This is a genomic window from Runella sp. R0.1_18 (assembly GCF_057652155.1).
On record NZ_JBYFCK010000004.1, the window covers coordinates 56,512 to 114,182 of the forward strand.

The 57,671-nt window shown below is 46.0% G+C and carries 45 protein-coding genes and 1 pseudogene (2 of these 46 only partly in view); 17 read left to right on the forward strand and 29 right to left on the reverse strand.

The window, feature by feature from the left end; all coding sequences use genetic code 11:
• The 3 genes from hisF to AC23P2_RS08220 all read right to left on the reverse strand — a co-directional run.
• Positions 1-380, reverse strand: the 5' portion of a protein-coding gene (hisF, locus tag AC23P2_RS08210; RefSeq protein ID WP_487772738.1) for an imidazole glycerol phosphate synthase subunit HisF. The gene continues 415 nt to the left of window position 1, outside the view; only the first 380 of its 795 coding nucleotides appear in the window; its start codon is at positions 378-380; its stop codon lies beyond the left edge, outside the window.
• Positions 381-395: 15 nt separating this feature from the next.
• Positions 396-854 (reverse strand): GNAT family N-acetyltransferase, encoded by a 459-nt coding sequence (locus AC23P2_RS08215; RefSeq protein ID WP_051398102.1) that lies wholly within the window; start codon positions 852-854, stop codon positions 396-398.
• A 78-nt stretch (positions 855-932) separates the two neighbouring features.
• Positions 933-1,610, reverse strand: coding sequence for a CAP domain-containing protein (locus AC23P2_RS08220; protein WP_487772739.1), 678 nt, complete (start codon positions 1,608-1,610; stop codon positions 933-935).
• Between the two features lie 185 nt (positions 1,611-1,795).
• On the opposite strand from AC23P2_RS08220, the gene gltX reads away from it, so the two are divergent.
• The 3 genes from gltX to AC23P2_RS08235 all read left to right on the forward strand — a co-directional run bounded on the left by gltX (position 1,796) and on the right by AC23P2_RS08235 (position 5,346).
• Complete coding sequence (gene gltX / locus AC23P2_RS08225; RefSeq protein ID WP_487772740.1) at positions 1,796-3,304, forward strand: glutamate--tRNA ligase; 1,509 nt, start codon at positions 1,796-1,798, stop codon at positions 3,302-3,304.
• Between the two features lies 1 nt (position 3,305).
• Positions 3,306-4,133 carry a histidinol-phosphatase gene (locus AC23P2_RS08230; RefSeq protein WP_487772741.1) on the forward strand — a complete coding sequence of 276 codons (828 nt, stop codon included), beginning with the start codon at positions 3,306-3,308 and terminating at the stop codon, positions 4,131-4,133.
• Positions 4,134-4,362: 229 nt separating this feature from the next.
• Positions 4,363-5,346 (forward strand): NAD(P)H-dependent flavin oxidoreductase, encoded by a 984-nt coding sequence (locus AC23P2_RS08235; RefSeq protein WP_487772742.1) that lies wholly within the window; start codon positions 4,363-4,365, stop codon positions 5,344-5,346.
• A 6-nt stretch (positions 5,347-5,352) separates the two neighbouring features.
• On the opposite strand, the gene AC23P2_RS08240 is transcribed toward AC23P2_RS08235, so the two are convergent.
• From AC23P2_RS08240 to AC23P2_RS08270, 7 genes are read right to left on the reverse strand one after another with little or no spacing between them, the layout of a single operon-like run.
• Positions 5,353-6,477, reverse strand: a complete 1,125-nt coding sequence (locus tag AC23P2_RS08240) for a 4-oxalomesaconate tautomerase (RefSeq protein WP_487772743.1) — start codon at positions 6,475-6,477, stop codon at positions 5,353-5,355.
• Between the two features lie 16 nt (positions 6,478-6,493).
• Positions 6,494-7,264, reverse strand: coding sequence for an NAD(P)-dependent oxidoreductase (locus AC23P2_RS08245; RefSeq protein ID WP_487772744.1), 771 nt, complete (start codon positions 7,262-7,264; stop codon positions 6,494-6,496).
• Between the two features lie 39 nt (positions 7,265-7,303).
• Positions 7,304-7,921, reverse strand: a complete 618-nt coding sequence (locus tag AC23P2_RS08250; protein WP_487772745.1) for a 4-carboxy-4-hydroxy-2-oxoadipate aldolase/oxaloacetate decarboxylase — start codon at positions 7,919-7,921, stop codon at positions 7,304-7,306.
• Between the two features lie 12 nt (positions 7,922-7,933).
• A complete protein-coding gene (locus AC23P2_RS08255; protein ID WP_487772746.1) occupies positions 7,934-8,650 on the reverse strand; it encodes a PIG-L deacetylase family protein in 717 nt (238 codons plus the stop codon).
• A 50-nt stretch (positions 8,651-8,700) separates the two neighbouring features.
• The gene (locus tag AC23P2_RS08260) at positions 8,701-9,831 is read right to left on the reverse strand and encodes a dipeptidase (protein WP_487772747.1); all 1,131 of its coding nucleotides are present in this window, start codon (positions 9,829-9,831) and stop codon (positions 8,701-8,703) included.
• Between the two features lie 57 nt (positions 9,832-9,888).
• Complete coding sequence (locus tag AC23P2_RS08265) at positions 9,889-10,845, reverse strand: VOC family protein (protein WP_487772748.1); 957 nt, start codon at positions 10,843-10,845, stop codon at positions 9,889-9,891.
• A gap of 53 nt (positions 10,846-10,898) precedes the next feature.
• Positions 10,899-12,383, reverse strand: a complete 1,485-nt coding sequence (locus AC23P2_RS08270) for a subtype B tannase (protein WP_487772749.1) — start codon at positions 12,381-12,383, stop codon at positions 10,899-10,901.
• A 112-nt stretch (positions 12,384-12,495) separates the two neighbouring features.
• On the opposite strand from AC23P2_RS08270, the gene AC23P2_RS08275 reads away from it, so the two are divergent.
• On the forward strand, positions 12,496-13,365 hold the full coding sequence (locus tag AC23P2_RS08275) for a helix-turn-helix domain-containing protein (RefSeq protein ID WP_487772750.1): 870 nt from the start codon (positions 12,496-12,498) through the stop codon (positions 13,363-13,365).
• Positions 13,366-13,369: 4 nt separating this feature from the next.
• Here AC23P2_RS08275 and AC23P2_RS08280 read toward each other — a convergent pair whose 3' ends face one another.
• Both AC23P2_RS08280 and AC23P2_RS08285 read right to left on the reverse strand, forming a co-directional pair.
• Positions 13,370-15,292: a histidinol-phosphatase gene (locus AC23P2_RS08280; protein WP_487772751.1), complete on the reverse strand. Its 1,923-nt coding sequence runs from the start codon at positions 15,290-15,292 to the stop codon at positions 13,370-13,372.
• A 99-nt stretch (positions 15,293-15,391) separates the two neighbouring features.
• Positions 15,392-15,874, reverse strand: a complete 483-nt coding sequence (locus tag AC23P2_RS08285; protein ID WP_487772752.1) for a RidA family protein — start codon at positions 15,872-15,874, stop codon at positions 15,392-15,394.
• Between the two features lie 168 nt (positions 15,875-16,042).
• Here AC23P2_RS08285 and AC23P2_RS08290 point away from each other — a divergent pair, with 168 nt between their 5' ends.
• Entirely contained in the window at positions 16,043-17,173 is a 1,131-nt protein-coding gene (locus AC23P2_RS08290) for an FAD-dependent oxidoreductase (protein ID WP_487772753.1), read from the forward strand.
• On the opposite strand, the gene AC23P2_RS08295 is transcribed toward AC23P2_RS08290, so the two are convergent.
• The 3 genes from AC23P2_RS08295 to AC23P2_RS08305 form a co-directional block, all read right to left on the reverse strand.
• Positions 17,170-17,574 carry a GNAT family N-acetyltransferase gene (locus AC23P2_RS08295; protein WP_487772754.1) on the reverse strand — a complete coding sequence of 135 codons (405 nt, stop codon included), beginning with the start codon at positions 17,572-17,574 and terminating at the stop codon, positions 17,170-17,172. The two genes, AC23P2_RS08290 and AC23P2_RS08295, sit on opposite strands and share 4 nt — an antisense overlap.
• Positions 17,575-17,620: 46 nt before the next feature.
• Entirely contained in the window at positions 17,621-18,397 is a 777-nt protein-coding gene (locus tag AC23P2_RS08300; protein WP_487772755.1) for a tetratricopeptide repeat protein, read from the reverse strand.
• 63 nt (positions 18,398-18,460) lie between these two features.
• Entirely contained in the window at positions 18,461-19,837 is a 1,377-nt protein-coding gene (locus AC23P2_RS08305) for a DEAD/DEAH box helicase (protein WP_487772756.1), read from the reverse strand.
• A 99-nt stretch (positions 19,838-19,936) separates the two neighbouring features.
• On the opposite strand from AC23P2_RS08305, the gene purQ reads away from it, so the two are divergent.
• Positions 19,937-20,623, forward strand: a complete 687-nt coding sequence (gene purQ / locus AC23P2_RS08310; RefSeq protein ID WP_028524950.1) for a phosphoribosylformylglycinamidine synthase subunit PurQ — start codon at positions 19,937-19,939, stop codon at positions 20,621-20,623.
• 66 nt (positions 20,624-20,689) lie between these two features.
• On the opposite strand, the gene AC23P2_RS08315 is transcribed toward purQ, so the two are convergent.
• The 5 genes from AC23P2_RS08315 to AC23P2_RS08335 all read right to left on the reverse strand — a co-directional run bounded on the left by AC23P2_RS08315 (position 20,690) and on the right by AC23P2_RS08335 (position 25,724).
• Positions 20,690-21,595, reverse strand: a complete 906-nt coding sequence (locus AC23P2_RS08315) for an SdiA-regulated domain-containing protein (RefSeq protein WP_487772757.1) — start codon at positions 21,593-21,595, stop codon at positions 20,690-20,692.
• Positions 21,596-21,690: 95 nt separating this feature from the next.
• Entirely contained in the window at positions 21,691-22,683 is a 993-nt protein-coding gene (locus AC23P2_RS08320) for a c-type cytochrome (RefSeq protein WP_487772758.1), read from the reverse strand.
• Between the two features lie 145 nt (positions 22,684-22,828).
• Positions 22,829-23,770: a GDP-L-fucose synthase gene (gene fcl, locus AC23P2_RS08325; protein WP_487772759.1), complete on the reverse strand. Its 942-nt coding sequence runs from the start codon at positions 23,768-23,770 to the stop codon at positions 22,829-22,831.
• Between the two features lie 79 nt (positions 23,771-23,849).
• Entirely contained in the window at positions 23,850-24,620 is a 771-nt protein-coding gene (locus tag AC23P2_RS08330) for a LytR/AlgR family response regulator transcription factor (RefSeq protein ID WP_487772760.1), read from the reverse strand.
• 72 nt (positions 24,621-24,692) lie between these two features.
• Positions 24,693-25,724: a sensor histidine kinase gene (locus tag AC23P2_RS08335; RefSeq protein WP_487772761.1), complete on the reverse strand. Its 1,032-nt coding sequence runs from the start codon at positions 25,722-25,724 to the stop codon at positions 24,693-24,695.
• A 180-nt stretch (positions 25,725-25,904) separates the two neighbouring features.
• Between AC23P2_RS08335 and AC23P2_RS08340 the strand changes: the two genes are divergently transcribed.
• The gene (locus AC23P2_RS08340; RefSeq protein WP_487772762.1) at positions 25,905-26,426 is read left to right on the forward strand and encodes a gamma carbonic anhydrase family protein; all 522 of its coding nucleotides are present in this window, start codon (positions 25,905-25,907) and stop codon (positions 26,424-26,426) included.
• Positions 26,427-26,508: 82 nt separating this feature from the next.
• Complete coding sequence (locus AC23P2_RS08345) at positions 26,509-31,149, forward strand: YCF48-related protein (RefSeq protein WP_487772763.1); 4,641 nt, start codon at positions 26,509-26,511, stop codon at positions 31,147-31,149.
• Between the two features lie 4 nt (positions 31,150-31,153).
• Here AC23P2_RS08345 and AC23P2_RS08350 read toward each other — a convergent pair whose 3' ends face one another.
• The gene (locus tag AC23P2_RS08350; protein WP_487772764.1) at positions 31,154-31,735 is read right to left on the reverse strand and encodes a Uma2 family endonuclease; all 582 of its coding nucleotides are present in this window, start codon (positions 31,733-31,735) and stop codon (positions 31,154-31,156) included.
• An 85-nt stretch (positions 31,736-31,820) separates the two neighbouring features.
• On the opposite strand from AC23P2_RS08350, the gene AC23P2_RS08355 reads away from it, so the two are divergent.
• The gene (locus AC23P2_RS08355) at positions 31,821-33,887 is read left to right on the forward strand and encodes a S9 family peptidase (RefSeq protein WP_487772765.1); all 2,067 of its coding nucleotides are present in this window, start codon (positions 31,821-31,823) and stop codon (positions 33,885-33,887) included.
• A 238-nt stretch (positions 33,888-34,125) separates the two neighbouring features.
• Here AC23P2_RS08355 and AC23P2_RS08360 read toward each other — a convergent pair.
• Both AC23P2_RS08360 and recQ read right to left on the reverse strand, forming a co-directional pair.
• Positions 34,126-34,197 (reverse strand): annotated as a pseudogene (locus AC23P2_RS08360) (type II toxin-antitoxin system HigB family toxin); the annotation flags it as partial.
• A gap of 18 nt (positions 34,198-34,215) precedes the next feature.
• Positions 34,216-36,372, reverse strand: a complete 2,157-nt coding sequence (gene recQ, locus AC23P2_RS08365; RefSeq protein WP_487772766.1) for a DNA helicase RecQ — start codon at positions 36,370-36,372, stop codon at positions 34,216-34,218.
• Between the two features lie 418 nt (positions 36,373-36,790).
• Here recQ and AC23P2_RS08370 point away from each other — a divergent pair, with 418 nt between their 5' ends.
• The 4 genes from AC23P2_RS08370 to AC23P2_RS08385 all read left to right on the forward strand — a co-directional run bounded on the left by AC23P2_RS08370 (position 36,791) and on the right by AC23P2_RS08385 (position 41,792).
• Complete coding sequence (locus AC23P2_RS08370) at positions 36,791-38,059, forward strand: DUF6438 domain-containing protein (protein ID WP_487772767.1); 1,269 nt, start codon at positions 36,791-36,793, stop codon at positions 38,057-38,059.
• A 106-nt stretch (positions 38,060-38,165) separates the two neighbouring features.
• The gene (locus AC23P2_RS08375) at positions 38,166-38,600 is read left to right on the forward strand and encodes a DUF5990 family protein (protein WP_487772768.1); all 435 of its coding nucleotides are present in this window, start codon (positions 38,166-38,168) and stop codon (positions 38,598-38,600) included.
• Between the two features lie 134 nt (positions 38,601-38,734).
• Positions 38,735-39,070 (forward strand): PadR family transcriptional regulator, encoded by a 336-nt coding sequence (locus AC23P2_RS08380; protein ID WP_487772769.1) that lies wholly within the window; start codon positions 38,735-38,737, stop codon positions 39,068-39,070.
• Positions 39,071-39,101: 31 nt separating this feature from the next.
• The gene (locus AC23P2_RS08385; RefSeq protein ID WP_487772770.1) at positions 39,102-41,792 is read left to right on the forward strand and encodes an ABC transporter permease; all 2,691 of its coding nucleotides are present in this window, start codon (positions 39,102-39,104) and stop codon (positions 41,790-41,792) included.
• Between the two features lie 157 nt (positions 41,793-41,949).
• On the opposite strand, the gene AC23P2_RS08390 is transcribed toward AC23P2_RS08385, so the two are convergent.
• On the reverse strand, positions 41,950-44,487 hold the full coding sequence (locus AC23P2_RS08390) for a glycosyl hydrolase (protein WP_487772771.1): 2,538 nt from the start codon (positions 44,485-44,487) through the stop codon (positions 41,950-41,952).
• A gap of 230 nt (positions 44,488-44,717) precedes the next feature.
• On the opposite strand from AC23P2_RS08390, the gene AC23P2_RS08395 reads away from it, so the two are divergent.
• The 3 genes from AC23P2_RS08395 to AC23P2_RS08405 all read left to right on the forward strand — a co-directional run bounded on the left by AC23P2_RS08395 (position 44,718) and on the right by AC23P2_RS08405 (position 46,143).
• Positions 44,718-45,263: a ferritin gene (locus AC23P2_RS08395; RefSeq protein ID WP_487772772.1), complete on the forward strand. Its 546-nt coding sequence runs from the start codon at positions 44,718-44,720 to the stop codon at positions 45,261-45,263.
• A 182-nt stretch (positions 45,264-45,445) separates the two neighbouring features.
• Positions 45,446-45,946: a hypothetical protein gene (locus AC23P2_RS08400; protein WP_487772773.1), complete on the forward strand. Its 501-nt coding sequence runs from the start codon at positions 45,446-45,448 to the stop codon at positions 45,944-45,946.
• Entirely contained in the window at positions 45,943-46,143 is a 201-nt protein-coding gene (locus AC23P2_RS08405; protein ID WP_028524967.1) for a helix-turn-helix transcriptional regulator, read from the forward strand. The genes AC23P2_RS08400 and AC23P2_RS08405 overlap by 4 nt, the downstream gene beginning before the upstream one ends.
• Before the next feature lie 148 nt (positions 46,144-46,291).
• Here the strand turns inward: AC23P2_RS08405 and AC23P2_RS08410 are convergent, their stop codons facing one another.
• Together AC23P2_RS08410 and AC23P2_RS08415 are read right to left on the reverse strand one after the other, a co-directional pair.
• Positions 46,292-47,041, reverse strand: a complete 750-nt coding sequence (locus tag AC23P2_RS08410; protein ID WP_487772774.1) for a M15 family metallopeptidase — start codon at positions 47,039-47,041, stop codon at positions 46,292-46,294.
• A gap of 12 nt (positions 47,042-47,053) precedes the next feature.
• Positions 47,054-47,833 (reverse strand): DUF4846 domain-containing protein, encoded by a 780-nt coding sequence (locus tag AC23P2_RS08415; RefSeq protein ID WP_487772775.1) that lies wholly within the window; start codon positions 47,831-47,833, stop codon positions 47,054-47,056.
• Positions 47,834-47,923: 90 nt separating this feature from the next.
• On the opposite strand from AC23P2_RS08415, the gene AC23P2_RS08420 reads away from it, so the two are divergent.
• On the forward strand, positions 47,924-49,084 hold the full coding sequence (locus tag AC23P2_RS08420) for an MFS transporter (protein ID WP_487772776.1): 1,161 nt from the start codon (positions 47,924-47,926) through the stop codon (positions 49,082-49,084).
• A gap of 8 nt (positions 49,085-49,092) precedes the next feature.
• Here the strand turns inward: AC23P2_RS08420 and AC23P2_RS08425 are convergent, their stop codons facing one another.
• From AC23P2_RS08425 to AC23P2_RS08435, 3 genes are all read right to left on the reverse strand, one after another.
• Entirely contained in the window at positions 49,093-52,611 is a 3,519-nt protein-coding gene (locus AC23P2_RS08425; RefSeq protein ID WP_487772777.1) for a VCBS repeat-containing protein, read from the reverse strand.
• A 72-nt stretch (positions 52,612-52,683) separates the two neighbouring features.
• Entirely contained in the window at positions 52,684-56,040 is a 3,357-nt protein-coding gene (locus AC23P2_RS08430; RefSeq protein WP_487772778.1) for a VCBS repeat-containing protein, read from the reverse strand.
• Positions 56,040-57,671: the 3' portion of a TonB-dependent receptor gene (locus tag AC23P2_RS08435; RefSeq protein WP_487772779.1), read on the reverse strand. The gene runs 762 nt beyond the window's last position; 1,632 of the gene's 2,394 nt are visible here — the last part of the coding sequence; its start codon lies beyond the right edge, outside the window; the stop codon is at positions 56,040-56,042. The genes AC23P2_RS08430 and AC23P2_RS08435 overlap by 1 nt, the downstream gene beginning before the upstream one ends.

Genomic DNA, 57,671 nt, shown 5'->3' on the forward strand with positions numbered 1-57,671 from the left:
ACCACAATACACTGACTCCCAAACTCTAAGGCAAGTTCGTTGATTAAGTCAGGGTTGCGGACGGCTGCTGAGTTGATAGATACTTTGTCGGCGCCTGCATTGAGTAAGGCCGATACGTCGGCCTTGGACGAAATCCCGCCACCTACTGTAAAAGGAATATTGATGGTATGAGCCACGCGACGCACCAATTCAAGAAGGGTGCCGCGGCCTTCAACCGTGGCCGTAATGTCAAGAAATACCAATTCGTCAGCGCCTTGTTCGGCGTAAACGGCGGCCAATTCAACGGCGTCACCTGCGTCGCGAAGATTAACAAAATTGACTCCCTTTACGGTACGTCCATCTTTGACGTCGAGGCAGGGAATGATGCGTTTGGTAAGCATATTTGCTCTTTTGAATTAATATTTCGTAAAGTTAACTTTTTCCATCATGCGCTCAGGGCGGGCGAGGCTCGTAAAGCCGTATTGCTCGTACAAACCGTGGGCATCGGCCGTTGCCAACGTCCAGCGTCGGAAGCCTTGTAGTTCAGGGATTTGATTAAAAATGCAATCCATCAGCCACTTAGAAAGCCCTTGGCCGCGATAGTCTGCCAAAATGAATACATCGCCCAAATACCCATACGTAGCAAAATCCGTAATGACGCGGGCAAAACCAATTTGGGTTTGGTGGTGATAAACCCCAAAAGTAAATGAGTTTTGAATGGAGCGCTCGATGATGTCGAGTGGAATGTTTTCAGCCCAGTACGACTGGGTGGAGAGAAAAGGAAGAATCACCGAAGTATCAAGCTTTGATTTGTCGGTTGAAATCAAAAAATCTTCTTTTTGAAATTCATAAACGAGGGTGTCGAGCAGCGCCATGGCGTATGGAGGGTCATTGAGGCTGCAAATAACCGAAAAAATGACGGTTTTTGTGCGGTTTTGCTGGAGTAAGGTACCTTAATTCGCTTTTATTTGGCCAAAATTTTGAACAAACCGCCCAAAAGGAGCGCGACATTCTTGGTAGGGATTTTTAGAAAGTCGGGCGGCACATCCCAGGTGGGTAAAAGTAGAATCGAGCACATTATGACGGTGCGAAGGCGAATTCATCCATTCATCGACGGCGTACTGGGCAAAATCAAGGTAGTTAAATACTTTCAGTAAATGCTTAGTATCACAGTTGAAATACTCAAAACTTCCGTCGCGCTTTCGGCGACAACAATACTCGGGCGGGGTATCAATCAATTGGTACTGACCAATGTTTTCGGCCACTCGGCTATAGTCTAGCGTGAAGGTTTCAACCCGCTGCGTGAGTTTGGCAAAAGAAGGACTGTAGAGGTGGACATGGTTGTAAAATCCCATTTGAATCATGTCGGAGGCAAATTGCTGAGCAGCTTGCTGCAATCCTGCGGCGTGATAAAGCGGGGGGAGACCGTGCGTACGACGGGCGATGTTGGTAGTATGAAAAATAGCCGCATCGAGTAAGGCGTAGTTGGGATGCTTGGCATTGATCGGCTGATTGGCTTCGGGAAGTTTAAAAAAATCATCAGACGACAACGAATAGTAATTGACCGACGACCCCGTTTGGAAGCTAACCAACAAACCAAAAAGAAATAAAAAGCAAATGGCTCGATTCATGGTAGCTGTCAGAAGTAGTTCGATACTGAAAATAACAACTTCTTTACGAAGTTGTCAAGTGGTGCCCGCAAGAAATGGGGTTTTTGTGGTAACTTTGCGGCCTCAAAAGAGTTAGCTGTTGTTTGTAATGGATACATATCATTGTCAGAACAGCAACGATTAACGGATAACCATTAACGACTAACATGTCAGTAAGAGTTCGCTTTGCACCTAGTCCTACGGGGCCGCTTCATATCGGAGGGGTTCGTACGGCATTGTATAATTATTTGTTTGCCCGTAAACATGGCGGAAAAATGCTCCTTCGTATTGAAGATACCGACCAAAATCGGTACGTACCTGGGGCGGAAGACTATATTTTGGAGGCGTTGAAATGGGTAGGAATTGAGATTGACGAAGGGCAAGGAGTAGGCGGCCCACACGCACCTTATCGCCAATCGGAACGTAAAGAAATGTACCGCCAATACGCCGAACAGTTGATTAATTCGGGAAAAGCGTACTATGCGTTTGATACGGCCGAAGAAATTGAGGCCATGCGCAAGCGTTTGGAAGAAGCAGGGGCCGATGCCGCTCAGTATAATGCCATCACGCGTTTGCAAATGACCAACTCGCTGACGTTGTCGGCCGAAGAAGTGGCTAGTCGGATCGCCAATGGCGACCCGTACGTGGTGCGTATCAAAATCGATCCCAAGCAAGACATTCGTTTCAAAGACATCATTCGTGAGTGGGTGGTTGTTCACGCATCGACGCTTGATGATAAAGTACTGTTGAAGTCGGACGGAATGCCAACCTACCACTTGGCCAACATTGTGGACGACCATTTGATGGGCATTACGCACGTGATTCGCGGAGAAGAATGGTTGCCGTCGGCGCCGTTGCACGTATTGTTGTACCAATATTTTGGCTGGACAGCGCCGCAGTTTGCGCACTTGCCGTTGTTGCTCAAACCCGAAGGAAACGGCAAACTTTCAAAACGGGATGCCGATTTGGGTGGCTTCCCGATTTTCCCATTGCAGTGGACTGACCCTAGCACGGGTACGGTGGCACGCGGTTTTCGTGAAGATGGGTATTTGAAAGATGCGGTGGTGAACTTTTTGGCGTTTTTGGGCTGGAACCCAGGCACTGAGCAAGAAATGTTTACCATGGACGAATTGATTCAAGCGTTTTCGTTGGAGCGTATTCATAAAGCAGGCGCGCGTTTCGATATTACCAAAGCAAAATGGTTTAATCAGCAATATATCAAGCAATTGAGTGACGAAGAGTTGGTAAAAAGCTTGCAGTTAGGAAACACTACAAAGTCGCTCGACCTGTTGAAAATCGTCCATTTGATGAAAGACCGTGTGACGTTCCCCCAAGAAATTTTGAGTGAAGCGTCTTTCCTATTTGAAATGCCTACGGAATACGAAGAAGCCGTAGTAGCCAGCAAATGGAATGCCGATGCGATTAAGGCAATTACTGCTTATGTAGAAGATTTGAAAGTATATGAAGGGGAGTTTTTGGCAGATACAGCCAAAGCAATCTGGGCGGCTGCGGCAGAACGAGTAGGTGTGAAAATGGGAAAAGTGATGCAGGCACTGCGCTTGGCCGCAACTGGCGCAGGTCACGGCCCTGACTTGATGCTTGCCATGGAAATTTTAGGCAAAGAAGAAGTCATTGCTCGTTTGGAGAAGGCATTGGCGATATTACCAAAACCTTAATATGCTCACAAATTACCACAGCCACAGCCACTATTGTGATGGTAAAGGCTCGTTAGAAGAACAAGTACAAGGCGCGATAGCTCAAGGGCTTCGCGCCTTTGGATTTTCATCCCATTGCCCCGTACCGTTTGTAAACCAATGGAGTATGAAAGCCGAGCGCCTTGCTGACTATTTGCGCCAAACAGCGGTACTCAAGGAAAAATACAAAGACCAAATCGAGCTGTATGTGGGCTTAGAAGTGGATTTTCTACCCAATCAACTGGGGCCGACCGACTTTCCGATGCTCGATTACTGCGTAGGTTCGGTGCATTATGTAGAACTCAATCAGTTTGGGCAGCCGTGGGAGATCGACGGTAGTTCGGTGGAGTTTTTGGCGTGTTTGGATACCCTTTATGATGGGAATATTCAGGTTGTTTTAGAAAAATACTACGGAATCATTCGGCAAATGGTCGAAACCGATACACCGCCTATCGTGGGGCATTTGGACAAAATTAAAATGCACAACGACGCGCGTCCACTTTTTGAAGAGTCGGAAGAATGGTACGTAGCGCTGGTAGAAGATACGCTCGAAGTTATAAAAAAAGCGGGCTGTATTGTCGAAATCAACACCCGAGGCAATTACAAACGGGGGCTTGAACTGTACCCTTCTCCGTGGATCATTGCCCGAATGAATGAGTTAGAAATTCCTATTTGTATCAATTCCGATAGCCATCGTCCCGAAGAAATTACCGCTTCGTTTCCGCTGGCTTTTGAGGCGGCGCGGGCGGCAGGATATACGCACCAACGGGTTTTGTTAGAAGGAAAATGGCAAGATGTGGAGTTGAATTAAAATAATTGACGAGATTAGCGTTTAGCTAAGTTTGTTAAAGGTTTTACCCGCCGATTGGCGCAGATTGAAATCCGCAGATGGATGCAGAATAATGGCTTCGTTTAGGTCTTTTTCAGCGAAAATCTGCGTTTGTATTATTCTGCGGACTTCTGCGGGCGAGACATTGAAATTGTTTACATAGCAATGTAGTCAGTATTATTTTCCTAAACTTCTCACATTCCAAAAACCGATGGCAAAAGCACCTTTTATTGATTCGCTCTCGCTACCAGCAGTGGTAGCACCCATGTTTCTTATTTCTGGCCCACAGCTAGTAATAGAATGTTGTAAAAATGGCATTGTGGGTACTTTTCCTGCCCTCAATCAACGTACCACCGAAGGGTTTGAAGAATGGGTGGTTCAGATTAAAGAAGAATTGGCTCGTTTTGAGCAAGAAACGGGGAAAAGAGCCGCCCCTTTTGGGGTAAACCTCATTGTGCATCATTCAAATCCGCGCGTACAAGCCGACTTGATGGTGTGTATTAAACACAAAGTGCCGTTGATTATCACGTCATTGGGCGCAGTGTCGATGCTCGTGGACGCCGTGCATAGTTACGGAGGATTGGTTTTTCACGATGTTATAAAAAAACGCCACGCCGAAAAAGCTGCTGAAGCAGGGGTGGATGGGCTGATTTTGGTGGCCGCAGGAGCAGGAGGGCACGCAGGTACTATCAATCCAATGTCGTTGGTAGCAGAAATTCGTAGCTTTTTTGACAAAACTATCTTGCTTTCAGGTTGCATCAGTACGGGGCGCGACATTGCGTCGGCCTTACAAATGGGGGCAGATTTGGCCTACATGGGCACTCGTTTTATCAACACCACCGAAAGCATGGCCGATGAAGCGTATCGCCAGATGATTATCGACAGCAGTGCCAGTGACATTGTTTATACGGCGGCGGTATCAGGCGTCAATGCCAATTTTTTACGACCAAGCCTCGAAGCCATGGGCATTACCGAAGAGCTTTGGGGGAAATCGAAAAAAATAGATTTTGGAGAAGAACTCGACGCTGCCAAGGCCGAAGCCAAAGCGTGGAAAACGATTTGGTCGGCAGGGCAGGGAGTAACTACCATTAAAGATAGCTTACCCACCGCCGCGTTGATTGCCCGCCTTAAAACTGAAATGATTGACGCCCTGGAGCAGCAAGCCAAGCTGCTGGCAAAATACAGTCAGGGCTAAGGTAGATCAAGGAATGAACACATCTCCTCGGCTGAGAAGGCGTGCCGTACGAACCACCCCTGAGGTATAGATGCGGGGCTGTTCGTCCTCAAAGTCATATTCCAAATTGACTGTAAACTCGCCCGAAGGATGCTCGATACTGAGTGATGAGAGATAAGTGGTGAGTGATGAGTTGTTTGTCTCTCTTCGCTCATTACTCATCACTTTTATCTCCTTACCTATCACTGTATTAGGTACTACGCAGGCGGTAGCGACCGAAACCGCTGCTAACACTCCAATAGCTTCGTGAACAACGTGCGGAATAAACATCCGCGTGTTGATGGCTCCTCCGTTTTCGGGAGGGGAAACTAAGCACATTTTTGGAATGGTTTGCTGGCTTACATCTCCCAAATTCATCAAATAGCCTGCCTTGAGCCGAATTGCTTCGATTCGTTTTTTGAGTGATTCGTTGGCTTCTAACACCTCTTTACTTTCGTTTCCAATCAGTCCAAAATCCTGCGCCCGCATCACGACAATCGGCATCCCGTTGTCAATACAGGTAACCTCAACGCCCTCAATGACATCTTTGGAATTACCTGTGGGAAGCAACGCTCCGCAGGTGGAGCCTACTGTATCCAAGTAATTGCAAACAATGCGTGAAGCCGTTCCAGGAACGCCATCCACTTTGGTGTCGCCGTGGTATTCAACATGGCCATTGGGAGTAGGGACGACTACTTCGCAAATTCCTCCTGTATTGACAATGTTGATTTTGGCAGAAGTAGTGGGAGACGTCGCTGGGAATAAGCCTGATTCAATGGCAAAAGGGAGAACGCCTGCCAAGATATTGCCGCAGGTTTGGGTGGTTGATACTTTGCCTTTTCCCACAACTACCTGTACAAAAAGATAATCCAAATCGGCTGGAGGGCACCCCACCTCAGGGGGGGCTGATTTACGCACAATCGCTACTTTGCTCGTCAGGGACGTGGCGCCTCCCAAACCGTCGATTTGGCGAGAATCACCCTCAGTGGTGCCTTCCATGGCCAACAACAAATAGCGGTTACGTTCGGCTTCATCGGCAGGAAGATCTTCGGCTTTAAAAAACAGTCCTTTCGATGACCCACCTCGAAAGTGCATGTAGGGAATTTTAATCATAAGTTATATGCCTTTGTTACTTTTTGTAACTCAATTTTTCGAGATTACTTCGGGTTCCTTTGGTTACAATAGGTTCTATTTTCTGTGCTTCAAGCATTTCTATCACCGCCTCCATTTCGTGCATTCGACGGACGGCGTGCGTGCGGCTTCCTTCAACAAAGCGGTTAATGAGGTCGTTATCTCCCCCAATCAGCGAGCTTATTTGCCCACGGATGTAGTTTTCCATACCAAAAGCTTGCCCTGCTTCCATGGCTTCACACACTACGGCGGCAATGCCTTTATAGACAATCGAACGCAGGAGTTTGCGGGTAGCGGCATCGCCAATTTGGCTGTCGGGGACTTGTTGGAGGTTGAGTTGTAGTGGGGCAAGTTGTTTGATAAACTCACTGGCATACGGGCCAGATGCTAAAAAAGGCGTTAAAATTCCTTTGGGAGGAACGGGAGCCATGATGGCTAGGTCTATCATTTTTACCCCTGAGGGAGCGAGGATAGCGGCAATTTTTTTCTTCTTTTCGGGGCCTGAAGTGTTCATCTCGCAAAAAAACTGATCGGGGGTGAGCACTTCCGCGAGTTCTAACGCTATTTGCTCGGAAACGGATGAAAGATTGACACTAAACACAATATCTGCACCCTGTACAGCCTCAACGTTACTGGTTTTGACCGTAACCAATGGTGAAAGGGGACGCATAGGGCGAGGGTCGTAGCCGACAACCTTTACCCCCCTATTGACTAAATCATTGGCAAAATGCGAGCCTGCTTCGCCAAGACCGAGAATGGCTATTTTCATAATGATGATAGGTGAGATGACTATTTTTTACTTAATCTCTCATTTTTTATCGTTAAACGTCCAACCATAAATATCAATCGACACCCGCCCTTTGCGGAGCTCTTCTCGTACCCATTCTTCTTTTTTTTCGCGGGCAATGGCTTTCTCAATGGCTTCTTCGGCGCGATTTTGCGGAACGACAACAACCCCATCGCGGTCGCCTACAATAAAATCACCTGGGTGGATGCGGACATCGCCAATGACGATGGGCTCATTGAGCCAACCATCGCCGTAGTTGGACGTACCGCGAATACACAATCCCCGACTGAAGACTGAAAAACCCATGGCTTCGATGTCGTCGGCATCACGGACACAGCCGTCGATGACTAATCCATTGATACCTTTTGTTTTGGCACCAAGGCTCATCAAGTCGCCCCAATACCCCGCTTCATAAAAGCCAGAGCAATTGACAATCAGCACATCCCCCGCGTTGGCGTAAGCGTATGCCCGATGAAGGAGCACGTTGTCGCGGGGCATGGTTTGTACAGTGTAGGCGGGGCCACACACTTTCATGTTTTTGGCAATGGGCTTGATGGCAGAGGGTAAATTTCCCGTTTTTCCCAAGGCTTCGTGGAGGGTAGCGGCCGAAAATTTTGATAATTCGCTGACAATATTCATGGGTATTCTGGCTTAAAAGATACTATTGGTAATTCTTGGTACGTGACTTTGGAAGGCTTCGGCGTATTTGACGTCTTTCTTCCCTGAAATGCGGCGCGCGTGATTGGCGCGTCGAGAGGCTAATTCGGCGTAATAGTCACGCAGGTATTTTTGAGCGCCCATGCAGTCCATTGCGGCGAGTTTTTTGTCAAAAACGCTCGAAATATCGACAAAGGTATCGGGCAAAAATTCGCAAATTTCGGGTTGGTGCGGTTCAAACGAGTACCACATCGGCGGGTCGATGTTTTTAAACGCACTGGGTACTCCCGCCCCGCACGATAACAACCGCGCCCGCTCGGTAGCTTGATAGGCCAAAGGATGATCGGGGTTGAAAGGGTCTTTGGCCGTGTGGGTCAAAATAACGGTAGGTTCAAAATCTCCGATGATTTGGGTCAATTGCTCTATACGTTCCTCAGAAATCAACATCGGATAATCGCCCCAATCTAAAAACTGAATGGGAGTGCCAAGAATAGCCGCCGCTTTTTGGGCTTGCTCATGCCGAATGATTTTTACACTTTCGACGGTTCGTTTTGGGTCTTCTTTCCATAATTCCCCCGATTCCCCCCGTTCTCCGTACGACATACAAACGACGAGGGTTTCGGCACCTTCTTCAATGCTTTTGGCAATGGTACCTGCGCTTCTCCACACAAAATCGGCCGAATGAGCGCCTAATATCAATAATCTTTTCATAGTCAGTGAGTTATAAATAATGAGAAATGGGTTTGGCAATAGCTCGTTTATCACTTTACGGCAGCGTCGAAGACGTGGCAGAAATTGCTACTGCTTATTTTTACAATGTCGCCTTCGCTAAAACCTGTCTTTAACATGGCATCTACAACGGCGTAGAAAAAGCCTGTTTCTTGATGCTCCCAAATACCGTTGGAATATTCTCCGACTCTTGGGGGCGTAGGGGGTTCGTTTGGTTTGATGGCGCGCGTTATTTTTGAATCGGTACCAAGGCAGACATGATCTACTCCTACGACATCAACCATGGCTCGAATGTCTTCTGCGTATTCCAACGGGCTGTTGGTGAGGTGCTTCCAAACGCCAATTAACCCGCCTGCATTGGCTACAATTTTGGCTTGTTGTTTATTGATGAGTCGAGGTTTCATCATTTGAGCCAACTTGGCATTGAGCCCTAGCTGCGTATCTAGTCCCGTATGGCTAACCATGATGGGTTTGGTAGAAATTTTGAGGGCGTCGTCAATGGTTTTGTTGTCGCAGTGGGTCAGGTCAATTAGGATACCTAGTTGATTGCATTCTTTGATAACTTGAGCTCCAAACGGTGTAAGTCCGCCGTATTCAGCTGTTTTGGTATAAATATCTCCCAAGGGGATAGAAGCATGGTTGTCGTGCAGTAAGCCCAATACTCGTAGTCCTCGATCGTAGGCAGTTTTGAGCCTATCTATCTGTCCCTCAAGAAAATGCCCTCCTTCCACGGATTGAATGACGGCAGGTTTTTTGTTTTTGAAGGCAGAAGTAAGGTCGGCCAAGTTGAGTGAACGCTTCAAATTAACTTCTTGAAGCAATCGGTCAGTGGCATCTAAACCATTGATAAAACGGTCGTAGGCATCGCCAGGATTTTGAAGTTTTTGATAATCTACCGCAAACGTCATGCAAAGCGCGGATAAGCCCGATTTTTTAAAATCCGCAACAAAATCGTAGGTGGGTAGGGGCTGGTCGGTGTAAATACGGACATCAATATGGCTGTGCGTATCAATTGCCATCGTATTGGCCACAATTTTGGCGACGCGCGGGTCTATTTCATCCATTGCCCACAATGAGCTAGGTCTCAATAGCATGGACGAACTCACACCTGCTAATGAAAGGAGAAATTTTCTCCGACTCTCTTTTTCTTGTATTGATTTCATAGTACTTGTTTTTGGGGTTGTAAAACAGCCTCACGTTTCTTTATTTACCACTCCTCTTTACAGAAGTTCCTCGGGCATAGGTGTTCCCCGAGTATGGAAACTTTCGACGGTTTTAAGTCCCCACGCTTGGCCTTTCATGCGCTCTTCGCGGCTCCATACAATGGTCTCATAATCAGGGTCTAAGATGAGGCGTGCCGTCGGGTTTGCGACTTCGATACGATTGCCCCCAGGCTCATAGACGTACAAAAAGAAGGTCTGCTGAATGGCGTGCTTGTGCGGCCCTGTTTCGATAAATACTCCGTTTTCTAAGGCAATATCGGCCGCAAGCAGTACCTCTTCGCGACTATTAACTGCATACGTAAGGTGGTGAAAACGAGCGTTTAAGCCCGAATGGTCTTCGGTGATGGCAAGGTCGTAAGACTTGGAATTGACCGACACCCAAATCCCTTTGGGGTCGTCTTCAAAAACAATCGATTCGGTCATTCGTCCCCCCAAAACTCCAAACTGAAAATCTCGAAGCGCGTGAATGTCTTTGGCCAATAAGTTGAGGTGGTCGAGGCGTCGGACATTCATGCCCCGCCCTGGAAAACGACTGTAGGTATTTTTAAGAGCTGATTGGGCTTCGCCTTCGGCGCGGTATTTATGCGTATCAAAATACAATTCACATACGTGGCCATCGGGATAGCGAAATTGATATGCCTTCCCGTAGTCGCACTCATGGTCTATCCAACCCAATCCCAACCCCGTCGCTTCAATGGCCTTAACACGGGCCTCGAGCGACTCGCGGCTACGCGTACGCCACGCAAAGTGCCCCATGCCTGAGTGTTTGTGGGCGGTAAGTTTCAGGGTATGATGCTCGTAGTCGTCGTACGCACGCAGATACGCCGAATCTCCCCTGATATCAGTGATGTACATCCCTAGTACTTCGTGAAAGAAGCGAATACTTTCGTCGAGTTTGGGCGTGAAAAGTTCGACGTGGGCTAAGTGGGCCAATTCCCAAGTAATGTTATTCATTTTTAATTTGTTTGTAGGAGAGACAAGGCATGCCTTGCCTGTACATTAAAATTTTATTTGCAAATTTTATCCGCCCAATCAAACAACTCGTCGAGGTCATAATCGCCGCTGTGAGGTTTGCCCCAAGGCAATGCAAAGTCAACTGAAAAGCCTTTGTTTTGGAGCGCAGTGGCCAAAATCAAAGGAATTGCAAACCCCGTGTCTTTGTCTTTTGCACCGTGCCGAATGCGCCAGTAGGTAGCCGTTTTAGCGTTTTTGACACCAAGGTAGTTCATTGGATTCATCATTTTTACCTGCTTGGCGTCCGCCATTTTAGGACTTGTATCTTTTGAGTTTTTAAAAGAATAGGCCGTAAAGTGTTGGTTGGCAGTGGTTGCTGTGCCGAAAAGATTGTTCTCAAACGATTGGCTATCTAAGGCATCAAAGGCGGGCGGGGTTTTCATCCGTTCGAGGTAGGTCATGTACCCATCAAAATCTACCGACAAGACCTTGCCATTTTCAATTTTAAAGAAAGTATGTTTCGATACATCAATGCCAGTTGCTAACGCCTTTTGCGCCGAAGCGATGAGCTGTTTTTTTAGATATTCCTTAAAATTGCCATTTCCTTCGGTATCTAAACTCAACTTTTTGCCTGCTTCATCTCTTAAATTTAGGCTATTCAAGTAGGAAGGGAAGGCGGCTTTCAACTCATCAGAGACCTTGATAGCTTCGGCATCTAATTCTCCCTCTTTGCCCCGAAATTTATAACCGTGAATTTTGTTCAACTGCCATTCGTAGGCCATATCGGCATGGTCGAGGTTGGTAATGGGACAATAGGCCGACACCGCAAAAATGTTGTCAGTGGCCTTGGCGGCTCCCAATGCTTGGAGGTACGGCTCATAGTCGGGGTGGTTGCCCGTTGCTCCAAGTAAGGTGGACATAGCGCCTCCTGCGCTTGTGCCGTTGGAGATAATTTTGTTGGCATCGCCAGGCATGAGCGCATCGTTGAATTTGAGGTACCGAACTGCGGCTTTTAAGTCAACAAGTCCTGCGGGGGCTTTGCCCGTAAACTCTTTTTGAGCGTTGACCGTGGTTCGGCCCCGTGCCCCTGCCGAAGCGACGATATACCCTTTTGAGAGCGCGGTGGCAACGGAGATATTCTGACTCCCCCCAGGCATGCCCCCCCGTTGGGGTTGGGAAAGGAAGGTGGCAGGTTGGGCGGGCATATAGCCGCCTACTTTATTAGGAAAAAATATCGGTGCAGTTTTAGCCGTATAGCCGTTGATAGTCCCCTCATTGAAGTACGCTTCAGGGATATAAATGTTCATGATTTCATACACCGTATCGACGGGGTTAGCTACGTAGATTATTTTTTCGTAGACCCGTACTGCAACAGCCTTTCCGTCGATTTCTTGCGATTGGGTGGTAAACTTAGTGGCGTCAAAAACGAGCGTTCGGGGAGTTTGAGCTAATAGCTCAGCACCAATAAAAAAAAGAGGTGAAATAAGGGATAACTGAAAAGCAGTACTCAACTGCTTCGTGGCGGCAAATAATCTCATAAAATGCAAGAGAATGAAAGGTTGTTTTGATATGACAAAGGTCTTCCCTTCTCTTGGATTTATGACGAGACTATTTTTACTTTGATGGATAAAAATCGAACATGATTGGCGTATGAACGACAAAAGTATTCTCCACTTTGACGGCCTGTATGGTGACGTGTCGGGGCGATATTCAGCCGAGTATCTTTTTTTAGAATTGATTGTTACCCGTAGCCAAACGTTTGACTGGCGTATCAAGCCACACCTTCATTCGAGCCTATTTCAGGTGTTTATTGTCGAAAATGGTACGTTGACTTTCCAAGAAACGACCCAAACTCATTCGCTAACGGCTCCTTGCATTATACTGATTCCCCCTACGCTGTTGCATGGATTGGTGTACTCTCCTGATGTTCGAGGACAAATATTGACGGTTTCGGATAGTATTGTTGAGGCTATTTTTACAACATCAAGCCCTGTTTGGCAAACATTTTCTGAAATTCGACTCCTAACGCGTTTTGACGAAGGGCTCCCTTTTGAAAAAATACTGGAATTGCTTGCCCAATTAGAAGCGGAGCTTTTTGGTGAACACCCCGAACGTTTGTCGATGCTGAGGGCTTATTTGACGCAGTTCTTTATTCATTTACACCGTTTGGCAAGCCAAGAAGCGCACACAAGCGACTCGCTGACGATGATGCACTTTCGCAAGTTTCAGCAAAGTATCAAACACTCGGACTATCCCAAAAGCATACCTGAATTTGCGAGTGAATTGAACATCACCCCCGTTCACCTCAACCGTATTTGTCGAGCCGTGGCGGGAAAATCGGCGATTGAACTGGTGCACCAAAATCTGATTGGCGAAGCACAGAAATACTTACTACACACGGCCTATTCGGTGTCCGAAATAGCGTACATATTGAAGTTTGAGTATCCTAATTACTTCGCCAAGCTTTTCAAAAAATACGTAGGAATGTCGCCTGTGGAATACCGTCAGCAACACCGCTAGGTGTCTATTTTGTTAAGAACTCCTTCACCAACTCCAACTGATCCGTACTCAAAAAATCGGCGCCTGCTTCGCGGAGTTTGGCCCACACGGCAGGGTCTTCGGGGCACGCCCACAAGCGGAGTTTTTTGCCTTCTTTATGAATGCGCTGCACCAAGGCTTGTAGCTTTTGAAACTGCTCGGGTGGTATCTGATCTTTGCCGCGCCAGGTCAAATGATTGTTGTAATTGTCACTCACGACGGGCATTAGTTCGGGGCTTAATTTTTTGCCCAAATCGGCAGGTCGGCCATCCACGGCCGCTAGCCGCGTTTTAGCTTTTTGAAGTGTTTCGATGGGTCGATTTCCTGAAATAAAAACGGTTAAGGCTCCTTTTGTCGGGGTATTCCCTTTGTACGAAGTAAGGATGCCACGGTACGACTGCAGTAATTTATCGAGTGCTTTATAGGTACTTTCTGCTTCGGTTTTGAAATCAATCATCAGATACACAGGGCCTTTGTAGTTGGGATAGACAAGGCCATTATTTTGGCGAATACGCTCGGCAAGGGGCTTTAAATAGAGGTTTTCGAGTGTATTGGCAGGGTTGTTGAAGGAAGGCCGCTCGTGCGACACAAACAAGGAGTCATTGATAAGGTAAACATCCGCTTCGATACTCGTAAAACCTTGATCTAGTGCATCCCATAGAGGTCGCGATTGTTCGTAATCGTTGTGCGCATGAGCATTGGGCAACGGTACCACGTTGGGCTTGGTGGCAGGAACTTGCAAATGAGCAATCGGTTGAATCCAAGCTGTTTCGACATCGCCCGCGCTGAAAGGATTGTACTTGGGTTTGGTTGAAATAACCTTGGCGCGTACCCACAAATCATCGTCAGTGAGGGTATATTGACCTTCTGTACCCTTAAATTCACGCAGGATTTCCGCTTTTTCTTTTCCTTTTTTGAGCCCAATCAGTTGAATCGTGTACGAAATCTCAGGTTCTGATTTTACCCCAAAAGAAAACGAAGTAGGGGTTTGGTGCAGGTACGCAAGTTCGACGCCCGTAGTGGCATAAAATCGCCCTGCTTCCATGGCTTCGATAATGCTGCGTGGGGCAAGCGAAGGCGCATTCACCATCACCCAGCCGCGTCCTGTATTGCTGTATTCTAATCCAAAAAACTGGTAATTGTGGCTGTCGTCGGTGGCTAGGCCGTACATGAGTGGGCGCCCTTGATGCACAAAATGGGTATTGATTTTGTCCCACATCGACTCGGTGCCTTCGCGTTTGGCATCGCCGTAGTTGTTGACCAGCGGGTGGCCGTTGTGTACCTCAAAAAAACGTTCATGCCGTAGTTGCATCAAGTCTTCGGCTGTGATGGCGTAGTAGAAGTTGGGGTGATTGATGTGCGGAAACATCGGTTGCCCCGTTTGGCGACGTTGGGCCACCACCAAATCAATATTGTTTTGCATGACCTCCGCTACACTGTTACCTCGTTGGGGACGAATGAGGCTTTGCACGTTTGTCATATTGATATGAATCGGCTTGCTGTTGTAACTCGTCGAGACTTCTTCGCTTTTCAAAATTAAAAACTTCCCTGCTTCGTCGAAATAAGAACGGTATTCGCTCAGGTTTTTGAGCCGAACTTTCAGCGAGTCGTTTGGCCCTTTTTTATACTGTACCCAGTCGGGTCCGAAGGTGCGAAGGTAACGCTCAAAAGTGCGTCGGCGCTCAGGCACGCGGGGAACATTGACCCATTTTTCCCCTTCCTGAAACGTATTGTGGTCAGATAAGCCCACGAAATGATACCCATTGTTTTTGTACCAATCCATAATCATTTCGGGGTAGTCGTCGCCGTCGCTCCAGAGCGAGTGCGTATGCAAATTGCCTTTGTACCAGTTTTGTGCGTAGCCAAAATGGCAACAAAAGATAGCGAAAGAAAAAAGAAACAGACGCATGAGCAGAGAAGATAAGAGGTTTATTACCATAAGAGACGAACCTCGATTTTCTAACACTACTTATGATTGTGGCCTTCGGACTCATTGGCCACGTTAAATTTATGGGAATACGGCCACGAGCTCGATTTCGATGAATTTATCAGGATGAGTCAATGCCATAATGCCCAGGGTAGAGCGGGTTGGTTTGGTCGGATTTTCTTTGGTGCCAAAATACTGAGCATAAGCGTCGAACCAACCTTGATAATCGTGCTTGTTGCCTTTAAAATGGTCGGGGGTGATGTAAATACGAAGCATCAAAACGTCTTTAAACGTAAGCCCTTTTGCTTTTACAGCTTTTTCAAGGTTTTTCAAGATGTTGATGGCCTGCGTTTTAGTGTCTCCAAAACGGGCATAAGAGCCTTCGGCCGCAGTGCTGTCGGCTACTCCTGCTGTCACTCCGCTAGTCCAGAGGAGCTGTTTCCCCGCAGGCACTACTGCCCCCGACGAAATAGGGGAGGTAGGGCTGCCATAAAACGCAACGGTTTGGGCAATGATTGGAGACGTAAACAAACCAAGAAAAAACAACAGTAGAGCAGGTTTCATAAGGGCTAAAATTGGAGTGAATGGATAAAAAATTGTACGTTTTCTATTTATAAACAAAATAAAATTTTTTGTTTGTCGAAAATAACAATAAAATCATTTGAGATACTTGGGTAAGATGTTATTTTTGTTTGGCCGCAACCACTGTCTAACCTTTCACACACTTCGACTATGATGAATCGTCGTCATTTTATCAGTGCGGCTGCCCTAACGGGGATGGGAGCTGCGTCAGCGATGGCCAGCTGTGCAACAAAACCCAGTACAAATACTACCTATCACTCAATTCCAAAATTGAAACTGTCACTTGACCGCATTGTCAAAGAGACGGTGGGGTTGCGTCCTTTTCGGGCGTCAGGGCCTCGAATAGCCAAAGAAGCGCTGGGCTCAAAAACCATTGTACACAACTACGGGCACGGCGGGAGTGGTTGGTCGTTGTCGTGGGGAACGGGTAACATGGCTCGGGAGCTAGTATTATCGACAGGCGAGCGGAAAATAGCAGTCATTGGTTGTGGGACAGTAGGACTTGCAACGGCCCGATTGCTCCAAGAAAAAGGGTGTGAAGTAACGATTTATACCAAAGATTTACCTCCAAATGTCACAAGCAGCGTAGCAACAGGAACGTGGTCGCCCGCCTCGCGTGTGTGTGACCCCAAAGTGGCCAAGCCAGAATTTAAACAGGTATGGGAAGAGGCTACCCGTTTTTCGTTTCGTACGTTTCAGTTTTTGTTGGGAATCAACGACATCGCTATGTGGGTCGATGAGTACAACGTATTTCCCGAGCGCCAACTAGGGCCTACGGATTTGGCGCAGGGCGGAGAGGCGTTTCATTTATCAGGCCTGATTCCCGAACGTCAAGCGCTTTCCTCTAAACAACACCCGTTTAAGGACAAATATGTCAGTTGGCGTTCCAACATGATGTTCAATATACCGAGCTATTTACACCACCAAATGAGCACTTTTGTGATGTTGGGAGGGAAAATTAAGGTGCATGAAATCAAGAAGTTGGAAGATTTGGATGCACTTCCTGAAAAATGTATCGTAAACTGCATGGGATTAGGGGCTAAGCCCATTTTCAATGACGAAGAGTTGACGCCGATTTCGGGGCAGTTGGCGTGCCTGATTCCGCAACCCGAAATTAATTATAAGCTTACGACCAAAGGGGCGAGTATCATCGCGCGTAAGGACGGTATTTATTTGGGAGGCAACGGCCTCGTGGGCAACTGGGATACCACACCCAAGCGCGAATACACGGAGAAGTTTGTGGACGTACTTCAACAGTTAATGAAAGAAATGAAGAGCTAGAGCGTAGTGCTCATTTTGACGTACGGAATGGCTCCTTTGTGAAAAATTCCACCTTCGGGTTTCATGCCAAAGCGTTCGTAGAAAGGTTGGGCATCGAGGCGGGCGTCGCACCAAAGCATAGAAGCTCCTGCGGATTGTGCTCTTTCAAAAGTGGCTTTCAGTAATTGGCTGCCAATGCCCTTGCGCTGAAGGTCGGGATGGGTGGCAAATTTTCGGAATCGTGCGATTTTGTAATCATCCACAAACAACGAAATGACCGAAACCAGCTTCTCATCCAAAAAATAACCCAAATGAATCCCTTCTTCATCGTCGGGTACTTTTACAAACTCAATGGGCTCGTCTGGCCATAATACTTGGTGGCGAAGTGGGTAGGTTTGAGTGGGCGAAATTTCCTGAATCATAGGTAATAAAGACAATTGAGGCACCATTGTTAGTGGTGCCTCAGTGCTAATTTTGGGTGCTAAATATTCCCTGCGGGTCGCATTTTTTGGCCAGCAACTCTCTCATAAACTCGTAGTCGAGCAATTCAATATCGAGTAGCCTTGTCTTATGAAGATTGGCCCATGCAGCGTCATAGTTGCCTTTATGAAATTCCAAGACCGATAGTTTAAGATAAACATTGGCCGAAGCGGAATCTAATTTTGAAGCCCTTTTTAAGATTTGCTCAGCCTCAATAAGTTCCCAGTTATCTTTGGTTTCTTTGAAGTGAATCAAATCAACGGTGGCCAAATCCACCAACAATCCTACGTTGTTTGAATCAATATCAGCTCCTTTGCGAAGCATTCTTTCGGCATCGGTGAGGTGTCCTTTTTGGAAACAAACGACGCCTAATCCCCAAAAACAATCGCTGTTTTTGTTGTCGAGCAAATAAGCCAAATTAAAACGATAACAAGCCGTGTCCAAATCGCCTTCTTGCAGGTATTCCCACCCTCTTGCCGAGAAAAATTGGCTTGCTTCGGCGCGGTTGGTAAAGTTTTGATCACACTCGCTTAGAAAATTAATCTCAAACTCGATGTGTTCAATGCTCTTGCTGGTTTCCCCAAAAAGGGGCATTAAGTGAAGATTCTTCACCACGGTAGTGGCCTCGGTTGAGCTTTTTGTGCTTGTGTCGGCAGGTCGGCTGCTACTTACAAATTGCATCGTCTGCGCCTCGGTCCAAAATGGAACCAACATCACCACTAATGACCCAATAACTAATTGACTAAATGACAGTATCTCTTTCATCGCTACCTTCTCGTCGGAACGTCATTGAAAACGCTCATTGTTAATTTGTTATTGTATAGACTGTTACTTTTTTCGTCGGTCGTACTTTTTATGCTTCTTTGTGGGTGTGGATGTCTTCTTTGTGGGCTTCGAATTTACAACTTTTTTGTTTTTCTTTTCATGAAAAGCACCCTTAAATGTGGGGTCTTCTTTTTTACGTTGCGCGTCGATTTCGCGTAAATATTCCTGTTGTTCTTCAAAAGGCGTTTCGGGAACATCAATTTCGGTAGGAAGTGGCACGCGCGGAATCTTCATCCGAATAATTGTTTCGATTTTGGCAATGTGGTATTCGTCCGCAATCGTCATAAACGTAATCGCGTTTCCTTCCTGATTGGCTCGGCCTGTGCGTCCAATGCGGTGGACGTAATCTTCGTAAATCAGTGGCACGTCAAAATTGATGACGTGGCTTACCTGAGAAACGTCGATACCGCGGGCGGCCACGTCGGTGGCAATTAGGAGGCGAACGTTTCCATCTTTAAAAGCTTCCATCGAGTTGATGCGCGTATTTTGGCCTTTGTTGGCGTGAATAACGCGTACTTCTTCTTCATTAACGACTTTACGCTTCAAAAACTTATAAATGTTTTCCGCAGTTTCGCGGGAACGGGCAAAAATGATGACGCGCTGAAACTCTTCGGCATGTTGGGCAAAATGCTCTACGAGGTTGATTTTAGTCCTAAAATTAGGCACCTCGTACATGACCTGCTCCACCCGTGAGGCCGTAGTAGCTTGCGGAGTTACTTCTACACGGACGGGGGCTTCGAGGAAGTTTTCGGAAAGTCGTTCTACTTTGGGAGGAAAGGTCGCCGAGAACAATAAATTCTGGCGTTTGCGCGGAATCACCTCCAAAATACGGTTGATTTGGGGCATAAAACCCATGTCCATCATCTTATCGGCTTCGTCGAGCACGAGTACTGAAAGTTGCTTAACCCCAATTTCACCTCTCAGGTACAAATCCAAGAAGCGCCCTGGGGTCGCGACGATGATGTCTATCCCTTTTTGAAGCGTTTCAATTTGGGTTTTGGGGCCGAGGCCGCCGTACAACGCCAAATGGCGCAAGTCGGTATATTTGCCTAACTCCGCAACGGCAGCGTTAATCTGCATCACTAGCTCGCGCGTGGGAGCCAGAATGAGCGCACGAGGCGTTTCTCCTTGTGCGTATTTGATTTTCATTAGGATAGGCAACAAATAAGCCGCTGTTTTTCCCGTACCCGTTTGGGCGATTCCTAACACGTCGTGGCCTTGCAATACCAGCGGAATCGCCTTCTCTTGGATGGGCGAAGGCGTCTCGTAACCTGCATCGGCGATGGCGTTGAGAAGTTGGCGGTTGAGGTTAAATTCTTCGAAAGTCACTATAAAACGATTGTTTGTATTGTCTTTTAACGTACTCCTTTTGAAATACATTCAAAGTTACGTGAAGTTTTGTTATCAATCACCCACTGAAAACCGTAACTTTGCAGCAGCAAGTTAATCACTCATCTGCTCAATCTATTCGATTATTCTATGAAATTCGGCGTAGTAGTTTTCCCTGGTTCCAATTGCGACGATGATACCGTGTACACGCTGCGGGTCAATTTAGGACAAGAAGTTATCAAACTCTGGCACAAAGACCACGACCTTCAAGGTTGCGATTTTATCATCTTGCCAGGTGGATTTTCGTACGGCGATTACCTTCGTACGGGCGCTATTGCGCGTTTTTCGCCCATTATGAATGAGGTTATTGCCCATGCCAATCGCGGAGGCTACGTGATGGGTATCTGCAATGGTTTTCAGATTTTGGCTGAAGCAGGGCTTGTACCGGGCGTATTGCTCCGAAACAGCTCTCAAAAATATATTTGCCGTAATGTGTATTTGCAACCTCAAAGCCAATCGGCATTGCTGACAGCTGGCTTGGAGCCTAAAGCCTATAAAATTCCGATTGCGCACGGTGAAGGACGTTACTTTGCAGATGCCGATACGCTTAAAAGCCTCAATGACAACGACCAAGTGTTGTTCCGTTACTGCGACGAAAATGGCCTTATCACCGATCTCGCTAATCCGAATGGTAGTTTGGAGAATATTGCGGGCGTCACTAACGCGGGTAAAAATGTATTCGGAATGATGCCTCACCCTGAGCGCGCTTCAGACGAAGCGCTTGGCAATATCGACGGGCGTTTTATTTTGGAACAACTCGTAGCAGTAACTGCTTAATATAGATTACCTAAGACCTATGAGGTTTTCAAAACCTCATAGGTCTCGTGGCTTTCGGGAGATTTTTTATGACTTCTTTGGTGCAAATTTGAGTAGATAGCCATCCTTTCCATCGCCTTCGCTCGAAATGTAAAGCGTACCATCGGGTGAAAAACAAATGCCTTCGGGTTGGCGATACAGTGCAGGGTCGAGTGGGATGTTTTGAAGTAAGCCTCCTTCACGTGTCATGACAATGAGCCGATGCCCCGCCGAACTCAGCAAATATACTTCGCCCGTTTTAGGGTGAAACGCAATTCCTGAGGGTTTAAAGTCACGTACTTCTTTGCCTTTCAGCCCAAAACCTTCGAGATTTTTTTCTGTTATTTCTTGCTGCTGATAAACGGCGCGGCGTTTTAAGTCAAATGAATAAATGACTTTTCCTTCTTCTTTTTTGTCCTTTTTGAGGTTTTCTTTCACGGCCAACCATAACCTTTTGGTAACAGGGTCGTAGGTCAGACCCTCAAGGTCCAGTTTTTTAGGCAGATTGGTTTCAATGTCGCGGGTTTCTTTGCTACCCATCGTAAAATTGAGCAGTTTTCCATCGCTGCGTAAGACGTAGATTTCTCCTTCGGCTACTTCTACGCCTTCGTAGTCGCCAGGTTTGTCAAAAAGGTGCTTTTCAACAATGTCTTGTTTCGCCAAGTCATAGACAAATACTTCGCCTTTCTCATCTTGGACGCACAGCAATTGGTTGTCTTTGTAAAATGATAATCCAGAAATCTCGCGTAAAACTTTCGGAAGGTCGTAGCGCTGAGTAGGTGTGGCAAAGTCGTAGGTAAAAGTTTCGACTTCCGTAGTGGCGCTATCTTCATTTTTTTCTTTTTGGGGTGTACAGCCAACGAAAGTGCTGATGAGGACTGCTAGGACAAGAAAATAGTGGGATTTTTTGGTCATGGCGGTGTTTTTGAGCCAATATACAAAAAACTTCGACATTCAAACTAGGTTTTAAGAAATATAGGAGTGGGGTTTTGAGAAACCCCGCTCACAACACTGTTAGGGTTGGGGGTATGAGCACCCCCAACCACCTATTAGCGCATTGAGATTGTATTGGCTTTAAATTTGGCAGGAATGGCGTTTTTGATGGGCTTCAGCGACATGAAGTAGGCGTACATGGCCTCCAAATCTTTCGGTTCCATACCACCGTACATGGTCCAAGGCATCATGGTTTGAAATTCTCCCGCAGCTACTTTGTGAGGTTTGTATGAACTGTCAGCATAGGCCCTAAAACGTGCCACAAACGACTCTTTGGTCCAACTGCCAATACCTGTTTCTTTATCAGGAGTGATGTTGGGCGTAATAACTGTACCCGTAGGCATCGGGAACTCACGTCCACCCGAAAACATTTTTTCGGCGATAATTTGACCATTTTCTGCGGGGGTATGGCATTCGGCACAGCCTGCGATATGTACCAAGTATTTTCCAGTCGCTACCAAGTCTGTTTCGGCGGGGCGCTTGGTAGGTTGGGCATTTTTAGGAATGGTATTTAGAATAAAATTAAACGGAAAATCGGCTTTAGAGTCAGCAGGTTTGTTGTCGATGGAAGGAATGGTGCGTAAGTAAGCGACAATACTTTTAGCATCTTCGTCGTCCATGCTGCTATAATAAGGGTAGGGCATGACAGGGAAAAACGCGTGGCCGTCGCGGCTTACTCCCGTGGTGATGGCGCGGTAAATTTCGCCGTCGGTCCAACTGCCAATGCCAGCAGGGGTAATGTTTTTAGAGGTAAAAGAACCTGGAAAACCCATGCGTTGGTCGAATAATTCGCCCCCTTTGCCAAGCGTACCAGCTACTACGGGCCCCGAGAACAAGCTAAAGTCACGCGTGCTGTGGCAGTCCATACATACAGTTACGTGGTTAGCTAGGTATTCGCCACGTTTGACGCGTGCGGGCGTGGGTTCTATTTTCATGTCAGTGGCAGCGTCCACATTTGGAAGGGCAAATTTTACGTAAGCCATTACGCTAAGTAAACCAACAACAGCAACGCCCACGACGATGCCGAGAACTTTGAAGAGTTTTTTCATACTACGAGAAAAGGAGTTAGAGGTTTAATAAAGTTGGGTAAAAATGATGTACCAAAAATACACTTTTCTCTTTTAAATAGGCTACTAGAATTTAGCGAACGGTCATAAAAAATAAGACCCGCAACTTGCGGGTCTTAAAAAGCTGTTAAACAGCGTATTCTTCTAGTTTTTGGAGAAAATCTTGGTAGGTGATTCGGACACCTTCTTCGAGGCTGTAGCGGTGTTTCCAACCCATGCTGTGTAGTTTCGAAACATCCATTAATTTGCGAGGTGTTCCGTCTGGTTTATCGGTATTCCAACGCAATTCGCCCTCGTAGCCAACGGTGTCTTTGATGAGCTCGGCTAGGTTTTTAATAGTGATATCTTCACCTACTCCGATGTTGACGAACTGTTCGCCGTCATAATTTTTCATTAAATACACACAAGCGTCTGCAAGGTCATCGGCGTGTAAAAATTCACGCAGAGGCGAACCTGTTCCCCAAAGCTCTACGAAAGGTTTGTTTTCGGCTTTTGCCTCGTGAAACTTACGGATCATGGCAGGCAATACGTGCGAATTGTTCAAATCGTAGTTGTCGTTGGGGCCATATAAGTTGGTAGGCATGACTGAAATGTAATTGCGGCCGTATTGTTTGCGATACGACTCGCACATCTTAATACCCGCAATTTTGGCGATGGCATACGGTTCGTTGGTGTATTCGAGCGGCCCCGTAAGGAGCGAATCTTCTTGGAGCGGTTGGGGAGCCAATTTAGGATAAATGCAAGACGAGCCCAAAAACATCAACTTTTCCACACCTTCCACGTGAGCACTGTGGATAACATTGTTTTGAATTTGTAAGTTTTCGTACAAAAAATCAGCGCGGTAAATATTGTTGGCCATGATGCCTCCTACTTTGGCAGCTGCCAAAAATACATAGTCTGGTTTTTCGGCCGCAAAAAAGTCAGCCACAGCTTGTTGATTGCGTAGGTCTAGCTCGCGCGAAGTACGCACGATGAGGTTGTGATACCCTTCAGATTCTAAACGGCGTACCAAAGCTGAGCCTACCATTCCTCGGTGGCCCGCTACGTAGATTTTAGCGTTTTTTTCCATACCACAAAAATAACTAAACCTAATGAGGTTTCACAACAGAGCTATAAGGTTTCTAAAACCTTATAGCTCTAGCTTTTATTTATTCTTCAAACCACACCCGAAAACTTGCGGCACGGTCTTTACTGATGACTATTTCATCTTTGGCAGGAATAGCTAAGAGAAGCTCTATTTTACCCGAGTAATGCGTACGATAGCTTTCGATAGCCTCTTTGCGGACGATGTACTGCCGATTGGCTCGGACAAACTGCACGGGGTCAAGGAGTTCTTCAATTTCGTCCAACGACTGGTAGTCGGTAATCAGACGTTGATGGTCGATGGTCACTAGCCAAATGACCTCGTCACGCACAAAATACGCAATGCGGGTATCGGCTACGGCCACCACGGAGCGTTGGTGATGAGCTGTGAAGCGTTGTTTATATTTTTTTGGGGAATGCGCATTTAAGTCTTGTAGTAAATCCCGAAGTTGGGCTGGGAAAAAATCGTCAGAGGCGTTTTTTTTCCAGCGCTGAAATTTGTCAAAAGAACGCTGAAGCTCTTGTTTATCAACGGGTTTTAAAAGATAGTCAATGCTGTTGAGTTTAAATGCTCGAATGGCGTACTCATCGTAGGCGGTTGTAAAGATGATAGGGCAACTGAGCGTCCGCTCTTGAAAAATATCAAAACTAACCCCATCGGCCAACTGAATATCGGCCAAAATTAAATCGGGTTCGGGATGCTCGTCAAACCACTTTAACGCATTTTCGACACTGGCCAAAGGGCCATGTAAAAAGGCGTCAGGTGAGAGCTCGCGTACTAACTTCTCAATATTTTTGGACACCAATGGCTCATCTTCGATGATTAAAATGGTCATGGAGAATAAGGGGATAATTTGAAAATTGAGTAATTTGAAAATGAGAAAAATGGGGTGGTTCTTCAAACTTTATTATTCAATCAGCGGGACGTAGGCGACAAATTTCCCATTAAGCTCAATGGTTTCAAATGAGCTATCGGTAAGAAAACCATACAGCGTTCGGAGGTTTTGTAAGCCAAGTTTGTTGGAGGTTTCGACTTTCTTTTTGAGTTGGAGGTTGTTTTCTACTTTCAGGTAAGCCCCATCCGTACTGATGCGAATTGTCAGGGGGTGTTCTTGGCTGATGACGTTATGTTTGAGTGCATTTTCAATTAAGATTTGTAGTGTAACGGGGGCGATTTTTTTATCGTAGGCCTCTTCCTGAATTTGAAAATCAATGCATAATGTATTCTCAAAGCGTGTTTTAAGTAAAAAAACGTAATTTTTGATAAACTCTACCTCTGTTTGCAGCGATACCAACCCTTTGTCTTTATGCTGCAAAACGTATCGGAAAACCTTTGACAATTGTTGCAAAAATTGCCGTGCGAGTTCGGGACTATCTTGGATGAGGCTATCGAGCGAGGTGAGGCTGTTGAACAAAAAATGGGGGTTCAATTGATTTTTTAGATTGTCGAATTGAACTTGGGCTTTTTCCTTTTCAAGGTCAGCCGCGCGGGTTGCGTTTTCGCGCCATTTGCGAAACAAATACTCAGCTAAGTGAAGTACATTTAGGAGAACAACGACCAGAAATTGTGCAAAATAGCCCGCAATCTGCGCCAGAGGAGTGTATTGTTTGTTGATAATCTCTTCAAAATTAAACAAGCTTATTACTCGCCACATGACAAACCAAGAAATGGCATAAACAAATCCGAATGTGATTAAAACTTGAGGGACAATGCGCAGAAAAATACCTCGTTCGTAAGGAAAAATCTTGTCTAAGTAACGGTGAAATTGACTAAAAAAGCCCCATGTAACAGTCATCATACTCCCCGAAATCAGCATTAAGATAAGGTTGATGTACCATTCGATGCCAAACACATACCACCGCATGAGAAAAGACAAAAAAAGCAAAACAGCGATGACCGTTGCTATAATGCGGGTTTGGGGGGGGAATTTTGAGAACATGCAATCTATTTTTTGCCAAAGGAAAAAAGTTAAGCGTTAACCCACAATAGTTGGTTTATGAAGGCGCCAAAAAACGACTGGAAACGGTATATTTGCGGTATAAGTAGTTAGCCGATAGCCTTCAGTAAAAAGGCAAACTTGCTAACTCGACACGCTAAATTCTTAAACTCGACATTCATTATGGCGCTTATCAAATCTGTTCGCGGGCTTTCTCCAAAATATGGTTCAACGTGTTGGTTTGCCGACAACGCTACGGTGGTCGGGGAAGTCATTATGGGCGAACATTGTACAGTGTGGTTTAATGCCGTCGTACGTGGTGACGTCAACACCATTCAAATGGGAGACTATGTCAATATCCAAGATGGGGCGGTGATTCATTGTACCTACCAAAAATCAAAAACGATTATTGGAAACCACGTTTCTATCGCCCACAATGCGATCGTTCACGGCTGTACGATTGAAGACAAAGTGCTGATTGGAATGGGCGCGATTGTGATGGATAATGTACACATCGGTACGGGTTCTATCATTGCCGCAGGCGCAGTAGTGACGCAAGGGAAGGTGATTCCTCCTGGGACGATTTGGGCTGGAAACCCCGCCAAGTACCTCAAAGATGTTACTCCCGAATTAGGAGAAGTATTTATGCGCACTGCCAACAACTATGTGATGTACGCGGGGTGGTTTCGGGAGGGGGAGAGATAGTTTAGATAAAAAAAACTCTTTCATACACTAATTACTGATTGATAGAATTCCATGTTTTATTATACCATCTTAAAAAATAGATATGAGAATTCACTTGCTACTTTTCTTGTTTTCTGTGGTTTGGAGTGCTGCTGTGTATGCCCAAAGTACGTTTGAACTGACAGGCCCTGAAAGCACTTGTGCTGGGGCTCCTATTACCCTCACGGCCACTAACTGCACAGGACGCCTGTTGTGGAATACAGGTGCCACAGGTACTACTATTACCGTCGTACCTACGGTAACGACCACCTATCACGCTACCTGTATGACGAATGAAGTGAAGACGGTATCGAGTATTTCGCCAATTGTGCAGCCTGTTATCACAGTAAGTTCTAACACTGGGCAGTGCTTCACACTAGGTAACACGACTCTTACCGCCAGCGGAGCGCCGAATGGTTCCTCTTTGGTGTGGCGAAAGGATGGAAACATTATTGATGGGGTATCAGGTACTACGTACACCCCCACCCAAGTAGGTAGTTATACTGCTGAACTCCCTCATCAAGGAGAGTGGGTATTTCAAAGCCCTCTCCCTCATGGGCATAATTTTAACGATATACACATGGCGGACGCCAATGTAGGAGTCGCCGTGGGCGATTTAGGCATAATAGAGCGTACTACCGATGGCGGTATTACTTGGAATCCAGCTAGTTCTCCTACCACTAATAATCTTTTAAGTGTTCATTTTATTAATGCTTCAGTCGGTTGGATTGCTGGGGAATACATTCTTTTAAGAACTACCGATGGCGGATTAAGTTGGAATAGTGTGAATAATGTGGGCATAAGTTATGGCGGATATTATGATGAGATTACGTTTATAGATGCCAATAATGGTTGGATAGTAGCCAATTCTCCTTTCGGTACTCTTTTGAGAACCACCAATGGGGGGGCTACATGGACTATCCAAAATACGGGTATGTACCACCAAAGAGATATTCACTTTGTCTCTTCCTTGGAAGGGTGGGTAGTGGGATTCGACACGCCTAAAAAGACTACCGACGGCGGGAGAACGTGGAAGACTATGACTCTGGGAGAGGCAGGTAAGCTGAATGATGTATTTTTTGTTTCATCTACTCATGGTTGGATTATTTCTGATGATAAAGTATATCGAACTACCGATGGAGGAAATACGTGGGATTCAAGTTCTAATGGAGGCTCTTCGGTCTTCTTTACAAGTACGATGGAGGGGTGGTTAACGTCTGGAAACGCTATTTACAAGACCATCAATGGGGGGATAACTTGGGAAATCTCCAAGCAAAACTCCTCGCCATTGCAAGCTATTTATGCCAGTAGTACAACTAATGTTGTTGCAACGGGCATTGCTGGGACAATCCTTCAATCAACAAACTCAGGTACTAGTTGGGTGAATACATTCAGCCAAACAGTTACCTCCGCTATTTCAAGCATAAAGGCAATAAATGCTACGCAAGTCTATTTAGGGGCAAGAAATGGCACAGTTTATAAAACCACCAATGGAGGAAAAACTTGGTTGGCTTTAAATAGTGGTACAAGCAATTATCTAAGAAGTATTGATTTTGTGGATGCCAATACGGGCTGGGCAGTAGGAGATAGTGGGACTATTAGAAAAACAATCAATGGAGGAACCACGTGGACGTCTCAAAATGTAGGCTCAGGTTGGAATTTTAAAAAAGTACAATTTCTCGATGCGGCGACGGGATGGATTTCGAGTTATGGGACTAATATCTTTAGAACGGTGGATGGCGGAAGTACGTGGAACATTTTGAACGTAGGCTACTCCATCAATGACTTTCATTTTATAGATGCCAACACAGGTTGGGTAGTGTCGAATAATGGGGTGCAGCTTAAGACGACAGATGGTGGTCAAAACTGGGCAACTGTGCCCTCTGGTACATCCAATTATTTATCCTTAGTTTATTTTAAAGACAGCAACAATGGTTGGGTGGGGGGGGATATTCTTATGAAACACACTACTAATGGTGGTAATACTTGGGTTTCTCAGAACAGCAATGGGGATGGAGTAGCCAGTTTAAGTATGTCTTTCCCCAATGTTAACGAAGGATGGGTAACTACTTCTGCTAAAAATAGAGTCTTGAAAACCACTGACGGGGGAAATACATGGGTATGGCAACCTATTGGGCTTTATGATACATTCGCTCAAATTAGCTTTGCGGATACGCAAAGCGGCTGGGGACTAAGCCATAATGGTGTTATTATGAAATACACTAAAGTTACGACTCTTTGTGTATCCAATGCTGTAATACTTAATATGTTATCACCTGCAGCTCCGTTTATCACCAGCAATAATTCGCAAAATGTCCTTTGCAGTGGTAATAGCATTACACTGACAGCTACAGGCTGTAATGGAACGTTGCACTGGAATACAGGAGCAACGACAAGTAGTATTACCGTAAGCCCTGCTTCAACTACATCTTACAATGCCTATTGTACGGATAGTAACGGGTGCAACGCTCAGACGTTTATGGGAGTTGGTGTTATACCGAAAGTGAGAATAGATAGTACTCTTACTGGGACGTGCCAAATCGTCATGTTAAAGGCAGAAAATGTACCGAGTTCAACAACTATTCTCTGGAAAAAGAATGGGATACCCGTTAGTTCTGTCAATGGGCGTACCTACACAGACGCAAATGCAGGTAGCTATACTGCAGAACCAGTGGTGGCAGGAGCGTGGGTGAGTCAAACGGGTGAAATAACCCCAACTGATTTAAACAGTGTCGTTTTTCCTACTTTTTCTTTGGGGATAGCTGTGGGTAACGATGGAGTTATTTTAAAATCAACAGACGGAGGTGCTACTTGGCAAACACGTCCTAGTGGTACCAAAGAGCATCTTTCAAGCATTAAAATGGTATCATCATCAATAGGTTGGGCCGTGGGATACAGTGGTACTATTGTAAAAACCATGGATGGAGGAGAGAGTTGGATAACCCAAAACTTGAATTCTGGAGGCAGTATAAATGCTGCTTCGTTTGCTGATGAATATAGAGGGTGGGCGATTGTAGGTGGAAGAAATATTTATACTACAGCTGATGGGGGTAATACTTGGATAATGAAACTGAGTATATTGGGCAATGTGTTGTATGATGTAAAAGCAATATCTGCCACTACTGCCTGGGTGACTGCTAGTCAGGGACTACTTCTCAAAACCACTGATTCGGGTAATACTTGGATGCCTAGACACTTAAATATAACAAGTGCACTAAAGGGTATTACTTTTATAGATGCTTTCAATGGCTGGATTGTAGGTGACAATAGTACTATTCTAAAAACTGTCGATGGAGGAAATACTTGGGTTCATCAAATCGCTAGCACAGTCAATAACTTGGACAAAATACAATTTATTGATTCAACTACTGGCTGGATTCGAGGTGATAGTAAAATATATAAAACAACTGACGGGGGAGTAACTTGGAGAGAAGCAAGTGATAACTCTCCTTTTGGATTGAGAAATTTTTTTATGAAAAATGCCAATGAAGGGTTATTGGTAGGAGCAAACGGAGCCATTGCTCAAACGAGTGATGGAGCTATTACTTGGAAATCTGTAGGCGAGATTCCCCAACGTTTTTACAGGGATATTCATTTTATCAATGATACTATAGGGTTTGCTGTTGGAAATGGGGTTTTGGCCAAAACCATCAATGGAGGTAAAAAATGGACATCTCAAGTCCTTGATAATAATTACTATGATTTGTTTTTTGTAAATGATACACATGGCTGGATGGTAGGTGATAAAAACCCTGGTTTTGTCAATGGTATTTTGGCAACAACTGATGGTGGTCAAACGTGGGTACAGCAGCCAGTGGGTGATATTAATAGTTTTATTCATTTTAATAGCGTATATTTTTTAAATACTTACATAGGATGGATTGTAAGCGATTTTGGAGGAATTTATAAAACTAATAATGGTGGATTAACATGGATAAAGCAAAATAGTCCTACCCCTCAAAACCTTAAAAGTGTATATTTCATTGATACAAACCAAGGGTGGGCTGTAGGTGAAGGTGGAGTTATCATTACGACGAATAACGGTGGCGAGGCTTGGAAACATCAAATCAGTAATGCTAATGGCAAGTTTACCTCTGTGCAATTTACCAGTAAGTCTAACGGCTGGGCGATAGCTTCTGAACAAGAGGGGGTTTATAAAACTATCAATGGGGGTACGACTTGGGTCAAGCAGAATATTGACCCAAATACGTATAGTTATATTGCTGCTAATCTCTACAGTTATAATTATAATCCTCGGGTACAGTTTTTAGATCAGAATAATGGTTGGATCTTGGGAGTTGATAATGCTTTTTCAACGACGGATGGTGGTATTACGTGGAAGAAATCGTATCATTTTAACACGAATACTGGTATGTATTTTACTAATCCTTCCACAGGGTGGATAGTAGGAAACAACAGAATCATGAAATTTGAATCTGCCAATACTTGTGCTTCTGAGCCCGTTATAGTGACTTCGGCAGGGGTGGGAGTCCTCCAAACGGTAAGGTCGGGAAACTGGAATGAGTCCTCGGTTTGGAGTTGCGGGCAAGTGCCTACGATTACTCAAAATGTAATCATAAAATCACCTCATGTGATTAACGTCCCAGTTACCCAACAAGCGAAGTGTAAAGATATTTTGATTGAACAAGGAGCGGTGTTCAAAGTCCCCATGGGTGCGAGCTTTGAAGCGAGTAGTTGGCGATAAAAGGCTACCGAAATACTTTCTCCAATGCTGCCTCAAATCCCTCAAAAATAACGGATTGGGCGGGGGATTGGTCGTAAATGCCACCGAGTTGATACTGTCCATGTTCAAGGTAATAAACGTGGATTGCTTTGTCGCTAGGAATGGCAATCCAATATTCGCGAACTCCCGCTTTTTCGTACCAATTGAACTTCTCGTTGAAATCTTTTTTGTAGGTTGAGGTAGAGGTAATTTCTACAATCAAATCAGGCGCCCCCAAACAACCGTCTTCATCCAGCTTGGTATCGTCACAAATGACGCAAATATCAGGCTGGACCACCGTATAGATTTTTTCGGGAAAATGGTCATTGCCAATGGGCAGGCGAACATCGAACGGGGCGTCAAAAATAGTACATACCTTACCCTCGAAGTGCCTCCGTAACATATAGGATAGTTGGCCAGATACCCATTGATGCGCCATTTTGGGAGCGGGCGACATTCGGTAGAGTTTGCCTTTGATCAGCTCTACTTGCTCCTCAAATCGCCACTTCAAGTAATCGGCGTAGGTATAAGTACCGTTGGGGTCGAGAGAGTTAATGTCAGTAATCATCGCAGTTTTTTAGCAAAAATAAATTATTTCTCAAAAACTGCCTTACTTTACGGTTTAAATCAAAAGCCGACAAATCTATTTTTCCATGACGATACAGCCACCTAAAGCCAGCAAAAAGCCACATTCATTAGAAATTCATAACGATGTTCGGGTTGATAACTATTACTGGCTACGCGACCGCGAAAACCAAGAAGTAATCGACTACCTCACGGCTGAAAATGCCTATACAGACGCAATGTTAGCGCCAGTGAAGGAGCTTCGGGAGGCATTGTTTGTGGAAATGAAGTCAAGAATTAAAGAGCAGGACGAATCGGTGCCGTACAAAGATGGGAACTATTGGTACTATATTCGTTATGAGCAGGGCGGTGAGTATCCTATTTACGCTCGAAAATACCAAACGTTGGAGGCTGAGGAGGAAATTATGCTCAATCTCAACGAATTGGCCGAAGGACAATCTTATTACAATGCTACCTTCCCCGAAATCTCCGACAACGAAGAAGTCGCCGCTTTTGGGGAAGATACCGTAAGTCGGCGGTTATATACACTGCGCTTCAAAAACCTAAAAACGGGGGAACTGTATCCCGAGGCGATTGCTGATACCGAAGGAGGAAACTACGCGTGGGCGGCGGATAATCAAACGGTATTTTACATTCGCAAAGACCCCGAAACTTTGCTTGGCTACCAAGTGTGGCGACACGTGTTGGGTACGTCTCCGACCGAAGATGTACTGGTTTTTGAAGAGGAAGATGACCAGTTTTATTTGGGGCTTCATCGCATGAAATCTAAAAAATACATCGCGATTTCGTCGGACCAAAATGGCATTATGACGGAGTACTTGCTCCTCCGTGCCGATGCGCCAACGTCCGAATTTGTGTCGTTTTTGCCACGACAGCGCGGTCATGAGTATTCGGTAGATCATTTTGAAGACCGTTTTTATATTAGAACCAACCTAGATGGGGCGTTCAATTTTTGCTTGATGCAAGTCGCCGAAGACGCCCACGCAGATACGACGCAGTGGAAAGTGGTGATTCCGCACCGTGAAGAGGTATATTTTGAGGGATTGGAAGTATTTCGGAATCATTTGGTTGTGCAAGAACGCTCGGAAGGATTACTGCACATTCGGGTGATAGACCAACGTAATCAGACGGAGCATTACCTCAATTTTGGCGAAGCCGCTTACACGGCCTACGTAAGTACCAATCCCGATTTTGATACCGTGACACTCCGATACGGCTATACTTCGTTGACGACCCCAAGCAGCACCTTTGATTACAACATGGAAACCCGTGAGCGGGTGTTGCTCAAACAACAAGAAGTATTGGGAGAATTTAACAAAGACGATTACCAAACCGAACGTCTGTTTGCCCCTGCGCGTGATGGCGCTTTGGTGCCGATTTCGATTGTGTATAAAAAAGGATTTGTCAAAGACGGTAATGCGCCTTTGCTCCAGTATGCCTACGGCTCGTACGGCTATTCCATTGACCCGTCGTTTAGTTCAGCACGGTTGAGTCTATTGAACCGTGGGTTTGCGTTTGCCATTTGCCACATTCGTGGAGGACAAGAAATGGGGCGTAATTGGTACGAAAACGGCAAGATGTTGCACAAGAAAAATACCTTCAACGATTTTATTGATTGTGCCCAATTCCTCATTCACGAAAAGTGGACTTCGTCAAACGGCCTCTTTGCCATGGGCGGCAGTGCTGGCGGGTTGTTGATGGGAGCCGTAGCCAACATGGCGCCAGAGCTGTACCGTGGCATGGTGGCGCAAGTAGCATTTGTGGACGTGGTCACGACCATGCTCGACGAAACCATCCCGCTAACCACGGGAGAGTACGAAGAATGGGGAAATCCAAACGAAAAGATCTATTATGACTACATGAAGTCGTATAGCCCCTACGATAACGTAACGGCGCAAGTCTATCCTAACATGTTGGTAACGACGGGCTTGCACGACTCGCAGGTTCAGTACTGGGAACCTGCCAAATGGGTGGCCAAACTACGCGAATTAAAAACGGATACCAATTTGCTGCTCTTTCATTGCGACATGGAAGCAGGCCACGGCGGTGCTTCGGGGCGCTTCAAACGCCTGAAAGACATTGCCTTGGAATATGCGTTTATGCTGAGTTTGGTGAAGCTAGGAAGCGGGGATTAAAAAGGGATATTCAGACCTTTGCTTTGTCACCTATGTAAGGGAGGAAATCTTTTTGTTTAAGATTTTCTCCTTCGATATTATCCATTGTACTCAATTGTTGTAGCGTCAATTCTACGGTTCTCCGTTGCGATCATATTCTTTATGGGAACCCATACAAATGATATAAACAAACTGGTAATTACAATCAATTTCAGCAATTAAGCAGGTTGAACGTATTAAAAAAGTAGCCTCAGCGAGGCTACTTTTTTAATACGTTCAATCTGGCAATTAAGCGATAATCGTTGCCTTTGATGTTAAATACAACTCGACTATTCCTTTGCGACTACCACTAATCTTTGTTGTTATTTTTTCCCCACAAAGCCAGCGCAATTCGCAACTTATAATATTCATAATGCCCCTCTAAATGCTCAAAAAGCGGTTTGAGTGCGGCGTTGGGGGCGATATTGAGCGCCTCCGCCGCTTCCGTAATGGTGCGGTAGTCGTTTTTGGTGAGGTATTGCCAAAGGTCAATCTCTTGGCCATCTTCGTAAAGTTTGGCCAAATGCGAGTAAATCGTCAGTTCGTTTAGGTTTCGGCGCTGCGCAATTTGCTGAGGCGAAAGTCCCTGCTTGTATAAATCGTGGGTTTCGATGTAGGTCATCCCGCTGACGATGCGAGTCCCTGGGGTCGTTTTTTCGCGGGCATACTCCAAAATTTCATTGATAAAAGCTTCGCCGTAATGGGCAACTTTGGCTTCCCCCACTCCCGATACCTGAAGCATCTGAATGCGGTTAACGGGGCGTTTTTCGGACATATCAGCCAGCGTAGCGTCAGAAAATACCACAAAGGGGGGAACGTTTTCTTCTTCGGCCAGGCGTTTGCGTACCTTGCGTAAACGTTCAAACAACTCATCGCGGATGATTTCTTTCTTGGTTTTGACGGGCTCGGCTTGTTCTTCTTGGCGTTTGCGTTTTTCTTCGTACGACTCAAAACGCACAAGCTCTACTTTGCGCTCACCGCGCAGTACTCGCCACGAGATCTCGTTGAGTTTCAGCGCGTGTGCTTCGTCGTAGGCCACGTCCATAACGCCCGAATTGAGCATTTGGGTCAAGTACTCGGCCCATTCTTCGGCGCGCAAATCGCGGCCTACGCCAAACGTTTTGATTTTATCGTACCCACGTTCGGTGACATTTCGGTTGTGTGAGCCTCGTAAAACATCAATGAGCATTCCCATCGCAATTTTTTGGTCGGTACGGGCAATGGCCGACAGGGCTTTTTGTGCCGATACGGTAGCATCGAATTTTGAGCGAGGATTGCGGCATACGTCGCAGTTACCACAATCGCGTTCGACGGTTTCGTTGAAATAACTCAGCAAAATTCGGCGGCGGCAGTGGTCGGCCTCGGCGTATTGCTTCATGCGATCGAGTTTAGCAAACTGAATGTCTTTCATTTGCTGCGGCAATTCCGAATTTTCAATCATATCGCGGCGCATCATCCAATCGGCAAAACTGTAAAACAGCATCGTCGTCGATTTGAGGCCATCGCGCCCTGCTCGTCCAATTTCTTGGTAAAAACTTTCGACGTTGCCAGGCATATTGTAGTGAATAATCCAACGAACGTTCGATTTGTCAATACCCATCCCAAACGCTACGGTAGCTACCATGACCTGCACATCATCACGGAGAAAATTATCTTGGGCCGCAGAACGGTCTTCGGCGGGCATTTTGGCGTGGTAAAAGCGGGCATTAATGCCTTTTGCACGCAATTTTAAAGCAATATCTTCGGTTGTTTTTCGGGCTAAACAATAAATAATACCAGGCTGATTGGGGTGGTCGTGAATAAATTGTTCGATGACTTTGATACGATTTCGACCTGGCAAAATATTGAGTGAGAGGTTGGGACGGTCAAACGATGCCTCAAAAACCCGCGCTTCTGGAATGCCCAATTGTTTCAACACATCGCGACGAGTAACGCGGTCGGCCGTGGCCGTGAGGGCAATCATCGGGACGTCAGGGAAAGCCGTTTTGAGCACGTGGAGTTGGGTATATTCTGGGCGAAAATCATGCCCCCACACCGACACGCAGTGCGATTCGTCCACGGCAATGAGGTTGACTTTGAGTGCTCTGACAAAGTCTAAGCAGCTTGGAGTTAGGAGTTTTTCGGGAGCAATGTACAGCAACTTGATTTCGCCCGCGTAGCACTGCCGTTCGATGGCGTATTGTTCGCTACTGCTCAGCGTACTATTGAAGTAAGCGGCTTCGACACCGTTGCCGCGCAATGCCTGCACTTGGTCTTTCATCAGGGCAATCAGCGGCGATACCACAATCGTGATGCCCTCGGTCATGAGGGCTGGCACTTGGTAGCAGACCGACTTCCCCCCACCCGTGGGCATTAGCACCATACAATCGTTTCCTGCCGATACCCAATCAATAATCTCGGCTTGCAACGGCCGAAAGGTATCGTACCCAAAATACTGTTTTAAGATTTGTTCTTTAGTCGAAGACATTATTTTACTCGTTAGTCAATCCATAAATCAAGCTCTTGCCCAAGCCCCCACAAAGATGGCTGTTTTTAAGACGTGGTAGGTAAGATAAAAGTTACTAAACTTGTACGAAGACCAGCAAAGCACTCTTAATTGAGAGGGTAATCAAATACGTTATGATTCATGTTTAAAAAAACCTCAGCGAGGTTTAATCTTAGTAAAAATTAAGTAAGAGGTGATCAATCAAGCACCAGAGGAGGCGTAATATATCATACCTAGATGCTAGGTTATTAAGGTGATTTTCCTGTAGAAACGGGGATGTAATTGCTTTTTTTCAAGGTCTTTTTTGCTCAAAAGCCTGTTTTTTTGAATGCTTTCAAATTGACTATGGCTGCAATGTTAAGCGTTTTATGTTGAACAAGCTATGTAAATTTTTTAGGAAATGAGGAAAGCATATTTTGTATTTGTATGCACTTTGTGTATTGCCTGCCAAGCCTGTGAGTCTGGCTACACGTCTAAATTTAAGGGGTACTGGATTGCTGTAAAACAAGAGTATATCCTTAAAGATGCAATCAAATTCGACCCCTATGAACCACCCCCTCCTCCTGCTCTCCCTGGAGGAGCTTTGTATGACGAGCTATTTTTTTACTCCATTGATTCATTGGAGCATTATTCATTTCAAGACTATTGGAGAAATAAATGGGCTTATCGTGACGATTCAACAGTTAAGCTCTATAATGGAAATCGGAGGCGTTTTAGAATTACGAGTAGGCAAGAACTTCAGCTATTTGACCCAGATAGTATTCAGTGGCAGACTAGGGGGAAAATTAATCTGATAAAAGATACGCTGATTTTGAGAGAAAAACATTGGGAGACTAAGTATGTGCGAGTTAATAAAGTCAATAAAAGTGATTTTGATGAGCTTGTCATAAGCTCGTCTGGGTGCTATGGCACTTGCCCAGTCATGTCAGTCATAATCAAAGCTGATGGAAAGGTGGTTTACGCCGCAGAAAAGCACACTGTAAAAAAAGGTCTTTATGAGGGAGAATTACCCAAAGAATTGCTTGATGTGATTTGGTTTCGTTTCAGGAAAGGATACCAACAGGGCATAAAGAACATCTACATGGCTTCACATACTGATGATGAGTCGGTAGAAGTTACTTTTGTTAAAGATGGTAAAATAGTAAAATCAGTCTATGATTATGGACATCAGAGCCCCCAAGAGTTTACAAGTGCCTATATCTATCTGATGAATCGCATAGATAACTTAGCCAATTTACGAGAATCCAACCAAGTTCAACCCAGCGAAATGTCGTTTAAGTATTCTTTAGATGAAGGAAAAAAGCAATATAGACTGCTTCATTCAGAGAGTTTTTGGCTTTGGTCAAGGCTTTTGAAAGCAAGGATTTTAAAAGGTACTCAGGTAAACGTAGCGTTAAATTATGTTATTGAAAAACAAAAAAATTGGAGCACAGTTGACATCAATGGAAATTTAGAGGATGTGTTGTTAGAATACTATAGCCTTATCTTGTTAGATGGAAAGATGTACAAGATTAAAAATAGAGCAAAAACGAATGGCCGCTTTATTTTAGCAGAGACCTTAGAAGGAGAACAATTGTTACTGGATATTGGTACCAATTTCTTAGTGCCCATTATTTTTAATCGTCCACTAGAATATCCATATATTCCTTTTCATTTAGACAGTCAGTAATTAAAACTTCCTCAAGTCCCCACAAAGATGGCTGTTTTTAAGACGTGGTAGGTAAGATAAAAGTTACTAAACCTTTATTGTGTACTTTTACTCAATAGCCCAAGCCATGGAAAAAGAAATTAACCTTCGCATTATTTTAGAAAAACCAACGGCAGACACCGATTTTGGGATTCAACAGGGGAGTGGGCATACGTATGTTACCCTGCAAAAACAAAAATCGACGGGAGATGACCTGACGTTTGAAGCAACGGTGCGCGTGAAGCCCTCGGTGGATGGATCACCCGTTTTCCTGGGGGCAGTGACGCAAGGCCCTCCTAAAGAACGTTTTGTCTATATCGACATTGGCCGAGCGGCGGGACAACTAGATACGCTGTGGAGTCGTCGGCTCAAAATTCCACTGAAGGGTATTACGTGGGAGTTGATTCAACAGCTGGATACGGCACAACAAGCGGTATTGGAAGTACGCGTTCCAGGGGTAGGAAAAGACGGTGGGCCTAATTGTGGCGGGGTCAAAAACGCCCTCTTCTCGTGTCCACAATAGTACAACTATTGTCCGTTTTTGGACATAACTTCCCTACTCAATAGGCTTAAAAAGGCCAAATTAAGCCATTTTAGTAACTGGCACAAGATTTGATTTGCATTATTATAACTAATCATCCTGAATCAATAATTAAGATGAAAAGAACCTTTCTGGGGGAGTTTGAGGAAATTGTTTTGCTCGTGGTAGCAGGTTGTTCGGAAGACGCCTACGGTGTTATCATTTGGGAACAGTTGCAGCAGCAAACGGGGCGAAGCATTACCATCAGTGCAGTACACGCTACGCTGTATCGGTTGGAGGAAAAAGGATTTTTAAGCTCGGAAATGGGAGGGGCAACGGCTGAACGCGGCGGACGCCGCAAACGCTTTTTTACCGTAACGGCCTTGGGTAGCCGAGCTTTGCAGGAAATCCAAGACCTGCGTGATCAGCTTTGGAAAGCGATCCCGCAAGGAAAGTTACAGTTGATTGGTTAATAGGTTTGGAGTTTACCGTTTACAGTTCGTTATGGCAATCCCAAAGAAACAATTAAAAACCCGAAGCCGCTCCAATGACCCCGTGAAGCCTCCTCGCTGGGCCGACCGCCTCTTGGAATGGTTTGTAGCACCGCACCTACGCGAAGATTTGCAAGGAGATCTGTACGAAATTTTTCAGAAGCAAACCCAAGAAGTGGGTCTTGCGCGTGCCCGCCGTGCATACGCGTGGGCAGTGCTTCATTATTTAACGCCTTTTTTCTTTAGACGAAAACCTGATACATACCCAAAACGCTTTTTACTTAGTCCTGATATGATACGTAATTATGTCAAAATTGCGCTGCGGAATTTAGCCGCCAACAAAGTATTTGCCGCCATCAATATTCTAGGGTTGTCGGTGGGGCTTGCGTGCTTTATGCTCATTTCGGTGTTTGTGTACAATGAGCTGAACTATGACACATCTGCGGCCAACGCCCGCAATATCTACCGTGTCCATGTGGCTGTGACAGGAAACGGCGACGTGGCGGTGTATCCCCATGTCGATGCCGCCGTGGGAGAGGGAATAAAAACGGCATTTCCTGAGGTCAAAGCAGCGGCGCGGCTGTTATCGGTGAGTGACTTTGTGAAATTTGAAGACAAACAATTCCGAGAAGAGCACTTAGCGTTTGCCGATGCAGGGTTGCTATCGTTGTTCTCGATTTCGCTCATAGAAGGAAATGCCGCAGAGGCGTTGAAAGCGCCTTACAGCATGGTTATTACCAGAGATTTAGCCAATAAATACTTTGGCAACGAAAACCCGTTGGGCAAATCATTGGCGATTGGAACGCAGAAAGCAGCCTACAAAATCACAGGTCTTATTGATAAACTGCCTGATAATTCCCACTTTCATTTTGATGCTTTTTTGAGCTTGGCTACCTTTCATCTTCCGCAGCCAACTTGGAGTAATGTGGGGTATTATACGTATTTGGAACTGAACGATAACGTCGATGCCAAAAAACTCGAAGCAAAGTTTCCACAGCTGGTAGCCAAATACGTGGTGCCTGAGGTGCAGCGTGACATGGGGATTAGCCTTGCAGAAGCACAAAAATCAGTCGATACGTTTCGTTTTACGTTACAACCCTTGACCGATATCCACTTGTATTCTCATACCAAATACGAACTGGAACCCAACGGCGATATTCAATACGTTTATATTTTCTCGATTCTGGCCTTCTTTATTTTGTTTTTGGCGTGTGCCAATTTTACCAATCTCTCTACTGCTTATGCGGTGAGACGGTCGCGCGAGGTGGGTATCCGCAAAGTAATGGGCTCAATCAAAAAGCACATCGTTTTCCAGTTTTTGATAGAGTCGGTTTTGCTCACGTTTTTTGCCATGTTGTTTGCGTACGCAATGATTTTTCTTTTGTTGCCTTTTTTCAATCAAGTAACGGGAAAGCACACCACGTTTACGTTTTTCCTCAGCGGGCAGATGATATTGGTGTTGTGCTCGGTAAGTTTTTTGGCGGGGGTGCTGGCAGGGATTTATCCAGCCTTTTTCCTTTCGTCATTTACTATTTTGAAGAACCTGAAAGGTGTGCTTGCTAGCCCCAAAAACCAAAAGACCTCGTTGCACAATGGACTTATTGTGGTTCAATTCTTCGTTTCCACGGTATTGATTATTTCGACCTTGGTTGTTAGTCGTCAATTGCATTTTATGCAAAACAAAAAACTGGGGTATGATAAAGACCAACTTTTGTTTTTGTCGGATACGAGAGCGTTGGGTACCAATCAATTGGCGTTTCAGCAACAGTTGCTACAGCATAAAAACGTACTTTCAGCAAGTATTTCGAGGAATATTCCGACGAGTGGAATCATAGACGGTACGCAAATTTTTCCTAAAAATGAAACAGGAAACGGGACGGAAATCCATACTGATATTTTTCACGTTGACTACGACTACGTCCGCACGCTAGGGCTGACGATGGTACAAGGTCGAAATTTTTCAAAGGATTTTTCAACCGATTCAGCAGGAGTCATCATCAACGAAGCTGCCGTGCGTGAACTTGGCTGGAACGGTACCAATCCCATCGGAAAGTCGATTGTGCGGTCGGGACAGGCTGAATTTAAAGTAGTTGGAGTTGTTAAGGACTTCAATTATACTTCGGTAAAACAAAAAATTGCTCCGCTGGTGATGATGCTTGGAAACAATGGCGGAGGGCTGGTGCTGAAAATTAATACCAATAACGTGTCGAGCTTTTTGGTAGAATTACGAAAACAGTGGCAAGAATTTAACCCTGATGTACCGTTGCAATACCATTTTGTGGATGAAAAATACGCCTCGTTATACGTAGCGGAGGAGCGTACTAAGCAATTGTTTACGGTATTTTCGATGTTGGCAGTCATCATTGCTGGGCTTGGTTTGTTTGCGCTTTCGGCCTTTGTCATTGAGCAACGAACCAAAGAAATTGGGATTCGGAAAGTGATGGGGGCTTCGGTAATAGGAATTGTAGCTTTAATTTCCAGAGATTTTCTGAAACTGATTGTTATAGCGATTGTCATTGCTTCGCCGATTGGGTGGTATGCTATGACCCATTGGTTGGACAACTTTGCTTACAGAATCGAAATTCACTGGTGGATTTTTGCCCTTGCGGGGGTATTGGCAGTAGGAATTGCTTTTTTGACGATAAGCTTTCAGGCGGTCAAAGCAGCGTTGATGAATCCCGTAAAATCGTTACGAGCGGAATAGAGATTGGAGGAAGTAACTAAAACAAAAAATCGCCGTCGGTAGGACCAACGGCGATTTTCTCTCTCTAACAGCCATAAAAACGAATACGATTATCTATCTAATCATCTTCTTACTTACCTGTACGTTGGTTAGAGAGGTAGCGTTGCAAAAAAATAAATTATTTTTTCTCCCAATAGTCTATTTTAACTTCCCCCAATAATCCTGACGGCATTGGCTGCCACTTCGATGCGTTGAAAGGCTTGTACTGAATGTCCACCATGTTGATTTCTTGAAATTTCTTCCAGTCGGGTTGTTGCGTGTCGCGGAGGCGCATGTAGTTGGCCGAAAGATTAGTGACTTCAATTTCAAGGGTATTTTGTTTGGCTTTCAGATTACCAGCAGGTAATTCGAGACGGAAGGGTAAGCTCCAAGCCGTGCCGATTTTTTGCCCATTGAGCGTCACCTCGGCTACTTCGCGGACATCCCCCAAATCCAATACTACTTTGCTGGCTTTTTGGAGGCCCGTAGGGGCATCAAAAGTCAACGAATAGCGCGCCGTTCCTGAGAAATAACTGGCCGAATCCGATAAACTTGCCCATGAACCTACCTCAGAAACTGTTTTGGAGGCGGGTAGGTAGGGTTTGCCTTCAACGAATGTTAGTTTCCAATTGCCCTTTAGGGGGAAAGTTTGAGCGTTGGAAAGGTTTAAGACCTTTCCAACGTTTGAGGCAACATCCAACATTAAAAAGCACGACTCGCCTGAAGGAAGGGAGAGATATACCTGTGTTTTTCCTTGTTCCGTTCTAATGGGTAATTGCATCGTTTTATCGGTCAACGGCTGGTACACAGATACCTTTTGAGCGGTCGTAGCGAGCGTAATCCATCCCTCACTGAAAAGCTGATTTTGGTTGGCAATAAAATAAATCACTTTGCCATTTTGTACTTTACGGATGTACCGTAAGCCGTTTTTAGCCCACGTTTCTTGGCGGATTTTCTGGGTGGCTAGGACACTTTCCAAGTCTCCAAGACTTGGAAAGTGGGTCTGTTGCGCTGCCCACGTTTGGAGGAGTTTTTGGAATGACGCCGTACCCTCAGTTTGTTGGGCAAAACCCGTCGGGGTGGTGGGTAAATGTTCCATAAAAACTACCTTAACTCCCGTTTTTGACAATTCCGTAAGGCGTGCTAGTGTCGCTTCGGGTAGGTGGGTGGTGGCAGGAATTAAAATTGTTTTGTACTTTTTGGTCGCCAACGACGCAAAACGCTGTAACTGATTGTCGGAAATGAAATCAAACGAAAAACCGTTGTCCCAGAGCCAGTTACTAAGTTGTCCAAAAGGAAGTTTTAACAACCACTTGTCCACGTGGTGAACTTCTAACAAGTGAATGCCTCCGCTGGCACGGGCTTTGGTTGCCCACAAATCGTGCGCAGGAAAGTAAACCAACAGATCGTTGTCGGCCTGGCTGTTTTGTAAAATCGTTTGGCAACGTTCTACGTACTTGTTTAGCAACGGATAGTGTTTCCAAAAATGGGAATGAACGCCGTAGTTGGTGGAAGCATAAAACAACCAGCCAGGGAAAGACTCGTTTTTGGGGGTGTACGTAGTGCCGTGGTAAAATAAGTGGTTGATACCTGACACAAACAGCTCATCCAACTGAGGCTTGATTTGGGAAAGCGAGACTTTGAAGTGATTGGCCAACCACGTGGTACTTTCGGAGCTTACCCATTTTTTGGAGGCAAGGTGCGCGGCTGAGCTCGCAAATTTCATGGCGAGGGCGTTTGGCGTTCCAAAACGGTCAACTTCATACTGGTCGTCGATGCGGAGTCCCTTGATTGGAAACCGACTCGTACCAAAGGATTCGGTTTCGGGAATGTCGGAGGCTTCGTACAAATCGAGTAAGTTGCCTGGCGAACCGTGGGCTTGGTAGCGCGTAATGAACCCTTGTTTGTGCGACCAATCAGTCCATTTTTTGGCATAATTTTCTAATAACAACTCCGACAGCGTTTGGTGATAGTCGATTTTGACCAAAGCCGTGGTCGTGTCCGTAAAAGCTGCCCATTGGCTTTTGAGGTCGTAGCCGCGCCGTTTTTGAAACTCGTTTAGAAAATCATCCGTCCAGTTGGCACCATAAACTTCGTACGAGTCGTTGTACATCGCACGGGGCCGTTCTTTTAGGTTGGCAAAAGCCGAATCGAAGCGTTGCACATAATGCGGCATGGCTTTGGCCGAGAAAGGGTCAAGTACGAGTCCTTCGCCCCCAGGGGCGGCGCGTTTAACGGCCTGTTTGGTAAGGGCGCTTTTCAACTCTCCTTCTACAAATTGCCATTTTTTTGCGGCAAACTCAGGCGATACGTTCGGCCCGCCAAACGGCCAGCCTGTTCCCGTCGTCATATCCACGCCCAGCCCAAGTCGTTTTCCTTCCCGAACCGTATGAGAAAGAACCTCCATCCAGCGCGGACTCAAATAAGGGATGGCCTGTTTTTCAAGTCCTTTGACACCATAAATAGGGATAATGTGAACGCCTCCCAGACCCGCTTTGGCAAAGCTTTCGAGCTGCCACGTAATGTCGCTTTCGGTGACTGTGCTTCCCAGCCACCACCAGTAGGTCCATGGCTTGGCGGTATTAAGGTGGGGTGATGAGGCTGAGTTGTTTGTTTGGGCGATTGCCACGACTGACTGCGCCAAAAGTAGTGCCACTACCCATGTCTTGAATTTCACTTGTGTAGCTAGTTAGAGTGATAAATGACTCGGTTTGAAGAATGTTACGCAATTAAAAAGACGAATTTTGATTAACTTACCTCTACTCACCTGCAAAACCTAGGTTTCTCAAATTCAGACTCATTCCAAATTTTAGAGAAGCATGACCAAAATAGAACAATTTTGCCCCAAAGGATGTAGTATTGTTGTAAAAAAACGAGAAAACTTCCCATTTTAAACGAATATAATCTATGAAAGACACCACACGTTTGCGAACGTCTTTGAAAGAAGAGTTAGAAGCCGCGCTAAACGCTCAAGTAAAAATGGAAGCCGAGTCTTCGGCAAAATATTTGGCCATGGCAGCCTGGTGCGATCGCAACGGCTACTCGCATAGTGGCGATTTCTTTTTCGCGCAGGCGGACGAAGAACGAGGCCACATGCTTAAAATCTTTAAGTTTATCTGTGACATGGGCGGAACGGCCATCACCCCTGAAGTGATAGGCATTCCCCAAGAATACCCATCGTTTCGTTCGGTATTTGAAACGGCGTTGGAGCAAGAAATCATGGTTTCGCAGGCTATCAACCGTTTGGTAGGTATCAGCCGCCGTCACGACGACTACGCCACCGAAAACTTCTTACAGTGGTTTGTGAAAGAGCAAATTGAAGAAGAATACATTGCCCGCCGTCAAGTCGAATTGTTTGATGTGATTGGAGAAGAAGGTATTGGTCGTTTTACGATTGATATGGAAATCGCAAGGGTAACTTACCCTGGCGCCGCTGGCGAAGCAGAAGCGTAATAAAGGGGAATTGCCTTTGTCATTCCGAAGGAATCTATCAATCCGCAGTCATAAAAGCGTACCGTAATTATTGCGGTACGCTTTTATTTTTGACTTTATGTAAAATATTTTTGCTTAAATGTAAAGTATGTTTTACATTTGAATCGAAAATCAATTTTTCAAACAAAAACCTATTAACAGCTATGGATACCAAATTACTTTTGCCCAATCGCTTTAAGAGAATCGGTTGGTTGTTGTTTGTGCCTTGTCTTATCCTGACAATTTTGAGCATACTTCAAGTATCTCCGAGCCTAAGTTTTTTTGATGGCGAACACATTCTTTCCCGTTGGACTTTGGTGCAAGTTCCCGAAAAGGGAACTTTAGCCGCCCTTTTTGATGAAAACTCTAATGACCTTGCGGGAGAAATTTTGATGACACTTACAGCCATTAGTTTCTTTTTTGTAGCCTTTTCGCGTGAGCGTACCGATGATGAATGGATTATGAAAATTCGGCTTGAATCTTTACTTTGGGCCTTTTATGCGCATTTAGGCGGCTTTTTATTGTCAGTTTGGTTTTCATATAGTTTGTCGTTTTATGCTGTACTATCGTGGAATATGCTCACGGCACCGTTGGTGTTTTTGGCGCGTTTTCACTGGATTGTCTATGTAAAACCGTATTTTGAAGAAAGGAGAGCCGCCGTATGAAAAATACGATTCACGTAGAAAGAGCCATCAAGCGCATCACCCAAGCCGATTTGGCCGAAGCCGTGGGCGTTTCGCGCCAAACTATCAATGCGCTGGAGGCGTCAAAATACGTTCCGTCGGTCGTGTTGGCGTTAAAAATCGCCCGTTATTTCGATAAGCCCGTCGAGGCTATTTTTGAATTGGAGAAGGAGGATTGAGAGTAGTCCACAGTCTATGGTCTATAGTCCACAGTTGATAGTCCGTGAATCATAGCAAATTCACTACAAATCCCTCAACCATTAACCATCGACCATGGACTATCGACCATCGACCATCGACCATCGACCATCAACTATCGACTATCGACTAAAAAAGCAGCTCAGGACGATACTCGAAGTGCATTGTGTCGTAGTGGTACCACTTTCCTCCCCAGATAAACCCGTGTTTTTCAAATATTTCTACCACCTGAGCGGCAATCTTGTTACGGTAGGTGAGCGGTACATTTTCGTCTTTACAGCGACAATCCCATTGCCAATAGTGCGACAAATTGAGGTTGATGTCGATGGCTACGCCGTAGCTGTGCATACTGAGGCGGTTGGTGCCGCTGATTAGTCGCCAAATAAACGTACCTGCGGGGTTATCGACGTACTTGAGCAATTCGGGATGACGTTCTAACTCGTCCGAAACAGCTTGAAAATGTTGGTGTACGTTGTTGATTTTTGATACCAATAATTTCTTTTTCAAGGTCTTAGGTAGCCAAATAATCTCAACGAGGTTTTTGCGGACTTCGGCTTCGGTATTCCCGTACATTTTTCTAAAAAAAGGTTCGTACCGAAACCTCCCTGGGTCGTGGTTGAGGGTGGGAGGCGTTTCTTGGCGGGTTTTGGGGTATTTTTGGGCGATTTGGTCTTCTAAATCAGCACGTTGGAGTAATTCCTCGAACGTCTTCTTTTTGCCGTCATCAAACGGCATGAGCGTTGAGTCTTTCCACATTATGCCCTTGTGGGTGGAGCGTACAATGTGGTCGGGGTAGGCCCGTACGTACTCCGATTGGGCACGGCTAGTGAGGTTTAATACGATAAAAAAAGCGGGAATAAAAAACTTGAAAAATGACATTATTGGAATTCGTTAATTGTCCTTAAAACGTCGTAAATCTTTGGGCTCAAACGTCCATTCTGGTGTTTCCAACGTTTCGTTTTTTAGTTCATACCACGGGCTAAGGGCGGAGTTGTTGGGGTTTTTCAAAATCTGGGTTTCTTGGGCGGGCATGTAACTTTGGGCCAACAAAAACAATTTTTGTCCCGTCTTGGGGTTCTGAGCCATGTCCACCACCATCACCGCATGACCGAAAGGTACACCTTTTTGAATAAAAACGTCACCGATTTTCAGGTTTTGCATTGAAATAGGCTGCAATTCGTCGTGTAACGAGCGGGTGTTGGCTGACGCGAAAATAGACTCCATGTACTTCCAAAATGTTGGATACGAATAGTCACCTTTGGCGTAAGTGCTGAAATAACGGGGCTTGCCGTCGGCCAAAAAATTGAAATGAATTTTGTCAAACTGCTTCTGCTGAAACAAATACTCCGCCCGCAACCGCATGACGGCGTCAGCGCACTGGTGAAGGTCTTTTTTGCCAATGCCTAAATCGACGACCGAAATATAGACGTCGGGCGTGTTTTTGGAGCGACCGTCAAAATAGCGTACCTTACTTCCCCAGGGTTTGAGCGGTAGCTGGCGCAAAAATTCCTCAAACGACGTGGATGCAGCAGCAGTACGCTGAAACCCCGCAGGCGCAGGGAACCGCGCCGACAAGGTTGTGGCAGCGGGCGTCACGGGGGCTTGGGCGTGGCTGGTTTGAGGCAGAAAGTTGACCCAAAAGAGCAGGAAACAGGCGAGGAAGCGATTCATAGAAAAAGCGAGTGTTAAGCGACTGCGGAAAAAACGAAGCGATGAGCAATTCATTTTTGCGTAGTTTTAAAAACTTTTTGAAACGCTTCTATGAAACGTCCTTTCTACCTTTTGCCGTTGGTGGTTATTGCTCAGTTTGCGGGTACCTCGCTGTGGTTTGCGGTCAATGCCATTTTGCCTGCTTTACAGGCGTTCCATCCCACCACTGCGGCCTTTATGCCTACCATGACCACGGCTGTGCAGCTCGGGTTTGTGATGGGAACGCTGACGTATTCTTATTTCTCGATTGCCGACCGCTTTTCACCCGTGCGGGTGTTTATGGGCTCGGCGCTGTTGGCAGCGGGCTGTAATTTGGCCGTATTGGCTACCTACGAATCATTGACGGCGATGTTGCTGGCGCGTTGGGGCGTGGGTTTCTTTCTGGCGGGTGTATATCCTGTTGGGATGAAAATTTGTAGTGATTGGTACGAAGCAGGATTGGGCAAAGCCTTGGGGTATTTGGTGGGAGCCTTGGTATTGGGAACGGCGTTTCCGTACGCGATCAAGTCGTTTTCGTTGACTCTGCCGTGGCAATACGTCATTGAAGCAACCTCGGCGTTGGCCATTGGCGGCGGGCTTGTGGTGGGCTTGTTACTGCGCGACGGCCCGTACCGTCGGGTGGCGGGGCGTTTCAACCCTGCGGTACTGCGGGAGGTATTTCGGGATAAATTGTTCCGCAAATACGCCTTTGGGTACTTCGGGCACATGTTTGAGTTATATACCTTTTGGGCGTTTGTGCCTGTAATTGTGAGTAGTTACAACGAACGCACGCATCACTCTTTACCCGTGGCCTTGGTCGCTTTTGCGGTGATTGCTTCGGGAACGTTGGGGTGTGTCCTTACGGGTGAATTATCGCTTCGATGGGGGAGTCATCGAACGGCTTGGTGGGCGCTGATGGTATCGTACATTTGCTGCGTGGCAAGTGTCTTTTTACCCACCTACTCACCTGCCGTATTGCTGGGCTTTTTGCTCGTTTGGGGCATTAGCGTCGTGGCCGATTCCCCTCAGTTTTCAACGCTAGTATCGCTCAATGCGCCCGCACATTACCGTGCCACGGCGCTTACGCTGGTGACCTCCATTGGCTTTTTTATCACCATCCCGAGTTTGTACCTGATTCAGTGGCTTTTTGGTTTGTATGGACACTATGCCCTGATTGTCTTGGGCTTGGGTGGCGTGGCGGGCTTACGGGCTATGGGGACTTGGAAGGGGTGAATCCCCCTTTACTTCATCCCAAACACTTGCACTTTATCCTTATTTTTAGCCAAAATAACGTAATTCTTCCCTTGCGCCGTTCGGAGAGTTTTCATGCGGCGTACTTGCCCGCGTACTGCAAAACCCGACTGCGCGGGGCGAATAGGCGCAAAAGTGGGCTGTCCGCTGGCGTTTTTACCCGTATTTTGAAGTACTAAGCCGTCGTTGGCGTCGTAGCGACCTATTTCGGGCAGCACGTCGAAGAAGTTTCCCGTGAGCAATAAATCGGTTTTGCCGTCGTGGTTATAGTCGGTAGCTACAATGCCAAAAATGGGGGATAGCTGGGCTTCCAACGGTAGCGCTACCAACGTAAAGTTTCCTTTGCCATCGTTGAGCAATAAAGACGAGGCCGCCTGCACGGCTTTTTTGGTCTCAACCCCTTCGAGTTGGTCGCTGGTAAATAGCGCATCAATGGGTTGCCCTGCGTAATCGACGTGTTTCACGAAGCGCTTGTTGATGACGGGCAATACTTTTTGCAAATCCGACTTCAAGACCATCGGGTAAGGTTTGCCGTCAGGATTGTACAAAACGATGATTTGTTCCACGGTGCCGTTTTGGTCAAAGTCATTGATATACAGTTCAGCAGGTTCTTTTTCGGAGCATTTGAGTTTGGTGTTAAGCCCCAAATTTCCCACCACAAAGTCGGTGTCGCCGTCTTGGTCAATGTCCGTAGGTTCAATGACATTCCACCAGCCTTCCGACTGCGGAACAGTCTGTGGCAGGAATTTCCCTTTTTGATTTTTAAGCACCGTAATCGGCATCCAATCACCCACCACCACCAAGTCGGGGTATGAGTCTTTGTCAACGTCGGCCCATTGGACGTCAGTGACCATGCCCAGTTGCCCGTTGGTGAGGGTTTGTGTGGTAACGTCTGTAAAATTTCCTCTACCGTCGTTTTGGAGCAGGTGGCTTTTGGGGCTGTAACCGTACTGCGCCGATACCATCCGACTGCCGACAAAGAGGTCAAGGTCGCCGTCGCGGTCGTAGTCGGCCGTCGCTACGCATGAGCCGTTGTCCAATAACTTAGGGAAGGAGTTGGACAAGGTAAAATTCCCTTTTCCATCGTTGAAATAAAGCGCGTCAGCTAGGGCTGGGTCGTTGGGTAAAAACTCATTTCCGCCCCTTACCACCAACAAATCAAGGTCTTTGTCGCCGTCGGCATCGAAAAACAAGGCAGCGGTTTCGTCGGCTTGGCTAGGGGTATTGAACGTGATTTGGTTAGACTTCGTAAATTTCCCCGCACTTGTTTGCAAAAACAACGCCCGTGGTTTACCCGCCCCTCCGCCAATGTACGCATCGTCGAGGCCATCGCCGTTGACATCACCCACGGCCAAGGCAGGCCCTTGGGTGGAGTACATTTGTTTGAGCAGTCCGTCGCGGTTATAGTCAACAAAGGCGTTTTCTTCGTGTAAAAAATCTAGTCCCGAAGTTGAAGTAAGGTCGTTGAAAGGCAGGTGGGTAAACTGTGGCGGGGAGAACTTCCAAAGGTCGCGGGCGTCGGCGTGGTTTAAGGTCAATTCAACATCGGGTTTTACGTTGGCGAGTGTTTGCTTGCGGTCGTCAGGCCAAATGACCACCAAGGAGTCGATTTGAGGATTTGTTCCCAAACCAAAAACCATCGTCAGGTCGCTCGATGATTGAAAACCGCGCGTTGGCATTTGTTGCAAACACTGCATTTGGCCTTTTTGATAAACCGATACCTTGGCACCAATGGCGTGCTGGTTGGCGTTGGTTCCTTTTAAATTGACCCGTAAAAAGTGCGTTTTGAGTTTCTCAACCGAGTGGTTTCGATACACACTGAGTGGCGAATTGTTGTTGTTTACGACCAAGTCCAAGTCTCCGTCATTGTCCAAATCGCCGTAGGCCGCCCCGTTTGAAAAACTAGGTTCGGCCAATCCCCAAGTCGGGGCTTTATCGTCGAAAGCAAGGTTTCCGTTGTTTTTGAAGGCAAAATTTGAGATAGGCGTGGTCGAAATCATATCGACAAACTTGCGGTAATCAAACTTCATTCTTCCTTCCAGCATGGCCTGAATGTTGTCTTTATCGGCCAAAAACGCTACGTAATCTTGGTCAGTGAGGTTTTTGATGATGCCATTGGCTACAAACAAATCCTTGAGGCCGTCGTTGTCCATGTCAAAAATCAGCGCGCCCCAGCTCCAGTCAGTCGCGTGTACTCCCGCCATCTGCCCTACTTCGGTGAAGGTGGGGGAGGGCACTGTTTTCTGTTTTGGGTTTCCTGTGTCAAGTTTTTTGTTTTGAGTTTCCTGTTTGCCATCCCCCATTGACTGTGGACTATTAACCATCGACTGATTCCCCTGATTCAAATGCAGCATATTGCGCATGTATTGGTGCCAATAATCTTGCTTTAGTTTAAATTCAGTGAGCTCGTAGCCTTCAAAGACGGTGGTGGTTTTGAGGCGTTTATCGTCGCGGGGAAGCATATCGGTCACAAAAACGTCCAAAAGTCCATCGTTGTTAATATCAGCAATGTCAGCCCCCATCGACGACATGCTGATGTGGTTCATGCTTTGCTCCAACGACTCTTTGAACGTACCGTTGCGTTGGTTGATGTACAAATAATCGCGTTCGTAGAAGTCGTTAGACACATAAATATCAAGCCAATTGTCGCCGTTCACATCCCCCACGGTTACGCCCAAGCCAAAAGCAATCAAGCTCCCGTAGATACCTGCCTCTTCGGAGACGTCGGTGAAGCGGACGGGGTTTTTGGATACCTCCTTTGTCGGTATGACAAGTTTCGTCGGTGTGACAAAGGAGGTTTTCCCTGTCTGAATCATTTCATTTCGAAAAAGTTTGTGGCCGCCGAGAGAGTCGCGAACGGTACGGATGTTTTGATATTGCAGTTTGTTGACGGGCGTGAAGCTATTGTTGAGCAAATACATGTCTAAGTCGCCGTCGCGGTCGTAGTCAAAAAAGGCAGCGTGGGTCGAATACCCCCCATCGACCAGCCCATATTCGGGGGCTTTGTCAACAAACGTAGGAACGCCATCAGCGCCAATGCCTTGGTTGATAAATAGTTCATTTCCACGGCTATCACCTTTGATGTTGCCTGCATTGCAGACATAAATATCCATCAGCCCGTCACCGTTGACGTCGGCAAAGGTAGCGCCCGTGGACCACGATTTTTTTCCTCCGACTCCCGCTTTGGCGGTAATGTCCTCAAATTTCCAGCGTTCTTCGGGATTTTTACCTTTGTTGAGGTACAGTTTATTTTCTTCAAAATTAGAGGTTACATAAATATCCGCCCAGCCATCGTTATTGACATCGGCGATGGCCACCCCGCCACCGTTGTAGAAATTGCGGTAGTTAAATATATTTAGTTCTTTTTTGTCAAGAATTTGATTGGTAAACTCGATGCCCGTTTCAGAGGAAGAGAGTGTTTCAAACAAGTTTTCGTCAGGAGAAGATTGTTGACAACTGCTTACTCCTAAAAACAAACTAAGAATAATAAATAATGAGGAATGCTTCATTGGTTACTGGGCCATTCTACGGCTGCCTATTTTACAAAAATACACAAAGCCACCTAGAACTTCCCGAAAGTGCTAAAACTTTCGGGAAGCTGGGGTTGTGAGGGATAAAATTTGGGCTTTATCGTTGTTTTTTGCCAACAGCCAATACAATTTTCCTGCCGAATTTTTAAACGGTTTGATGTGCCGAACTTGCCCGTAAATCGGCACTTTGGAAAGCTGGATTTCAAACTGATTTTTGCCTTTGTTGAGCAAAACAGTGCCAAAATCGGCGTCATACCGTCCCATTTGGATGTTGTTATCATAAAAATTCCCCCCTAAAAACACATCAGGCAGGTGATCGCCGTTGGCGTCGATCATGGTGGCTGTTTTGTACGGACTCAACTGCGCCAAATACGGTAAAGGCTGAAACTGAAAATTCCCTTTGCCGTCGTTGACAAAGACACCGTTGGCAAATTCATTGGCTTCTAAAACGTCCATTTTACTGAGTTTGTCTTTGCCAAACAAGTTCTCTACCGACGTTTTGGCAAAATCGCGGGCGTGGATGTATTCTTTTTTGATGTAAGGAAACTGCTTTTCAGTTTCCATTTTATTTGCAAACAAGGTTTCTTCTCCCTTGAGGTAGTAGGTCAAAATCTGGTCAACACGGTCGTTTTTGTCAATGTCACCTACGTACAACCGAACGGGCTCTTTTTCAGAGGCTTTGATGCGGCTGTTTAGCCCCAAATTTCCTGCTAAAATATCCAAGTCACCGTCTTGGTCAAAATCACTTGTCAACGTAAAATTCCACCAGCCTTTCTGGTTGCTTCCAATGGTTACTTGCTCAAACCTTCCCTTTTTTTGGTAAAATGCAGTCAGTGCCTTCCATTCGATGGACAACAGCAAGTCGGGACGTTGGTCTTTGTTTAAGTCAACCAGTTCGGCGTTGGTTACCATGCCGATGTTGCGTAGTTCGGGGGCGAGTTGCGTTGTTTTGTCCGTAAAATTTCCTTTTCCGTCGTTGACGAGCAAGTACGAGGCAGGATTGTTGCCGTAAGCTTTGGGAACAGAACGTCCACCGATGAACAAATCCACGGCGCCGTCACCCGTAAAATCGAAAGCCCGTACGCACGAAGCTGTCACGTAGAGGTCTTTGAAGGCATCTTCTTTGCGCGTCAGTTGGCCACGTCCATTGTTCAAATACACCCGTGACTGAAGTTGATAGGCATTGCCAAAAAACTCATTTCCGCCGCTTGCCACCACCAAGTCAGGGTGTTTGTCACCGTTGACATCGGCCCATTGGGCGTCCACATCCTCGTAAATGAGGTCTTTTTCGAGGGCAGGTTGGGGCAAGTTCTTAAACTTACCGTTGGCGTTTTGGAGATACACTTTGCTGAGGGCATCGCGGGCATTGCCCAAGAAAATATCATCAAGCCCGTCGTGGTTGATATCGGCTACAGCCACCGCAGGCCCCGCCGATGAGGCCAAATGCGGAATGAGTGCTTCGCGGTCAAGTTCGTTGAAATTGTTTTCTTGGTGGACAAAGTCAAGGGCGACTGCCGCTGTTTTGTCCTCAAAAGGAATCTGGGGCGTCAGTAGTCTTTGCAAACGTTGGTAGTCAAAACGGGGCAATTTCTCGCTTTGGACGAGTTTTATTTGTTTTTTTAACTCACCATTACGCAACACTTGGTAGGTTTGGTTGGGCCAAATAAAAAGCAACGAATCTACTTCGGCTATTTTTCCGACGCCCACCACCAGCGGAATTTCGGCGCTTGACTGAAACCCACGCACGGGAAATTTTTCATAGCTAAGGACTTCTCCTTTGCGAAATACCAAACATTTGGCGCCAATCGCGTTGCGGTTGCCCGTTTTACCTTCGGTTTGAAGGGTAATTGACTCGTTGGCAGTGGTGAGATTTTCGTAGATAAATGCCTTGTCGTTGATGTTATTGGCAATCACGTCGAGGTCGCCGTCGTTGTCCAAATCGGCATAAATGGCACCGTTGGAGAACGAAGGTTTGTCGTTTTCGATGGCATTTTGCCAATCGGTAAACTGCAGGTTTTGGGTGTTGTGGTAAAACTTATTGGGAAGTTTGATTTCGGGCAAAATGTCCACTACGTCGGGGTCATCTTCGTTAAATTCGCCCTTGTTCATTTTTTGCTGAATGGCCTCATCCGACACAAACTGAATGTAGTCGATGTCGTTCATGCGTTTGGGGATACCGTTTGAGATGAAAATGTCTTTCTTCCCGTCGTTGTCAAAGTCCATCATCAGTGGCGACCACGACCAATCGGTGGCATATACTCCCGCGTACATTCCCATTTCCGAAAACAAACCGTTTCGGTTGAGTTGAAGGTTATTTCGAGCAAATTGATAGCTGTAGCCTTGGCGGATTTTGTACTTAAAAATGTTGTACGAATCTTCCCCTTCCGAACGCTTCAAGATTTCTTTGTCGTTGGGAAGCATGTCGAGCGAGATAATTTCGGGAAGTAGGTCGTTGTTTAGGTCGCCGATGTCGATTCCCATCGAAAACTGACTCGTGTGCATGAGTTGTTTTTCGGAATCTTCGGCAAAGGTGCCATCTCGTTGATTGAGGTACAAATAATCGTTTTCGTGAAAATCGTTCCCGATGTACATGTCAGGGTAGCCGTCGAGGTTGACATCGCCAATGCCTACGCCCAAGCCGTAGCCCAGCACGTCGTTGATGATGTGCGCTTGCTGCGTGACGTCCACAAATTTGCCATTGTCGTTTCGGAAAAACTTATCGCCTGCGGTGGGGTGCGGTGTCCCTTGGAAAGCGGAGCGAAAACCGAACGTTCCGTTTTGGTGAACGGAGTGATTGAGTTGGAAAAAGTCCAAATCACCGTCTAAATCGTAGTCAAAGAAAGCGGCCTGTGTGCCTAGCCCTTTCAAGTCGAGGCCGTATTCTTTGGCTTTTTCTTCGTAAACGGGAATTCCTTTTGCCGTAATTTCTTTACAGACAAACAACAAATTGTGTCCATCCAAACTCGGAATGCCGCCCACTTGGCTGATGTAAATATCCAGTTTTCCGTCTTGGTTGATGTCCACCACCGACACGCCGTTGGCCCATGCTTTGTCTTGGTTGATGTTGGCTTGGGCAGAAACATCTTCAAACTTCATCTTGCCTCGGTTGAGGTACAGTTTGTTTTCTGACAGATTTCCCGTAAAACACAAATCAACGAGGCCATCGTTGTTGAAATCACCTACCCCTACGCCACTTCCGTTATAGAAGTACATATAGTTGAAAATATTGAGCTTGTTGTCGGCTTTGAGGGTATTGGCAAATTCAATGCCTGTTTCAGCCGATTCTAACAACCGAAACGCAGGGGGAAGTGTAGGTTCGTCCGACTGACAACGGCTAAGGACGTAAACGGTACTGGCAAAGAAACCAAAGGTGAAAATACGATATAGAAGGGTTCGATTAATCATCATTAAAATTCAAAATTATAAGCCAAACTGACAATAGGAGCGCCAAAAATCTGCAAACGTTTGGCTTGGCTAATGTTCTTTTCGGTTTTGAAAAAGACCGAATAGACGTTTCGGCGGGCGTATAAATTATAGACTGTAAAAGCCCATTTTCCTCTGAAACGACGGTCTTTCATACTCGGGTTGTAAATGTTCCAAGCAAAGTCTAAACGGTGATAATCGGGCACGCGTTTGTTGTTGCGTTCTTCATAAAACGGAAAGAAATTGTTGAGATAATTGACAAAACCCACGGGCTGCGTGTAAGGCCGCCCTGTGCTATAAATAAACGTAAAACTAAACGAATTGTGTTTGTCAATGCTAATGTCGAACGAAGTGTTGACGCTGTGCGGTCGGTCGTAGTTGGCGCGGTACCAATGCCCGTTGTTGACTTGCTCAATCGAAGGGAGGTCGGTGTAAGTTCGGTTAAATGTGCGCGAATAGGTATAATTGACCCAGCCATTAAGTCGTCCTTTTTTCTTGGTCAACATCACTTCGAGGCCATAGGCTTTGCTCAAACCTTGGACAATTTGCGTTTCGGGGTACGGTTGGAGCAAAAAGTCGGCGCCAGGTTTGTAGTCCACCATGTTTCGAGTAAATCGGTAATAACCTTCCACCGAAATCTCATAAATATCGTTGGGGAACGAGTAATAATAGCCCGCCGAAAGCAAATTGCTGATTTGGGGCTTAATGTGCGGGTCGCTTGTTTTCCAGCGGGAGGTTGGAATCGGCGTGGTGGTATTGGAAACAATCTGCAAGTACTGACGCATGAGGTTGTACCCAAATTTGAACGAAGTTCGTTCGTTCAGGGCGTACCGAATCCCAATTCGTGGTTCCAACCCGCCATAATTACTAAACGCTTTGTTGTTGCCCGCTTGCACTGAATCAATGACCGAAAAGTCGTCGCGGGGCTGGCCTGCTTCGTAATTTCGATAGAGGGCAGGCCCCAATGTTTGAAAATACGAATACCTAAGCCCTACCGAAAACGCCAATTGCTTGTTGAAACTGTATTCATTGTCGGCGTGCCACGCCCATTCGTTAGCGCGCTCGGAAGGCGTGACGATGTTACTTACACTGGCGCTGTTATTGGGGACTAGCTCGCCAGGTTGAATATCGTAACGGGTAAAACTAAGCCCTGTTTCCAGCTTGTAGTTGGTCAATACATAGTTTAGGTTGGACTTGAGTTGCTTCTGAGTCAGGGCCGAATTCAAATCGACGAAGTTGTCGGTGTCTTTTTCTTGGGTTGATATTTGAGGGGTATAATGGGCGTAAATGGCGGTGGTTTGGATGTCCATTTTGGGCGAAATTACCGTCAACCAGCGGGCGGCAGCGTTGGTAGAAGTGTGCTGGTAGCGGGTAAATTCGCCAATGACGTTGGGTAGCCCTGGAAGTAAATTGGTGCTAAAAAGGTCGTAGCTTTTGTAAAACGTGCCCGTCAGGGTGTTTTTAGGGTTAATTTTCCAAAACCCTTTCCAAACGCCCTCGCCGAATTTTGCTTTGATGTCTTTCAATTTGTCGGAAGCAATTGGCAACAAAAAATCGTTGAAAGCTCCGCGTGCCGCCACATAAAACCCAAGTTTGTCTTTGACCACAGGAACATT

Excerpts from the sequence above, each read along its gene's own strand:
- AC23P2_RS08215 (WP_051398102.1), bottom strand. The coding sequence starts at position 854 with ATGGCGCTGCTCGACACCCTCGTTTATGAATTTCAAAAAGAAGATTTT.
- AC23P2_RS08220 (WP_487772739.1), bottom strand. The coding sequence starts at position 1,610 with ATGAATCGAGCCATTTGCTTTTTATTTCTTTTTGGTTTGTTGGTTAGC.
- gltX (WP_487772740.1), top strand. The coding sequence starts at position 1,796 with ATGTCAGTAAGAGTTCGCTTTGCACCTAGTCCTACGGGGCCGCTTCAT.
- AC23P2_RS08230 (WP_487772741.1), top strand. The coding sequence starts at position 3,306 with ATGCTCACAAATTACCACAGCCACAGCCACTATTGTGATGGTAAAGGC.
- AC23P2_RS08235 (WP_487772742.1), top strand. The coding sequence starts at position 4,363 with ATGGCAAAAGCACCTTTTATTGATTCGCTCTCGCTACCAGCAGTGGTA.
- AC23P2_RS08240 (WP_487772743.1), bottom strand. The coding sequence starts at position 6,477 with ATGATTAAAATTCCCTACATGCACTTTCGAGGTGGGTCATCGAAAGGA.
- AC23P2_RS08245 (WP_487772744.1), bottom strand. The coding sequence starts at position 7,264 with ATGAAAATAGCCATTCTCGGTCTTGGCGAAGCAGGCTCGCATTTTGCC.
- AC23P2_RS08250 (WP_487772745.1), bottom strand. The coding sequence starts at position 7,921 with ATGAATATTGTCAGCGAATTATCAAAATTTTCGGCCGCTACCCTCCAC.
- AC23P2_RS08255 (WP_487772746.1), bottom strand. The coding sequence starts at position 8,650 with ATGAAAAGATTATTGATATTAGGCGCTCATTCGGCCGATTTTGTGTGG.
- AC23P2_RS08260 (WP_487772747.1), bottom strand. The coding sequence starts at position 9,831 with ATGAAATCAATACAAGAAAAAGAGAGTCGGAGAAAATTTCTCCTTTCA.
- AC23P2_RS08265 (WP_487772748.1), bottom strand. The coding sequence starts at position 10,845 with ATGAATAACATTACTTGGGAATTGGCCCACTTAGCCCACGTCGAACTT.
- AC23P2_RS08270 (WP_487772749.1), bottom strand. The coding sequence starts at position 12,383 with ATGAGATTATTTGCCGCCACGAAGCAGTTGAGTACTGCTTTTCAGTTA.
- AC23P2_RS08275 (WP_487772750.1), top strand. The coding sequence starts at position 12,496 with ATGAACGACAAAAGTATTCTCCACTTTGACGGCCTGTATGGTGACGTG.
- AC23P2_RS08280 (WP_487772751.1), bottom strand. The coding sequence starts at position 15,292 with ATGCGTCTGTTTCTTTTTTCTTTCGCTATCTTTTGTTGCCATTTTGGC.
- AC23P2_RS08285 (WP_487772752.1), bottom strand. The coding sequence starts at position 15,874 with ATGAAACCTGCTCTACTGTTGTTTTTTCTTGGTTTGTTTACGTCTCCA.
- AC23P2_RS08290 (WP_487772753.1), top strand. The coding sequence starts at position 16,043 with ATGATGAATCGTCGTCATTTTATCAGTGCGGCTGCCCTAACGGGGATG.
- AC23P2_RS08295 (WP_487772754.1), bottom strand. The coding sequence starts at position 17,574 with ATGATTCAGGAAATTTCGCCCACTCAAACCTACCCACTTCGCCACCAA.
- AC23P2_RS08300 (WP_487772755.1), bottom strand. The coding sequence starts at position 18,397 with ATGAAAGAGATACTGTCATTTAGTCAATTAGTTATTGGGTCATTAGTG.
- AC23P2_RS08305 (WP_487772756.1), bottom strand. The coding sequence starts at position 19,837 with ATGTATTTCAAAAGGAGTACGTTAAAAGACAATACAAACAATCGTTTT.
- purQ (WP_028524950.1), top strand. The coding sequence starts at position 19,937 with ATGAAATTCGGCGTAGTAGTTTTCCCTGGTTCCAATTGCGACGATGAT.
- AC23P2_RS08315 (WP_487772757.1), bottom strand. The coding sequence starts at position 21,595 with ATGTCGAAGTTTTTTGTATATTGGCTCAAAAACACCGCCATGACCAAA.
- AC23P2_RS08320 (WP_487772758.1), bottom strand. The coding sequence starts at position 22,683 with ATGAAAAAACTCTTCAAAGTTCTCGGCATCGTCGTGGGCGTTGCTGTT.
- fcl (WP_487772759.1), bottom strand. The coding sequence starts at position 23,770 with ATGGAAAAAAACGCTAAAATCTACGTAGCGGGCCACCGAGGAATGGTA.
- AC23P2_RS08330 (WP_487772760.1), bottom strand. The coding sequence starts at position 24,620 with ATGACCATTTTAATCATCGAAGATGAGCCATTGGTGTCCAAAAATATT.
- AC23P2_RS08335 (WP_487772761.1), bottom strand. The coding sequence starts at position 25,724 with ATGTTCTCAAAATTCCCCCCCCAAACCCGCATTATAGCAACGGTCATC.
- AC23P2_RS08340 (WP_487772762.1), top strand. The coding sequence starts at position 25,905 with ATGGCGCTTATCAAATCTGTTCGCGGGCTTTCTCCAAAATATGGTTCA.
- AC23P2_RS08345 (WP_487772763.1), top strand. The coding sequence starts at position 26,509 with ATGAGAATTCACTTGCTACTTTTCTTGTTTTCTGTGGTTTGGAGTGCT.
- AC23P2_RS08350 (WP_487772764.1), bottom strand. The coding sequence starts at position 31,735 with ATGATTACTGACATTAACTCTCTCGACCCCAACGGTACTTATACCTAC.
- AC23P2_RS08355 (WP_487772765.1), top strand. The coding sequence starts at position 31,821 with ATGACGATACAGCCACCTAAAGCCAGCAAAAAGCCACATTCATTAGAA.
- recQ (WP_487772766.1), bottom strand. The coding sequence starts at position 36,372 with ATGTCTTCGACTAAAGAACAAATCTTAAAACAGTATTTTGGGTACGAT.
- AC23P2_RS08370 (WP_487772767.1), top strand. The coding sequence starts at position 36,791 with ATGAGGAAAGCATATTTTGTATTTGTATGCACTTTGTGTATTGCCTGC.
- AC23P2_RS08375 (WP_487772768.1), top strand. The coding sequence starts at position 38,166 with ATGGAAAAAGAAATTAACCTTCGCATTATTTTAGAAAAACCAACGGCA.
- AC23P2_RS08380 (WP_487772769.1), top strand. The coding sequence starts at position 38,735 with ATGAAAAGAACCTTTCTGGGGGAGTTTGAGGAAATTGTTTTGCTCGTG.
- AC23P2_RS08385 (WP_487772770.1), top strand. The coding sequence starts at position 39,102 with ATGGCAATCCCAAAGAAACAATTAAAAACCCGAAGCCGCTCCAATGAC.
- AC23P2_RS08395 (WP_487772772.1), top strand. The coding sequence starts at position 44,718 with ATGAAAGACACCACACGTTTGCGAACGTCTTTGAAAGAAGAGTTAGAA.
- AC23P2_RS08400 (WP_487772773.1), top strand. The coding sequence starts at position 45,446 with ATGGATACCAAATTACTTTTGCCCAATCGCTTTAAGAGAATCGGTTGG.
- AC23P2_RS08405 (WP_028524967.1), top strand. The coding sequence starts at position 45,943 with ATGAAAAATACGATTCACGTAGAAAGAGCCATCAAGCGCATCACCCAA.
- AC23P2_RS08410 (WP_487772774.1), bottom strand. The coding sequence starts at position 47,041 with ATGTCATTTTTCAAGTTTTTTATTCCCGCTTTTTTTATCGTATTAAAC.
- AC23P2_RS08415 (WP_487772775.1), bottom strand. The coding sequence starts at position 47,833 with ATGAATCGCTTCCTCGCCTGTTTCCTGCTCTTTTGGGTCAACTTTCTG.
- AC23P2_RS08420 (WP_487772776.1), top strand. The coding sequence starts at position 47,924 with ATGAAACGTCCTTTCTACCTTTTGCCGTTGGTGGTTATTGCTCAGTTT.
- AC23P2_RS08425 (WP_487772777.1), bottom strand. The coding sequence starts at position 52,611 with ATGAAGCATTCCTCATTATTTATTATTCTTAGTTTGTTTTTAGGAGTA.
- AC23P2_RS08430 (WP_487772778.1), bottom strand. The coding sequence starts at position 56,040 with ATGATGATTAATCGAACCCTTCTATATCGTATTTTCACCTTTGGTTTC.